56 protein-coding genes and 4 tRNA genes (2 of these 60 running past the window's edge) are annotated in these 56,919 nt (G+C 66.7%); 24 read left to right on the forward strand and 36 right to left on the reverse strand.

Annotation, left to right across the window (positions count from 1 at the left end; genetic code table 11):
- Positions 1-318, forward strand: partial view of a DUF8020 domain-containing protein gene (locus JK358_RS14475; RefSeq protein ID WP_201947811.1) — the 3' end only. Its footprint begins 345 nt before the window's first position; 318 of the gene's 663 nt are visible here — the last part of the coding sequence; the start codon falls outside the window, past its left edge; the stop codon is at positions 316-318.
- Here JK358_RS14475 and JK358_RS14480 read toward each other — a convergent pair.
- The 18 genes from JK358_RS14480 to JK358_RS14565 all read right to left on the reverse strand — a co-directional run bounded on the left by JK358_RS14480 (position 293) and on the right by JK358_RS14565 (position 22,659).
- A complete protein-coding gene (locus tag JK358_RS14480; RefSeq protein ID WP_201947813.1) occupies positions 293-760 on the reverse strand; it encodes a hypothetical protein in 468 nt (155 codons plus the stop codon). The genes JK358_RS14475 and JK358_RS14480 overlap by 26 nt on opposite strands.
- Before the next feature lie 121 nt (positions 761-881).
- On the reverse strand, positions 882-4,835 hold the full coding sequence (locus tag JK358_RS14485; RefSeq protein WP_201947816.1) for a DNA-directed RNA polymerase subunit beta': 3,954 nt from the start codon (positions 4,833-4,835) through the stop codon (positions 882-884).
- Between the two features lie 92 nt (positions 4,836-4,927).
- The gene (gene rpoB, locus JK358_RS14490) at positions 4,928-8,413 is read right to left on the reverse strand and encodes a DNA-directed RNA polymerase subunit beta (protein ID WP_201947819.1); all 3,486 of its coding nucleotides are present in this window, start codon (positions 8,411-8,413) and stop codon (positions 4,928-4,930) included.
- Positions 8,414-8,901: 488 nt separating this feature from the next.
- A complete protein-coding gene (locus JK358_RS14495) occupies positions 8,902-9,636 on the reverse strand; it encodes a hypothetical protein (RefSeq protein ID WP_201947821.1) in 735 nt (244 codons plus the stop codon).
- Positions 9,637-9,648: 12 nt separating this feature from the next.
- Complete coding sequence (locus tag JK358_RS14500; RefSeq protein WP_201947825.1) at positions 9,649-10,407, reverse strand: hypothetical protein; 759 nt, start codon at positions 10,405-10,407, stop codon at positions 9,649-9,651.
- Positions 10,408-10,438: 31 nt separating this feature from the next.
- Entirely contained in the window at positions 10,439-11,677 is a 1,239-nt protein-coding gene (locus JK358_RS14505) for an MCE family protein (RefSeq protein WP_201947827.1), read from the reverse strand.
- Positions 11,674-12,906, reverse strand: a complete 1,233-nt coding sequence (locus tag JK358_RS14510; RefSeq protein WP_201947829.1) for an MCE family protein — start codon at positions 12,904-12,906, stop codon at positions 11,674-11,676. Before JK358_RS14510 ends, JK358_RS14505 begins: the two co-directional genes overlap by 4 nt.
- Entirely contained in the window at positions 12,903-14,162 is a 1,260-nt protein-coding gene (locus JK358_RS14515) for an MCE family protein (protein WP_201947831.1), read from the reverse strand. The genes JK358_RS14510 and JK358_RS14515 overlap by 4 nt, the downstream gene beginning before the upstream one ends.
- 2 nt (positions 14,163-14,164) lie before the next feature.
- Positions 14,165-15,172, reverse strand: coding sequence for an MCE family protein (locus JK358_RS14520; RefSeq protein WP_201947834.1), 1,008 nt, complete (start codon positions 15,170-15,172; stop codon positions 14,165-14,167).
- Complete coding sequence (locus tag JK358_RS14525) at positions 15,172-16,257, reverse strand: MCE family protein (RefSeq protein ID WP_232851277.1); 1,086 nt, start codon at positions 16,255-16,257, stop codon at positions 15,172-15,174. The genes JK358_RS14520 and JK358_RS14525 overlap by 1 nt, the downstream gene beginning before the upstream one ends.
- A complete protein-coding gene (locus JK358_RS14530) occupies positions 16,254-17,609 on the reverse strand; it encodes an MCE family protein (protein ID WP_201947836.1) in 1,356 nt (451 codons plus the stop codon). Before JK358_RS14530 ends, JK358_RS14525 begins: the two co-directional genes overlap by 4 nt.
- Positions 17,606-18,370, reverse strand: coding sequence for an ABC transporter permease (locus tag JK358_RS14535; RefSeq protein ID WP_372440673.1), 765 nt, complete (start codon positions 18,368-18,370; stop codon positions 17,606-17,608). Before JK358_RS14535 ends, JK358_RS14530 begins: the two co-directional genes overlap by 4 nt.
- A gap of 103 nt (positions 18,371-18,473) precedes the next feature.
- Positions 18,474-19,268 (reverse strand): MlaE family ABC transporter permease, encoded by a 795-nt coding sequence (locus JK358_RS14540; RefSeq protein ID WP_201947840.1) that lies wholly within the window; start codon positions 19,266-19,268, stop codon positions 18,474-18,476.
- A 10-nt stretch (positions 19,269-19,278) separates the two neighbouring features.
- Complete coding sequence (locus tag JK358_RS14545; protein ID WP_201947842.1) at positions 19,279-20,337, reverse strand: ABC transporter ATP-binding protein; 1,059 nt, start codon at positions 20,335-20,337, stop codon at positions 19,279-19,281.
- A gap of 363 nt (positions 20,338-20,700) precedes the next feature.
- The gene (gene rplL, locus JK358_RS14550) at positions 20,701-21,081 is read right to left on the reverse strand and encodes a 50S ribosomal protein L7/L12 (protein ID WP_201947844.1); all 381 of its coding nucleotides are present in this window, start codon (positions 21,079-21,081) and stop codon (positions 20,701-20,703) included.
- Positions 21,082-21,168: 87 nt separating this feature from the next.
- Positions 21,169-21,696, reverse strand: coding sequence for a 50S ribosomal protein L10 (gene rplJ, locus JK358_RS14555; RefSeq protein WP_201947847.1), 528 nt, complete (start codon positions 21,694-21,696; stop codon positions 21,169-21,171).
- Positions 21,697-22,009: 313 nt separating this feature from the next.
- Positions 22,010-22,354 (reverse strand): hypothetical protein, encoded by a 345-nt coding sequence (locus JK358_RS14560; protein ID WP_201947849.1) that lies wholly within the window; start codon positions 22,352-22,354, stop codon positions 22,010-22,012.
- Positions 22,355-22,365: 11 nt separating this feature from the next.
- Positions 22,366-22,659: a hypothetical protein gene (locus JK358_RS14565; RefSeq protein WP_201947851.1), complete on the reverse strand. Its 294-nt coding sequence runs from the start codon at positions 22,657-22,659 to the stop codon at positions 22,366-22,368.
- Between the two features lie 143 nt (positions 22,660-22,802).
- Here JK358_RS14565 and JK358_RS14570 point away from each other — a divergent pair, with 143 nt between their 5' ends.
- Positions 22,803-23,081 (forward strand): hypothetical protein, encoded by a 279-nt coding sequence (locus tag JK358_RS14570; protein WP_201947852.1) that lies wholly within the window; start codon positions 22,803-22,805, stop codon positions 23,079-23,081.
- Positions 23,082-23,095: 14 nt separating this feature from the next.
- A complete protein-coding gene (locus tag JK358_RS14575; RefSeq protein WP_201947855.1) occupies positions 23,096-23,335 on the forward strand; it encodes a hypothetical protein in 240 nt (79 codons plus the stop codon).
- Positions 23,336-23,427: 92 nt separating this feature from the next.
- On the opposite strand, the gene rplA is transcribed toward JK358_RS14575, so the two are convergent.
- From rplA to JK358_RS14625, 10 genes are all read right to left on the reverse strand, one after another.
- The gene (gene rplA, locus JK358_RS14580; protein ID WP_201947857.1) at positions 23,428-24,138 is read right to left on the reverse strand and encodes a 50S ribosomal protein L1; all 711 of its coding nucleotides are present in this window, start codon (positions 24,136-24,138) and stop codon (positions 23,428-23,430) included.
- Between the two features lie 75 nt (positions 24,139-24,213).
- The gene (gene rplK / locus JK358_RS14585) at positions 24,214-24,648 is read right to left on the reverse strand and encodes a 50S ribosomal protein L11 (protein WP_201947860.1); all 435 of its coding nucleotides are present in this window, start codon (positions 24,646-24,648) and stop codon (positions 24,214-24,216) included.
- 158 nt (positions 24,649-24,806) lie between these two features.
- A complete protein-coding gene (nusG, locus tag JK358_RS14590) occupies positions 24,807-25,592 on the reverse strand; it encodes a transcription termination/antitermination protein NusG (protein ID WP_201947862.1) in 786 nt (261 codons plus the stop codon).
- Positions 25,593-25,711: 119 nt separating this feature from the next.
- Entirely contained in the window at positions 25,712-26,086 is a 375-nt protein-coding gene (secE, locus tag JK358_RS40345; protein ID WP_201947864.1) for a preprotein translocase subunit SecE, read from the reverse strand.
- A gap of 31 nt (positions 26,087-26,117) precedes the next feature.
- Positions 26,118-26,190: transfer RNA gene (locus JK358_RS14600), tRNA-Trp, on the reverse strand.
- A 204-nt stretch (positions 26,191-26,394) separates the two neighbouring features.
- Positions 26,395-27,453 carry a fused (3R)-hydroxyacyl-ACP dehydratase subunits HadA/HadB gene (locus tag JK358_RS14605; protein ID WP_201948377.1) on the reverse strand — a complete coding sequence of 353 codons (1,059 nt, stop codon included), beginning with the start codon at positions 27,451-27,453 and terminating at the stop codon, positions 26,395-26,397.
- Between the two features lie 187 nt (positions 27,454-27,640).
- Entirely contained in the window at positions 27,641-27,811 is a 171-nt protein-coding gene (gene rpmG, locus JK358_RS14610; RefSeq protein ID WP_029925945.1) for a 50S ribosomal protein L33, read from the reverse strand.
- Positions 27,812-27,859: 48 nt separating this feature from the next.
- Positions 27,860-27,932, reverse strand: a tRNA-Met gene (locus tag JK358_RS14615).
- Between the two features lie 75 nt (positions 27,933-28,007).
- Positions 28,008-28,080: transfer RNA gene (locus JK358_RS14620), tRNA-Thr, on the reverse strand.
- Positions 28,081-28,301: 221 nt separating this feature from the next.
- Positions 28,302-28,384: transfer RNA gene (locus tag JK358_RS14625), tRNA-Tyr, on the reverse strand.
- A 138-nt stretch (positions 28,385-28,522) separates the two neighbouring features.
- On the opposite strand from JK358_RS14625, the gene JK358_RS14630 reads away from it, so the two are divergent.
- Positions 28,523-29,014 (forward strand): YajQ family cyclic di-GMP-binding protein, encoded by a 492-nt coding sequence (locus JK358_RS14630; RefSeq protein WP_201947866.1) that lies wholly within the window; start codon positions 28,523-28,525, stop codon positions 29,012-29,014.
- A gap of 9 nt (positions 29,015-29,023) precedes the next feature.
- On the opposite strand, the gene htpX is transcribed toward JK358_RS14630, so the two are convergent.
- Both htpX and JK358_RS14640 read right to left on the reverse strand, forming a co-directional pair.
- Positions 29,024-29,902: a zinc metalloprotease HtpX gene (gene htpX, locus JK358_RS14635; RefSeq protein ID WP_201947869.1), complete on the reverse strand. Its 879-nt coding sequence runs from the start codon at positions 29,900-29,902 to the stop codon at positions 29,024-29,026.
- Positions 29,903-30,107: 205 nt separating this feature from the next.
- Positions 30,108-31,130 (reverse strand): polyprenyl synthetase family protein, encoded by a 1,023-nt coding sequence (locus JK358_RS14640; RefSeq protein ID WP_232851279.1) that lies wholly within the window; start codon positions 31,128-31,130, stop codon positions 30,108-30,110.
- Positions 31,131-31,507: 377 nt separating this feature from the next.
- Here JK358_RS14640 and JK358_RS14645 point away from each other — a divergent pair, with 377 nt between their 5' ends.
- Genes JK358_RS14645 through JK358_RS14655 form a run of 3 tightly spaced genes read left to right on the forward strand, consistent with a single transcriptional unit; the run spans position 31,508 to position 33,642 of the window.
- Positions 31,508-32,734 carry a geranylgeranyl reductase family protein gene (locus JK358_RS14645; protein WP_201948382.1) on the forward strand — a complete coding sequence of 409 codons (1,227 nt, stop codon included), beginning with the start codon at positions 31,508-31,510 and terminating at the stop codon, positions 32,732-32,734.
- A gap of 11 nt (positions 32,735-32,745) precedes the next feature.
- The gene (locus JK358_RS14650) at positions 32,746-33,195 is read left to right on the forward strand and encodes a helix-turn-helix transcriptional regulator (protein ID WP_201948384.1); all 450 of its coding nucleotides are present in this window, start codon (positions 32,746-32,748) and stop codon (positions 33,193-33,195) included.
- 9 nt (positions 33,196-33,204) lie between these two features.
- A complete protein-coding gene (locus JK358_RS14655) occupies positions 33,205-33,642 on the forward strand; it encodes a VOC family protein (protein WP_201947871.1) in 438 nt (145 codons plus the stop codon).
- Between the two features lie 86 nt (positions 33,643-33,728).
- Here JK358_RS14655 and JK358_RS14660 read toward each other — a convergent pair whose 3' ends face one another.
- Positions 33,729-34,232 (reverse strand): DUF2505 domain-containing protein, encoded by a 504-nt coding sequence (locus JK358_RS14660; protein ID WP_201947873.1) that lies wholly within the window; start codon positions 34,230-34,232, stop codon positions 33,729-33,731.
- Between the two features lie 39 nt (positions 34,233-34,271).
- Here JK358_RS14660 and JK358_RS14665 point away from each other — a divergent pair, with 39 nt between their 5' ends.
- The 4 genes from JK358_RS14665 to JK358_RS14680 all read left to right on the forward strand — a co-directional run bounded on the left by JK358_RS14665 (position 34,272) and on the right by JK358_RS14680 (position 41,224).
- The gene (locus JK358_RS14665; protein WP_307817519.1) at positions 34,272-34,778 is read left to right on the forward strand and encodes a DUF3592 domain-containing protein; all 507 of its coding nucleotides are present in this window, start codon (positions 34,272-34,274) and stop codon (positions 34,776-34,778) included.
- 9 nt (positions 34,779-34,787) lie between these two features.
- A complete protein-coding gene (locus JK358_RS14670; protein ID WP_201947875.1) occupies positions 34,788-35,501 on the forward strand; it encodes a demethylmenaquinone methyltransferase in 714 nt (237 codons plus the stop codon).
- A gap of 178 nt (positions 35,502-35,679) precedes the next feature.
- Entirely contained in the window at positions 35,680-39,993 is a 4,314-nt protein-coding gene (locus JK358_RS14675; RefSeq protein ID WP_201947877.1) for a bifunctional nitrate reductase/sulfite reductase flavoprotein subunit alpha, read from the forward strand.
- A 124-nt stretch (positions 39,994-40,117) separates the two neighbouring features.
- Complete coding sequence (locus JK358_RS14680; RefSeq protein ID WP_232851280.1) at positions 40,118-41,224, forward strand: alpha/beta hydrolase; 1,107 nt, start codon at positions 40,118-40,120, stop codon at positions 41,222-41,224.
- Between the two features lie 49 nt (positions 41,225-41,273).
- Here the strand turns inward: JK358_RS14680 and JK358_RS14685 are convergent, their stop codons facing one another.
- Positions 41,274-42,308 (reverse strand): aldo/keto reductase, encoded by a 1,035-nt coding sequence (locus JK358_RS14685; RefSeq protein ID WP_201947879.1) that lies wholly within the window; start codon positions 42,306-42,308, stop codon positions 41,274-41,276.
- An 84-nt stretch (positions 42,309-42,392) separates the two neighbouring features.
- Here JK358_RS14685 and JK358_RS14690 point away from each other — a divergent pair, with 84 nt between their 5' ends.
- Positions 42,393-43,001 carry a TetR/AcrR family transcriptional regulator gene (locus JK358_RS14690; protein ID WP_201947882.1) on the forward strand — a complete coding sequence of 203 codons (609 nt, stop codon included), beginning with the start codon at positions 42,393-42,395 and terminating at the stop codon, positions 42,999-43,001.
- On the opposite strand, the gene JK358_RS14695 is transcribed toward JK358_RS14690, so the two are convergent.
- Complete coding sequence (locus tag JK358_RS14695) at positions 42,998-43,585, reverse strand: TIGR03086 family metal-binding protein (RefSeq protein WP_201947884.1); 588 nt, start codon at positions 43,583-43,585, stop codon at positions 42,998-43,000. The two genes, JK358_RS14690 and JK358_RS14695, sit on opposite strands and share 4 nt — an antisense overlap.
- Positions 43,586-43,753: 168 nt before the next feature.
- Between JK358_RS14695 and JK358_RS14700 the strand changes: the two genes are divergently transcribed.
- A complete protein-coding gene (locus tag JK358_RS14700) occupies positions 43,754-43,987 on the forward strand; it encodes a DUF8836 family protein (protein WP_201947886.1) in 234 nt (77 codons plus the stop codon).
- Between the two features lie 71 nt (positions 43,988-44,058).
- Positions 44,059-44,274 carry an Rv3202a family protein gene (locus JK358_RS14705; protein WP_201947888.1) on the forward strand — a complete coding sequence of 72 codons (216 nt, stop codon included), beginning with the start codon at positions 44,059-44,061 and terminating at the stop codon, positions 44,272-44,274.
- Between the two features lie 40 nt (positions 44,275-44,314).
- Here JK358_RS14705 and menD read toward each other — a convergent pair whose 3' ends face one another.
- On the reverse strand, positions 44,315-45,949 hold the full coding sequence (gene menD, locus JK358_RS14710; RefSeq protein WP_201947890.1) for a 2-succinyl-5-enolpyruvyl-6-hydroxy-3-cyclohexene-1-carboxylic-acid synthase: 1,635 nt from the start codon (positions 45,947-45,949) through the stop codon (positions 44,315-44,317).
- Positions 45,950-46,048: 99 nt separating this feature from the next.
- On the opposite strand from menD, the gene JK358_RS14715 reads away from it, so the two are divergent.
- The gene (locus JK358_RS14715; RefSeq protein ID WP_201947893.1) at positions 46,049-46,876 is read left to right on the forward strand and encodes a siderophore-interacting protein; all 828 of its coding nucleotides are present in this window, start codon (positions 46,049-46,051) and stop codon (positions 46,874-46,876) included.
- 186 nt (positions 46,877-47,062) lie between these two features.
- On the opposite strand, the gene JK358_RS14720 is transcribed toward JK358_RS14715, so the two are convergent.
- The gene (locus tag JK358_RS14720) at positions 47,063-47,509 is read right to left on the reverse strand and encodes a DUF6918 family protein (RefSeq protein ID WP_201947897.1); all 447 of its coding nucleotides are present in this window, start codon (positions 47,507-47,509) and stop codon (positions 47,063-47,065) included.
- 319 nt (positions 47,510-47,828) lie between these two features.
- Here JK358_RS14720 and JK358_RS14725 point away from each other — a divergent pair, with 319 nt between their 5' ends.
- The 9 genes from JK358_RS14725 to JK358_RS14765 all read left to right on the forward strand — a co-directional run bounded on the left by JK358_RS14725 (position 47,829) and on the right by JK358_RS14765 (position 55,023).
- Positions 47,829-48,722, forward strand: a complete 894-nt coding sequence (locus JK358_RS14725; RefSeq protein ID WP_201947899.1) for a 1,4-dihydroxy-2-naphthoyl-CoA synthase — start codon at positions 47,829-47,831, stop codon at positions 48,720-48,722.
- A gap of 68 nt (positions 48,723-48,790) precedes the next feature.
- Complete coding sequence (locus tag JK358_RS14730; RefSeq protein ID WP_201947901.1) at positions 48,791-49,180, forward strand: VOC family protein; 390 nt, start codon at positions 48,791-48,793, stop codon at positions 49,178-49,180.
- A gap of 72 nt (positions 49,181-49,252) precedes the next feature.
- Positions 49,253-50,464, forward strand: a complete 1,212-nt coding sequence (locus JK358_RS14735) for an inorganic phosphate transporter (RefSeq protein WP_201947904.1) — start codon at positions 49,253-49,255, stop codon at positions 50,462-50,464.
- A gap of 11 nt (positions 50,465-50,475) precedes the next feature.
- Complete coding sequence (locus JK358_RS14740) at positions 50,476-50,745, forward strand: hypothetical protein (protein WP_201947907.1); 270 nt, start codon at positions 50,476-50,478, stop codon at positions 50,743-50,745.
- Between the two features lie 25 nt (positions 50,746-50,770).
- A complete protein-coding gene (locus JK358_RS14745; protein WP_201947909.1) occupies positions 50,771-51,136 on the forward strand; it encodes a DUF3349 domain-containing protein in 366 nt (121 codons plus the stop codon).
- Positions 51,137-51,243: 107 nt separating this feature from the next.
- Positions 51,244-52,380 carry an o-succinylbenzoate--CoA ligase gene (menE, locus tag JK358_RS14750; RefSeq protein ID WP_201948388.1) on the forward strand — a complete coding sequence of 379 codons (1,137 nt, stop codon included), beginning with the start codon at positions 51,244-51,246 and terminating at the stop codon, positions 52,378-52,380.
- A gap of 433 nt (positions 52,381-52,813) precedes the next feature.
- Positions 52,814-53,821: an ATP-binding cassette domain-containing protein gene (locus tag JK358_RS14755; protein WP_201947911.1), complete on the forward strand. Its 1,008-nt coding sequence runs from the start codon at positions 52,814-52,816 to the stop codon at positions 53,819-53,821.
- The gene (locus JK358_RS14760) at positions 53,818-54,660 is read left to right on the forward strand and encodes an ABC transporter permease (RefSeq protein WP_201947914.1); all 843 of its coding nucleotides are present in this window, start codon (positions 53,818-53,820) and stop codon (positions 54,658-54,660) included. The genes JK358_RS14755 and JK358_RS14760 overlap by 4 nt, the downstream gene beginning before the upstream one ends.
- Before the next feature lie 138 nt (positions 54,661-54,798).
- Complete coding sequence (locus JK358_RS14765; protein ID WP_201947916.1) at positions 54,799-55,023, forward strand: LuxR C-terminal-related transcriptional regulator; 225 nt, start codon at positions 54,799-54,801, stop codon at positions 55,021-55,023.
- 1 nt (position 55,024) lies between these two features.
- On the opposite strand, the gene JK358_RS14770 is transcribed toward JK358_RS14765, so the two are convergent.
- A protein-coding gene (locus JK358_RS14770) for an AfsR/SARP family transcriptional regulator (RefSeq protein WP_201947918.1) crosses the window boundary here: on the reverse strand, positions 55,025-56,919 show its end. The gene runs 1,981 nt beyond the window's last position; only the last 1,895 of its 3,876 coding nucleotides appear in the window; its start codon lies beyond the right edge, outside the window — the gene reads right to left on this strand; its stop codon occupies positions 55,025-55,027.

A 56,919-nucleotide genomic window follows, 5' to 3' on the forward strand; every position in this document is an offset into this window, starting at 1 on the left:
CGCCTCACCCTCACCCCCATCGGCGAATCCGACACCCCCGTCCGCGACATCAACGCCCAGCGGCGCTTCTTCGACGCGGCCGCCGCCACCGTCCCCGGCATCCTCGGCGGCGCCGCCATCGGCGCGGCCATCGGCTTCCTGATCGGTTTCCCCGCAGGGCTTTTCATCTACGACTTCATCAGCGTCCCGATCACCACCGTCCTCGGCGCGATCATCGGCGGCGTGATCGGCTTCAACCAGTCCGGCGGCCAAGCAGCCATCGACGCCGGCCTCGCCTACGCCGACTCCCTCGCTAATCCAGGAACGTCGCCGAAATGAGCGCCTGACTCCCCGTCGTGTAATACCAGTTCCCCGTCATCACGGGCTGCGTATTCAACACGATCGTGTGCCCCGCCCCCGGCCCGGATGTCAACCCCCACAACCCATTCGGATACCCCACGGCAGCACTGACGCTCCCATCCGACCACGCGAACCGCCCCGAGGACAACGCCCCGAACCCCAGCCACGGCACCTCGGCGGAGAACTGCCCACTCTCGATCCCCGGCAGCAACGAACTCCGGCACTCCCACACCCCCGCCTGCCGCCACACCGTCTGCCCGGCGCTTCCCGTCCCCGGCATCAGCTGCCCCGTCAGCACATCCCCCTTGAAGCACCCACCCAGCGAATCCTTCGCTGGTTCAGCGGCACTCACCCCGGCGACCACACTCGACACGGCGATGCCGCACAGCAGGGCAGTGAATGTACGACGACGAGCAGGCATGCCAACTCCTCCGCGCGGATGTCACAGCGTCCAGCCAGGATAACTCCGGTGTTGCTCCCATAGACGACAATCGCCCCCGCTCCGTATCGGAGCGGGGGCGATGTGGTTCTAGCTCAACCGGTTACCGGTAGTCGCTGAAGCCGTAGTCGTCGAGCGGGACCGCGGCACCGGTGGTGGTGCCGAAGCCGTCCGGGGTGTAGTAGGTGTCGTCGTAGGACGGCACCGCGTACGCGGCCTGACGGGCTTCCTCGGTGGGCTGCACCTGGATGTTGCGGTAGCGGTTGATACCGGTACCGGCCGGGATGAGCTTACCGATGATCACGTTCTCCTTCAGGCCGATCAGCTTGTCGGAGCGGCAGTTGATCGCGGCGTCCGTGAGCACGCGGGTGGTCTCCTGGAAGGAGGCCGCCGACAGCCACGAATCGGTCGCGAGCGACGCCTTGGTGATACCCATGAGGACCGGACGACCCGAGGCGGGCTCGCCACCCTCCGCGACCACGCGGCGGTTGGCGGACTCGAACTCGGCGCGCTCCACCAGCGAACCCGGGAGGAACTCGGTCGCTCCCGAATCGATGATGGTGACGCGGCGCAGCATCTGGCGGACGATCACCTCGATGTGCTTGTCGTGGATGGACACACCCTGCGAGCGGTACACCTCCTGGACCTCGTGCACGAGGTGGATCTGCACCTGACGCGGGCCCATCACGCGGAGCACCTCGTGCGGGTCGGCCGAGCCCTCGAGGAGCTGCTGGCCCACATCCACGTGGTCACCGTCGGCGAGCAGACGCTCGGAACCGTCGTCGTGCTTGAACACCCGCAGACGCTGACGCTTCGACAGCTTGTCGTAGAGCACCTCTTCCGAACCGTCGTCCGGAATGATGGTGATCTTGTAGAAGCGGTCGTCGTCCTCGAGCCGCACGCGACCCGAGACCTCCGCGATGGGGGCCTTGCCCTTGGGCACACGAGCCTCGAAGAGCTCCTGCACGCGGGGCAGACCACCCGTGATGTCGTCACCCGCGACACCACCCTGGTGGAAGGTACGCATGGTCAGCTGGGTACCGGGCTCACCGATGGACTGCGCGGCCACGATACCGACGGCCTCGCCGATGTCGACCAGCTTGCCGGTCGCCATGGAGCGGCCGTAGCAGGTCGCACACACGCCGGTACCGGTGGTGCAGGTCAGCACGGAGCGGACCTTCACCTCGGTGATGCCGGCCTCGAGCAGCGCCTCCAGGGCGGGATCGCCCAGGTCGTGGCCCTTCTCGACGACGACGTTGCCGTTGGCGTCGATCGCGTCGGTGGCCAGCGTACGAGCGTAGGTGCTGGTCTCGACGTGCGCGTCCCGGATGAGCGAGCCGTCGGCCTGCTTCTCCGCGATCGGCACGACGATGCCGCGCTCGGTGCCACAGTCGGTCTCGCGCACGATGACGTCCTGCGACACGTCCACCAGACGACGGGTCAGGTAACCCGAGTCGGCGGTACGAAGCGCGGTGTCGGCCAGACCCTTTCGCGCACCGTGGGTGTTGATGAAGTACTCGAGAACGGTCAGGCCCTCACGGAACGAGGACTTGATCGGCCGCGGGATGAACTCACCCTTCGGGTTGGTAACCAGGCCCTTCATACCGGCGAGGGTACGAGTCTGGGTGAAGTTACCGGTCGCGCCCGAGTCGACGATCGTGATGATCGGGTTGTCGGCCGGGTAGTGCGCGCGCAGCGCCTTACCGACCTCTTCCGTGGCCTCCTGCCAGATCTTGACCAGGGCGTTGTTGCGCTCCTGGTGATCGAGCGCACCACGCTGGTACTTCTTCTCGATCTGATCCGACTGCGCCTCGTAGCGCTCCATGATCTCCGCCTTCTCCGGCGGAACGAGTACGTCCGACATGGAGACGGTGACACCGGAACGGGTGGCCCAGTAGAAGCCCGCGTCCTTCAGCTTGTCGACGGTCTGCGCCACGACGATCATCGGGTACCGCTCGGCGAGATCGTTGATGATCGCCGCCTGACGCTTCTTCGGCATCGGCTCGTCGATGAACGCGTAGTCCGCCGGGAGCAGATCGTTGAAGATCACACGGCCCAGGGTGGTTTCGGCAGTCCAGGCGTCGCCGCGCTGCCAGCCCTCGGGGAACAGGACCGCTTCGATTTCCTTCTGCGGACGCTGATCGGTCAGGCGCACCTTGATCTTCGAGCGCACGGTGAGCTCACCGCGGTCGACGGCCATCTGCGCCTCGGCCGGCGAGGAGTACACGCCGAACTCGGCCTCGTCCTTGGTGGCGGCCCGGTACTCGCCCTTCGCGCCCTCTTCGAGGCGGGTCAGGTAGTAGAGACCGGTCACCATGTCCAGACGCGGCATGGCGAGCGGACGACCCGACGCCGGCGACAGGATGTTGTTCGAGGACAGCATCAGGATGCGGGCCTCGGCCTGCGCCTCCGCCGACAGCGGCAGGTGCACGGCCATCTGGTCACCGTCGAAGTCGGCGTTGAACGCCTCACACACGAGCGGGTGCAGCTGAATGGCCTTACCTTCGACCAGCTGCGGCTCGAACGCCTGAATACCCAGGCGGTGCAGCGTGGGCGCACGGTTCAGCAGCACGGGGTGCTCGGAGATGACCTCTTCGAGGACGTCCCACACCTGCGGCCGCTGCCGCTCGACCATCCGCTTGGCGGACTTGATGTTCTGCGCGTGGTTGAGATCCACCAGACGCTTCATGACGAACGGCTTGAACAGCTCGAGCGCCATCAGCTTCGGCAGACCACACTGGTGCAGCTTCAGCTGCGGACCGACGACGATAACCGAACGACCGGAGTAGTCGACACGCTTACCGAGCAGGTTCTGACGGAAACGACCCTGCTTGCCCTTGAGCAGATCGCTCAGGGACTTCAGCGGGCGGTTACCCGGACCGGTGACCGGACGGCCACGACGGCCGTTGTCGAACAGCGCGTCCACCGACTCCTGCAGCATGCGCTTCTCGTTGTTCACGATGATCTCGGGCGCACCGAGGTCGATGAGGCGCTTCAGGCGGTTGTTGCGGTTGATGACGCGGCGGTACAGGTCGTTCAGGTCGGAGGTCGCGAAGCGGCCACCGTCCAGCTGCACCATCGGACGCAGCTCCGGCGGGATCACCGGCACGGCGTCGAGAACCATGCCCATCGGCGAGTTGCCGTTGGTCTGGAACGCGGCGACGACCTTCAGGCGCTTCAGCGCGCGAAGCTTCTTCTGGCCCTTGCCCGTGCGAATGGTCTCGCGCAGGTTCTCGGCCTCGGCCTCGATGTCGAAGGTCTCCATCAGCTTCTGGATCGCCTCGGCGCCCATGTGGCCGGTGAAGTACTCGCCGTACTCGTCCTGCAGCTCGCGGTAGAGGGTCTCGTCCACGATCAGCTGCTTGGGAGCCAGCTTGGTGAACGTGGTCCACACCTCGTCGAGGCGGTCCAGCTCACGCTGGGCGCGGTCGCGCAGCTGACGCATCTCGCGCTCGCCGCCGTCCTTCACCTTGCGGCGGACGTCGGACTTGGCACCCTCGGCCTCGAGCTCGGCCAGGTCGGCCTCGAGCTTCTGGGCGCGCGCCTCGAGATCGGCGTCACGCTGATCGGCGACGGTCTTCTTCTTGACGTCCATCTCCGCCTCGAGGGTGGAGAGTTCGTTGTGGCGCAGCTCGTCGTCCACCGCGGTGATGACGTACGCGGCGAAGTAGATGATCTTTTCCAGATCCTTCGGCGCGAGGTCGAGCAGGTAGCCCAGTCGCGACGGCACACCCTTGAAGTACCAGATGTGCGTGACCGGGGCGGCCAGCTCGATGTGGCCCATCCGCTCACGACGCACCTTGGCACGGGTCACCTCGACGCCACAGCGCTCGCAGATGATGCCCTTGAAGCGGACGCGCTTGTACTTACCGCAGTAGCACTCCCAGTCCCGGGTGGGACCGAAGATCTTCTCGCAGAAGAGGCCGTCCTTCTCCGGCTTCAGCGTGCGGTAGTTGATGGTCTCCGGCTTCTTGACCTCGCCGAAAGACCAGTTACGAATGTCTTCGGCGGTCGCCAGGCCGATCCGGAGTTCATCGAAGAAGTTGACGTCTAGCACGTAACTTCCTTTCCCCTGTTCGGGTTGAGTATGAGCAAAAGTTCAAAATCCGTTGCCCCGCAGCGTCTCTCGACGCTGCGGGACCGATCGCTCTACTGCGCCAGGTCGTCGACCGTCGCAGCCTCGTTGCGGGACAGGTTGATACCCAGGTTCGCCGCGGCACGCTCGAGGTCTTCGTCATCGCCGTCGCGCATCTCGATGGCAGCGCCGTCCGAGGACAGCACCTCCACGTTGAGGCACAGCGACTGAAGCTCCTTCAAGAGCACCTTGAACGACTCCGGAATACCCGGCTCCGGAATGTTCTCGCCCTTCACGATCGCCTCGTAGACCTTCACGCGGCCCACGACGTCGTCGGACTTGATGGTGAGCAGTTCCTGCAGGGTGTAGGCAGCGCCGTACGCCTGCATGGCCCAACATTCCATTTCACCGAAGCGCTGACCACCGAACTGCGCCTTACCACCCAGCGGCTGCTGCGTGATCATCGAGTACGGACCGGTCGAACGCGCGTGGATCTTGTCGTCGACCAGGTGGTGCAGCTTCAGGATGTACATGTAGCCGACGGCCACCGGGTACGGGAACGGCTCGCCGGAACGGCCGTCCAGCAGGATCGCCTTGCCGTCGTCGTTGATCATCCGCTCGCCGTCGCGGTTCGGCAGGGTCGAGCCCAGCAGACCGGTCAGCTCTTCCTCACGCGCACCGTCGAACACCGGGGTGGCGATATTGGTGTCGGCTTCCTGACCGAGCATCTCCTCGGGCAGGTTCTTGGCCCAGTCGGGGGCGCCCTCGACCTGCCAGCCGGTCTTGGCGATGTAGCCCAGATGGGTTTCCAGCACCTGGCCGATGTTCATACGACGCGGCACACCGTGGGTGTTCAGGATGATGTCGACCGGCGTGCCGTCCGGGAGGAACGGCATGTCTTCCTGCGGGAGGATCTTGCCGATGACGCCCTTGTTGCCGTGGCGACCGGCGAGCTTGTCGCCGTCCTGGATCTTGCGCTTCTGCGCGACGTAGACGCGCACCAGCTCGTTGACACCGGGGGGCAGATCGTCGTCGTCCTCGCGCGAGAACACGCGCACGCCGATGACCTTGCCGGACTCGCCGTGCGGCACCTTCAGGGAGGTGTCGCGAACCTCGCGGGCCTTCTCACCGAAGATGGCGCGCAGCAGGCGCTCCTCGGGGGTCAGCTCGGTCTCGCCCTTCGGGGTGACCTTGCCGACCAGGATGTCGCCGTCGCGAACCTCGGCGCCGATGCGGACGATGCCGCGCTCGTCGAGGTCGGCCAGGACCTCGTCCGACACGTTCGGGATGTCGCGGGTGATCTCCTCGGCACCGAGCTTGGTGTCGCGAGCGTCGATCTCGTGCTCCTCGATGTGGATCGAGGTGAGCACGTCCTCTTCCACGAGGCGCTGCGACAGGATGATCGCGTCCTCGTAGTTGTGGCCCTCCCACGGCATGATTGCCACGAGCAGGTTCTTGCCGAGCGCCATCTCACCGTTCTCGGTGCAGGGGCCGTCGGCCAGCACGTGACCGGCCTCCACGCGGGTGCCCTCGTCCACGATCGGACGCTGGTTCGCGCAGGTGCCCTGGTTCGAGCGCTCGAACTTGCGCAGGCGGTACGAACGGCGGGTGCCGTCGTCGTGCATGACGGTGATGAAGTCGGCCGAAACCTCTTCCACCACACCGGCCTTCTGGTTCACGACCACGTCGCCGGCGTCGACGGCGGCGCGCAGCTCCATACCGGTGCCGACCAGCGGCGACTCGGAACGGATCAGCGGCACGGCCTGACGCTGCATGTTCGCGCCCATGAGGGCACGGTTGGCGTCGTCGTGCTCGAGGAACGGGATCATCGCGGTCGCGACCGACACCATCTGGCGCGGCGAGACGTCCATGAAGGTCACCTCGGCCGGGGAGACGTACTCCATCTCCTCGTTGCCCTTGCGGGCGAGCACCTTGGCCTCGATGAAGTTGCCGTCGGCGTCGACCGGCGAGTTGGCCTGGGCGCGGACCTCGCGGTCCTCCTCGTCGGCGGTGAGGTACTTGACCTCATCGGTGACGCGGCCGTTCTCGACCCTGCGGTACGGGGTCTCGATGAAACCGAACGGGTTCACCCGGGCGTAGACCGAGAGCGAACCGATCAGGCCGATGTTCGGGCCTTCCGGGGTCTCGATCGGGCACATGCGGCCGTAGTGCGACGGGTGGACGTCACGGACCTCCAGGCCGGCGCGCTCACGCGATAGACCACCCGGACCCAGCGCCGACAGACGACGCTTGTGGGTCAGACCCGAGAGCGGGTTGTTCTGGTCCATGAACTGCGACAGCTGCGAGGTGCCGAAGAACTCCTTGATCGCCGCCACGACGGGACGGATGTTGATCAGGGTCTGCGGCGTGATGGCCTCGACGTCCTGGGTGGTCATGCGCTCACGCACGACGCGCTCCATACGCGAGAGACCGACGCGGATCTGGTTCTGGATGAGCTCGCCCACGGTGCGCAGACGACGGTTGCCGAAGTGGTCGATGTCGTCGACCTCGACCGGAACCTCGGAGCCGCCGGGCACCGTCATATGGCGATCGCCCTGGTGCAGACGGACCAGGTACTCGATCGTCGCGACGATGTCTTCCTTGGTCAGCACGGAACCGGTGACCGGCTTGTCCAGGTTGATGCCGAGCTTCTTGTTGACCTTGTAGCGGCCGACGCGAGCCAGGTCGTAGCGCTTCTCCTTGAAGAACAGGTTCTCCAGCAGGGTCTGCGCGGACTCCTTGGTCGGCGGCTCGCCCGGACGCAGCTTGCGGTAGATGTCGAGCAGCGCCTCGTCCTGACCCGGGGTGGAGTCCTTCTCGAGGGTGGACATCATGATCTCGGAGAAGCCGAAGCGCTCCACGATCTCTTCCGACGTCAGGCCCAGGGCCTTCAGCAGCACGGTGACCGGCTGCCGGCGCTTGCGGTCGATGCGCACGCCGACGGTGTCGCGCTTGTCGACGTCGAACTCCAGCCACGCGCCACGCGACGGGATGACGCGCACGGAGTGCAGCGTCTTCTCGGTGGACTTGTCGATGGAATCGTCGAAGTACACACCCGGCGAACGGACCAGCTGCGAGACGACCACGCGCTCGGTGCCGTTGATGATGAACGTGCCCTTGTCGGTCATCATCGGGAAATCACCCATGAAGACCGTCTGAGACTTGATCTCACCGGTGTTGTTGTTGATGAACTCCGCGGTGACGAACAGCGGCGCCGCGTAGGTCATGTCCTTGTCTTTGCACTCCTCGATCGAGGCCTTGACCTCTTCGAAGCGCGGGTCGGAGAAGGACAGGGACATGGAGCCCGAGAAGTCTTCGATGGGGGAGAGTTCCTCGAGCACCTCCTCGAGTCCTCCGACCGGGCTGACGTCGCCGCGCGCTGCCGCGCGCTCCCGCCAATCCGCTGCACCGACGAGCCATGCGAATGATTCGGTTTGTAGATCGAGAAGACCCGGCACCTCGAGAGGCTCACGAATCTTCGCGAAAGACACCCGCTTCGGGGCTCCGGGAATACCGGCCTTGGTCTGGGTGGAGACTGCCAAGATGCGTCCTTCCAGCACCTCACGCGCGTCGCGTGGTGGTCCGCGACCGTCGCTTGTCTGCTACGAATTCCGCTGGTAGCAACCCGAACGAAACCCGAACAGCAAACAGCGGAAGTAACACCGGAAGGTGGAACTTTCGTCGATGCGAACAAGGTATGGACAGGAGGCAGCCAGCGCAACGTCCAAAGGTACACCCAAACCTACGGGGGTGTCAAAGTACCACCCGTGGCGAGCCTCGGCGGGCTAACGCGCCGAAGTGTGTCGTGGCGATGTTCACACCGTCTGCCGACCGGCTTTGCGTCCGCTGGCTGCGTCCCGTGAAGGCCGTGTCGGCGTCTGATCCCCTGTGACAGCCGCCGCTGTTGTGAATAGCGTGACGGCTTTGGCGAAAGTCGTCAAGTGGCGGTTGGAGTTGACAAAACCCGAGATCGCCTGTCCTACAGCAAGATCACTGTGTGACGTCGCGGAATGTGCGCCGGACGTCTGCTCGCCGGCGATCCCGGGACCTATTTGTCGGCGATCTCCGAGGCCAGCCAGCGGCCGTCGACCTTCTGCATGCGCAGCAGGATCGGCCCCGCGACGAAGGGGGAGGGCTTGCCGTCCTTCACCGTGACCACGTTCAGGTTGACCAGCAGTTCGGCGCGATCGCCGGTGAGCAGGGTGACACCGGTGGGGTCCGTGGTGACCTGGGTGTTGGTCTGGGTCTGCTTGATGGTGTCGACCGTGGTGCCGAGGTATTTCTCGAACTCCTGGGCCAGCTGGGGGGTCAGAACGGTGGCCACATCGGCCTTCCAGCGATCCTTGTCGATCTTCTCGGCCTCGTAGGCGTAGAGGGTCTGCAGGGCGTGGTCGGCGGCGGCCTTCACCTCGTCGGTGGCGGCATTGTCGACGAAGGCCCGGTTGGTGTCGTCGACGCCGGGGCGCAGCGCGCCCATGATCGCGACGGCGGCCAGCGCGACGGCTGCGGCGGCGCACAGGATGGGGGTGCGCCAGGATTGCCAAACGCCTTCGGCGGGAGCGGATTTCGGCTTCTCCGTGCGAACGGGAGCCGATTTCCCGGCCTTCTCCGCGCGCTTGGCCTTCTTCATCGACACCGGGCTCGGGCGGGTCGAGGACGACGGGCGCTCGGCGGTGGCTTCGGTGGAACGGACGTCGGCGGCGGTGGTGCGGGTGTTCGCACCGCGCTGGGACGCGGGACGGCGCTGCGGAGTGGCGCGATTGACGGGGCGGCGATTTGCCATGATCACGCCTTCCTAGTTGCCGGGCTGCTCGGTGGCCGGTTGGCCGTTCGGTTGCTGTGGGGCCGTCGAGCTCAGGACGACCGGGTTGGCCACCTGCTGCACCTGATCGGCCTTCCAGACGCCGTCGCTCTTCACCACGTCCACGGCCCAGGTGTAGCGGAAGTCGGTGGTGCTGGACTTGTCCGGGGCGGATTCGGTCACCTGGAACACGATCAGCGTGGACGCCTGGTCCTTCTCGGAGTTCAGCGTGGTGAGCGCGCCGCCGATGATCTTCGACGCCACATTCACATTGGCGTCGACGACCTTCTGCTTGAGCTGCGCCTCGTTCTTCGTGGAGGAGTCGAGCAGATCGCCCGTCATCGACGAGCGGGCCAGCGACAACGAGCCGTCCACATCGCTCAGATTCATCGAGGTGATGTTGATGGCGGCCTGCTGCGCGGCGGCCAGCGCCTCGTCGCGGGCCTCGGCGCGCGGGCGGTCCTGGAGCAGTCCGCCGACGATCCAGGTGCCGCCGAACCAGGCCGCGGCGACCGCCGCCACGACCAGCAATGCGATCGAGCCGAGCGTCACCGCCTTCCGCGTGTCCAGGCCGGCGGAACGCTCGGCCGGGCCGGAGTGTTCTTCGGCCGGGTCGGCGGGTTTCACCTCGGACGCGGGCTTCGCGGTGGCCTCGCCAGCAGGGGCGCTCGCATCGGTGTGGGTCTCCGGGGTCGGCTCCGCGGCCGGCTTCTCGAGGCCCACCTTCTGTTCGCTGTCCTTTTGCTGACTCACGCGGCCACCATACTTTCCGCTCCTCCCGACCTCACTTGACGGTGACGCCCATGAGCGTGGCGAGCTGGGTCGCGACCGGGTTCAGGTTGAGCTTGTCGGGGTCGTACTTGGGTTTGGAGTCCCACGGCTGCGGGACGGAGGGATCGGCCAGTTCGGCGCGCTCGCCACCGCGGACGGCCGTCTCGCTGCCTTGCGGCACAAGGCATTTCGCGTTCGTATTGAACGGGAAGTCGTCGCGGCTGTCGTCGAAGTTCGGGTTCTCGCGCTTCATCTGGTCGATGATCGCCTGGGTGCCCTCGTAACCGACGGTGCAGGCGGGCGGGTTGTTGGTCTCCAGGACCAGGCCGAAGTGGGTGGTGCCGTCACCGGGAGCGGTCGCGGACGCGCCGATCGACAGCAGCGGCAGCATCTGCAGCACCGGGCCGAGCGCGTAGAACTTCGGCGAGACGGCCAGCAGCAGCGTGCGCAGGTTGGTCAGCGTGGAGGTGAGCCCCGGGCCGGCCGTGCGCAGCAGCTGCTGAATCGAGGAGCCCGCGTCGGTGCCGGTGCCGATGAGGCGGCGGATATCCGGATCGTTCGACTTCAACTGTGCCGTCAGCTGATCCAGGCCGTCGCTGAACGCCCGGATGGACGAACCCTGCTCGGACTGGGTGGTCAGCACGGTCTGCGCCTGCCGGATGAGATCCAGGGTCTGCGGCAGGTTCTCGACGCCGGTCTGGGTGAACTTGTTGAGCGAGTCCACCAGCACCTGCAGATCGTCACCCTTGCCGTCGAACGCCTTGCCGAGCTCGGTGATCGTGGTGCTCAGCGCGGCCAGATCGGTGGTGCTCGCGAAGTGATCGACACTGGACAGCAGGGTCTCCACCGGAATCGGCAGCTGTGCGCCGACGATGATCGACCCGTCCTTCAGGTACGGCTCACCGGAATTGGTGGGAACCAGGTCCACGTACTGCTCGCCGATGGCGGAACGGTTGGCCACCACGGCCTTCGCGCTCGCGGGCACCTTCGGCTTACCGGAATCCATTTCCAGCGTGATGATCACGCCGTCCTGGGTGATGTCGATATCGCCGACCCGGCCCACGGGCACACCGCGGTAGGTGACCTCCGCGCCCTTGGACAGGTTGCCCGTGCCCGCGGCCTGGAGTTTCACCTCGTAGAGCCCGAAGCCCAGCATATTGTCCAGGCGAACGTATTTCGCGCCGACGAACACCACGCCGAGTACGGCGATCAGCGCGAACGCGATCAACTGGTAGCGCACCAAACGTGTCATCGCTGACCCACTCCCAACTGCTCGAGGAAGGTCCCCAGCGGATTCGCGGGATTCCCGGTGACGGGCGCGAGCACGGAATTCGGCAGCAGCGGCAGCAGTGACACCGTCGGCCAGCCGCCGCGCGGGCCGTTGCCGTTGTAGTACGGATTCGACGGGTCGACATTGGGCTGCGGCCCGGTCTGCGGCGGGACGTACACCGGATTCTGTTTGCCCACACCGAGATTCGACAGCAGGGTGCCGATCTGCAGGTCCACCGACAGCCAGGTGTTCACCTGGCCGCCGAACGCCGACTTGATGGCCTCGTCCGGGAACGGATACGTGGGCACCAGCGGGAACGCGGTCACCAGATCGTTGGCCGACTTGCCGAGCTCCTGCAGCGTGGGCCGCAGCGAGCTGAGGTCGGTGATCAGGTTCTCCTTGGAGTTGTCGAGCACGTCCATCCCGGCCTGGCCGAGGCGGTCGAGCTGACCGAGCAGGCCGATCAGCTGCGGGCGCTGCTCCTCCAGGATCTGGATGCCCTGCGGCAGTTCGTCGAGCACCTTGCCGATCTGCTCGGTCTGGGTGCTGACGCGGCTGCTGAGCCGGTCCAGGCCGTCCAGCGCGCGAGTGATGTTGTCCACCTGCTGATTCAGGCCGTCGATGAGGGTGTTGGCCTGCTCCAGCAGGGAGCGCACCTTGCCCTCACGGCCTTCCAGGGCCTTGTTCAGCTCCACCACGATCGGCTGCAGCTGTGCCACGCCACCGCCGTTGAGCAGCAGCGACAGCGCGCCGAGCACCTGCTCCACCTCGGTGGCGGTGCGGGTGCGCTCGACCGGAATCGTGGCGTCGTTCTTCAGCCGCGCCGGATCGGGATCGTTTGCGGGAGCGGACAATTCGATGAACTTCTCACCGAGCAGATTGGACTGCCGCACCTCGGCCCGCGCGTTGGCGGGCAGGTTCACATCACCGTTGACGATGGTCTTGACGCTGGCGGTCCAGCCGTCCGGCGCGAGCTCGATCTTGTCGACGCGGCCGACCGCGACACCGTCGACCTTCACCGCCGACTGCGGCACCAGATCCAGCACATCGGCGAACCGGATGTCGATGTGCAGCGGGTTCTTACCCACATCCGCGCCGCCGGGCAGCGGAATACTGTCCGCACCGCAGCCCGCGACCAGCAGGGAAACCGTTCCCAGCGCCGCCATGGCGGAGGCGATCCGCTTGGGCGACTTCGAGATTCGGGCCTTCATCGCTGACCGCCTTCCGTCTGCGACGGGGGCAGCGCGTCCGACGGGTTGCCCGGGACCGAGCCCGGTACCGCGTTGCGCTGCTCGTTGTCGCCGCTGAGGATGCCGAACGGCAGGATCAGCGACGGCGTCTTCACGCCCGCGGTGATCTGGTCGGCGATGGCCTCGCAGTGGCTGAGAATGGGTTGCAGCTGCCGCGAGATGGCGTCGAACTTCTCGTCGCCGGGCCGCAGTTTGCCCAGGTCCAGCATTTTGCACATGACCGCGAAGGGGTCCTGCAGGTCGGTGAAGTTGGGGCGCATGTCGAGGGTGCCGGTTTCACCGTTGTGCACGTTGATCAGGTTGGACAGCGCGGTCGGGATGAGCGGCAGCGCCTTGGCCAGATCGTCGCGCTGATCGGCGAGGGTCTGGGTGAGCGTGGTCAGGGCGTCCGCGTTCTGCTGCACCAGCTGCCTGTTGTCGTCGATGAAGCGGGCGACGTCGCCGAGCGCCACCGACAGCAGGCTCAGCGCGTCGCCGAGATTCTGCCGCTCCCCCGCCAGGAAGGTCGACAGCGAGGCCAGCTGGGTGTTGAAATCCCGCACCTGGGCGTCGTTGTCGGCCAGCGTCTGCACGAAGACCTGCAGGTTCTTGATGGTGTCGAAGATGTCGGTGCGCGAATCCGACAGTGCGGCAGCGGCTTTGGACAGCTGGGTGAAGCTGTTGTTCAAGGCGTCGCCGTTGCCCGCGAGGTTGTCGGCGGTGGTGCGCACGAGTTCGTTCACCGCACCGTCGCGGTTGGCTCCGTTGGGGCCCAGCGCATCCGAGAGTTCGGTGATCGACTTGTAGAGCCGGTCCACCTCGACCGGGGTCGCGGTGCGGTCCTTCGGGATGGTGGCTTCGCGCTCCATCTTCGGCCCGCCCTTGTAGGCGGGGGCCAGCTGGATGTAGCGGTCCGACACCACGGACGGCGTGATCTGTGCGGCCTTGGCGTCGGCGGGGACGTCGAAGCGCCGGTCGACGCTCATGACGACCTTGACCTGCTCGCCCTCCGGCGTCACCGAATCCACGTGTCCGACAGGCACTCCGAGGATGCGGACGTCCGAACCCTCGTAGATGCCGACGGACTTGTCGAAGTACGCCGTGATGACGGTGGTGTTGAGTTTGCCCCAGCCCCACCAGGCCGCGCCCGCGAGCAGCACCGCCGCGGCGGCCACCCCGGCGATGATCTTGCTCTTGGTACTGGACGCCCGCAGAGCGGTCAGCGGATTCGTCGCCATGGCTAGCCTCCCATCTTTCGGATCGGCGCACGGTCGCCCGGAATCTCGGGCAGGGCAGGCGGAATCAGGTTGGTGATGACGGCGTCGAACCAGCGGCCGGTGCCGAGCACGTTGGAGTACAACCCGTAGAACGGCGCGGCCAGCTCCAGCGTCTTGGAGATGTTCGCCTGGTTGTCGTTGAGCAGGGTGATGGCGGCCTCGAGGTTGGTCAGCGCGGGGCCGATCTGCTCCTCGTTCTCCTGCACCAGCGCGGTCAACTCCACCGCGACGGTTTTCGCGCCGGACAGCAGCTGCGCGATGGCGGCCTGCCGAATGTTCAACTCGCCCAGCAGTTGTCCGCCATTGGCGAGCAGCCGCTCGAATTCGGTGTTGCGGTCGGCCAGCACCTGCGAGGTGGTCTTGGTGGCGGCGAACAGCTTGCGCAGCTGATCATCGCGCTTGGCCAGCGACTCCGACAGGCGCGAGACGCCGTCGATGGAGCTGCGGATCTCCGGCGCGGTGCCCGAGAAGGCCTCCGACAGCACGCGCATGCTCTGCGCCAGCTGATCGGTGTTGGTCTGCTCGATATCCTCGGCCGCGTCGCTGAACGCGTCCACCACGTCGTACGGGGAGACGGTGCGCGACAACGGAATCGGGTCGCTCGGGTCCGCGGTGCCGGAGCCCTTGGGGTCCAGCGCCAGGTACTTCTGCCCGAGCAGGGTCTTGATCTGGATGGACGCCGTGGTCTGGTCGCCGATCCAGGCGTCCTGGGTGCGGAAGTCCACCAGCACCTTGTCGCCGTCGAGGCGCACGTCCTGCACGGTGCCGACCTTCACGCCGGCGATGCGCACCTCGTTGCCCTTCTTCAGGCCCGCGGCCTCGGAGAATTCGGCGGTGTACTTGGTGCCCGCACCGATGATGGGCAGCTTGTCCAGGCTGAACGCGGAAACGGTCACCAGCAGCACCATGAGCAGGCCGATGCCGCCCATGAACGCCGGACTGCGTTTGCCGAGCACGATCCGATCGTCCATCAGCGGCCTCCCTTCCCATGGCAGCGCGGCGCGGGATTGGTGTAGATGGGCTGATTGATGGACGGCATATGTTCGGCCGCACCGAGATTCAGCTGCGGCGCGTCCGCGGTGCCCGGCCCGGCGACGATGTCGATGCCGCACAGGTAGAACTGGAACCAGGAGCCGTAGGAGGCGGCGCGGCCCAGTTTCTCCATCTTGATGGGCAGGTTGGTCAGGCCCTCGTTGACCTCGTCCTTGCGCTCGTTGAGCGTGGCGGTCAACTGGTTGAGGCCCGCGATGGCGCCTTGCAGATTCGGCCGCACCGGCACCAGCAGGTCGGCGGTGGCCTGGGTCAGATTGCTCAGCGAGGTGAGCGCCGAGCCGATCGTGCCGCGTTCGGCGTTCAGCCCGGAGACCAGCGCCTCGGTGTTGACGATGAGCTGATCCAGTTGCCCGTCACGGGAGTTCACCGCGTCGAGCACCTTGTTCAGGTTGTCGATGACCGCCCCGATCACCGCGTCCTTGTCGGCGACCTTGTTGGTCAGCGCCGCGGTATTGGACACCAGATCGCGGATGGTCCCCGATTCACCCTGGAACACCTGGATGATCTCGTAGGACAGCTTGTTCACGTCCTCCGGCGTCAGCGTCTGGAACAGCGGCCGGAAACCATTGAACAGTTCGGTCAGGTTCAGCGCGGGATGCGTGCGCTCGAGCGGGATGGTGCCGCCCTCGTTGAGCTTGCGGCCCTGCTGCCCGGTGCCCTGATCGAGCGCGATGTAGCGCTGCCCCACCAGGTTCCGGTACTTGATGGTCGCGATCGTGGAGGCGGGCAGCCAATCCCGGTCCGACACTTCGAATTCCACATTGGCCAGGCGCTTGTCGACGATGGCCACCTTGGTCACCTTGCCGACGCGCACACCCGCGATGCGCACCTCGTCACCCGGGTTCAGCGAGGTGACATCGGTGAACCGGGCGTTGAACTTCGCACCGCCGCCACCGTAGTTGGCGATGGTCAGCGCGAGCACGCTGGTGGCGAAGACGGTCACCGCGACGAAGGCGATGAGTTTGGTCAGGGTCGGCCCGAGGCCGCGCAGTAGATCCTTCATCGAATGGTCACCTCGCTCCCGCGGAAGGCCGGGGCCGCGATCTTGGAGACCCAGCCGGGCACCTCTTCGGGCGAGACACCGTGTGCCGCACCGTAGATCGTGCCCAGGGTCCGCTGTTCGGCCGGGGATCCGGCGGTGGTCGCCGGGTAGGGGCCGTACACCTTGTACTGCGGCGACGGCATCTCACCGATGTGCTGATCGCCGGGGGTGCGGCTGGGCGGCTGGTAGGAGCCGTCATTGGCCGAACCGTTGGTGTACTGGCCCGGGTCGGTGAACAGCGGGTACTCCGGAATGCACATGGCCCCGCGCTCATCGAACCAGCGCGGCTCGTCCTGGTTGGGGACGTAGCGGCCGCGCGGGTTCACGATCTCCACGCTCACCCGCGAACCCGGCAGATCGGTGCCCTTACCGAAGATGTCGTCGATGCGCGGCTTCATGGTCGCGAAGTTCTTCAGCGCGCAGGTGTAGCCGGGCGAGTACCGGGCCAGCGCCTCCAGCGCGGGCCGCGAGTCGGCGGCCACGTCGATGATGTTGTCCCGGTTGGTGATCAGGAAATCCGTCAGCTCCGAGGCGCTGGGGGTGAGCACCGAGTACAGGGTGTCGATCTGCGAACGCTTCTGCACGATGGTGGCATTGGTGGTGCGCAGGTTGTCCAGCGCGTCCACCAGCTGCGGGGCGGCGTCGGCGTAGATGTCGGAGAAGTCGGCGAACAGGCGCAGATCCTCCTGCAGGGTCGGCATCTCGCCGTTCACCTTGGTGAAGATCTCGTCGAGCCGGTCGATGGTGCGGCCGAGCTCCTCGCCCTTGCCCTGCAGCGCCTGCGAGATCGCGCCGAGGGTGGAGGCCAGGTACTGCGGCGGGACCGCCTGCAGCAGCGGCAGGATGTCGTCGAGCAGCTTGCTGACCTCGATGGCGTGGCCGGTGGTGTCCTGCTGCAGGGTCATGCCCTCGGTCAGATGCTGACCGCTCGGATCCTCCGGCCACACCAGATCGACATAGCGTTCGCCGAACAGGGTTTTCGGCAGCAGCCGCGCCTTCACATTGGCGGGGATCTTGTCGGCCTTGGCCGGGTCGATGGCCAGCGCCAGGGTGACCTTGGTGCCGTCGAAATCGCTGGAGCGCACCTCGCCGACCGTCACGCCGCGGACCTTCACATCCGCGTTGCGGGTCAAGGCGTTTCCGACCGTGTCGGTGATCAGATCCACGTTGACGGTGTCGACGAACTTCTTGTTGTAGATGGCCGTCGTGGTCCACAGGAACAGCGCCAGCACCACGAAGAACAGCACGCCGAGGGTCCGGGTGCGCAGCATCTCGGTGGACCGCCAGAACCGCACGCGATTCGGATTGCTCATCCGGCCACCCGCACCGTCGTAGTCGTGCCCCAAATGGCAAGGGACAGGAAGAAATCGAGGATGTTGATCAGAACGATCGCGGCGCGGACCGCGCGGCCCACGGCCACGCCCACACCGGCCGGGCCGCCACTGGCGTTGAAGCCGTAGTAGCAGTGCACCAGGATGATCACGAACGCGAAGACGAGGACCTTGAGGAAGGAATATATGACGTCTTCGGGTGGCAGGAACAGGCTGAAGTAGTGGTCGTAGGACCCACTGGATTGCCCGTTGAAATAGATGCTGATCAGCCGCGACGCGATGTACGTGCCGAGCAGGCCGACGATGTAGAGCGGGATGACCGCCATGAATCCGGCGATCACGCGCGTGGTCACCAGGAACGGCACGCCCGGCACCGCCATGACCTCGAGCGCGTCGATCTCCTCGGAGATCCGCATGGCTCCGAGTTGCGCGGTGAAACCACAGCCGACGGTCGCCGAAAGTGCCAGCGCCGCAACGAGTGGCGCGAGCTCACGGGTGTTGATGTAGCCGGTCAGGAAGCCGGTGAGCACACCGGAACCGAGCGCGTCGAGAGCCTTGAAGCCCTGCAGGCCCACGACCACACCGACCGACGCGGACATGAACACGATCACGCCGATGGTGCCGCCGATGACCGCCAGCGCACCCGAGCCGAAGGTCACCTCGGCCAGCAGCCGCATGACCTCCTTGCGGTAGTGCACGGCGGTGCGCGGGATCCACGCGATGGCCCGCGTGTAGAACGACATCTGATCCCCGGCCTTGTCGACCAGGGTCACGGGGGCCTTGAGCGCACCGGCTACCCGGCGCGCCGACCTCTGAATGGGGTTGGTGCGCTGTGAAACAACCATTTCACGCGCCCTTGGCGGGGACGACCTGAAGATAGATCAGGGTGAGGATCAGGTTCAGGAAGAAGAGCACCAGGAAGGTGATGACCACCGATTGATTCACGGCGTCGCCTACTCCTTTCGGTCCCCCTTTTGGATGCAGCCCCTTGTAGGAGGCGATGACGCCCGCCACGAGTCCGAAGATCAGAGCCTTGATCTCGCCGATCCAGAGGTCGGGCAGCTGCGCGAGCGCGGAGAACGAGGCCAGGTAGGCGCCGGGCGTACCGCCCTGCAGGCCCACATTGAAGAAGTACCCGCCGCAGATGCCGACCACGGAGACGAGGCCGTTGAGCAGGAGGGCGACCAGCATCATGCCGAGCACGCGCGGAACCACAAGGCGCTGAATGGGATCGATGCCGAGAACCTCCATGGCATCGATCTCCTCGCGAATGGTGCGCGAGCCGAGATCGGCGGCGACGGCCGAGCCGGCCGCACCCGCGATGATCAGAGCGGTCACCACGGGTGCGGCTTGCTGGACGGTTGCGAGAACACTGGTGGCTCCGGTGAACGCCTCTGCGCCCAGCTGCTTGATCAGCGAGCCGGTCTGCAGGGCCACCACAGCGCCGAACGGGATTGCCACCAGTGCGGCCGGGAGGATCGAGACACTCGCGATGAACCACGACTGCTCGATGAACTCCCGCCACTGGAAGGGCCGGCGGAACGTCTTACGGACCACATCCAAGAGGAGTGCGAAGATGTTGCCGACCTGGGCAAGACCCGACTCGACCGGGGTGCGCAGTCGTGTCAGGGGTGGGGTCACGCCGCGTATGTTACCCGTTAGTCAGGTTGTGTCGAACCGTGGAGTCGAACGCGCCCTGGTAGGCGGGAATCACCTGCGTGTCGGAGTCGCCGTTCTCCTCCAGCGACCGGCGGATCGCCTCCTGCGCGGCGGGCGGCAGGGTGTGCAGGATCTGACGCACCCGCTCCCGACGACGCAGAACAGCCTGACGAACCGGCATACCCGGCTGCGCCTTCATCTGCGGGATGATGCCCTCGACCTCTTCGGCGCCGCCGTGGTGATGACCGGCATCGACCATCGCCTGCTCGCGGGCCATCTGGGCCTCGTCCTTCTCCTCCGACATACCGATCGGACCGATCATGCGGCCGTTGAGGAACTGCTTCACCACCGGCTCGTCCGAGGTCAGCAGCACCTCACGAGGGCCGAACATGACCAGGTTGCGGCGGAACAGCATGCCGATGTTGTCCGGCACGGTACGCGCCAGGTTGATGTTGTGCGTCACGATCAGGATCGTCGCGTCGATCTGCGCGTTGATATCGATCAGCAGCTGCGAAAGATAGGAAGTACGAACGGGATCCAGACCGGAGTCCGGCTCGTCGACCAGGATGATCTGCGGGTCGAGCACCAGCGCGCGGGCCAGACCGGCACGCTTGCGCATACCACCGGAGATCTCACCCGGGAGCTTCCCCTCGGCGCCCAGCAGACCGGTGAGTTCGAGCTTCTCCATGACGATCTTCTTGATCTCGGATTCGCTCTTCTTGGTGTGCTCGCGCAACGGGAACGCCACGTTGTCGAACAGGTTCATGGACCCGAACAGCGCGCCGTCCTGGAACAGGACGCCGAACAGCTTGCGGATCTCGTACAGCTCCTTGTTGGAGCATGTGGTGATATCGGTCCCGTCGATGTAGATCGAGCCCTTCTCCGGGCGCAACAGACCGATCAGGGACTTCAGAAAGACGGATTTACCGGTACCGGAGGGGCCGAGCAGTGCGCTGACTTCCCCCGACGGCAGAGTCAGAGTGACATCCTGCCAAATTCGCTGCGAACCGAACGACTTGGTGATGCCCTCGGTCCTGACCTCGACGCCCACGCCAACCTCCACAATTTCATCAGACGAGCGCACTACTGCGGCGACCACTCGATAACTGAGCGCGCGGTGTGGCGCGTCACAGTAGGTTCGGCCACTGTATCGCATATGCCCCGTCTCGGACACCGCGACCTGACTCATGAGTAGCTGTCCCGCCTCTCCGCGACTTCAGCGCCCAACAGAGAGCCGTTCACCGCCACGCACGCGTGCCGCCGGTAATGTGCCGAACCTATTTTGGACGTACCCGGTGAGTTACCCGGACCGTACGAAATCTGTAGTCACGTACGCGAAAAGGGGCGGTCCCCATATTGGGAACCGCCCCTTTTCAGGCAGGATGCGGGAGTACCGCTACCAGGCCATCCGCAATTACTTGACGGAAACCTTGGCGCCGGCCTCTTCCAGCTTGGCCTTGGCAGCCTCGGCGGCGTCCTTGGCGACCTTCTCCAGGATCGGCTTCGGGGCGCCCTCGACCAGGTCCTTGGCTTCCTTCAGGCCCAGGCCGGAGACGATCTCACGCACGACCTTGATGACCTGGATCTTCTTGTCGCCGGCACCCTCGAGGATGACGTCGAACTCGTCCTGCTCCTCGGCGGCCTCGGCCGGGGCAGCAGCGCCACCGACGGCGGCGACGGCGACCGGAGCAGCGGCGGTGACCTCGAACTTGTCCTCGAACGCCTTCACGAACTCGGACAGCTCCAGCAGGGTCATACCGGCGAAGGTCTCGAGCAGCTCTTCAACGTTGGCCATTGAATTTCCTTTCGGTGTGTTCATCGCCGCGCGAACGGCGACGAAGAGGTTTGGGGTGGGTGGTGAAAAGAGAAGCAGGGATACCGCTTACGCGGCTTCCTCGGCGCGCTTCTTCTCTTCGAGGGCGGCGGCCAGGCGAGCGACCTGCGAGGCCGGGGCGGCGAACAGCCCGGCGGCCTTGGCGAGGTTGCCCTTCATGGCACCGGCCAGCTTGGCGAGCAGCACCTCGCGCGACTCGAGATCGGCGATCCGCTCGACCTCGGACACGGACAGCGCCTGGCCGTCCATGTAGCCGCCCTTGATGATGAGCGCCTTGTTGTCCTTGGCGAACGCCTTCAGCGCCTTCGCGGCCTCGACCGGCTCACCCTTGATGAAGGTGATGGCGGTCGGACCGACGAACAGGTCATCCAGGCCAGCGACGCCCGCCTCGGCGGCGGCACGCTTGACCAGGGTGTTCTTGGCGACGGAGTAAGTGGCGTCCGCACCCAGGGCGCGGCGCAGCTCGGTGAGCTTGCCGACCGACAGGCCACGGTATTCCGTGACGACGGTGGCCGTAGCAGTCTCGAACTGCTCCTTGATCTCCGCTACCGCGGTGACCTTCTCGGCTTTTGCCATACTTCGCCTCCTCTCTGGATGGTCGGTTCTTTCGATGTGTGCCACCGAAATCCGCCACAGGGGCCGGCGATAAAGCAAACGCCCCGCGGACGCAGAGGTCCCGGGGCGCACAAGAAAAACAACGCGAGCGAACTCGAACTGTTCATCCCAGCCTCGGCTCTCCCTGCGTGGGCCGCCGGCAATAACGCCGGACCTTCGACTGCCTCGCGGCAGCAACCAACGGTCTTCGGTAGAACGATTTGGGGTGATCATCGAACGGATCGATGACCGTCGACAACTATAGCCGACGGCCATCGATCCACCAAAACGGCCCTTACCCGTTGCCACCCGACAGCGAATGACTGCCCAGCGACAGCGCCGAACTCCCCGCGTTCAGCGGGGTCATCAGCACATTCAGCACCTGACACTGCACCGGCAGCGGCGTCGGGCTGGGCGGAGACTGAATGGGCAGCGGGCAGCCCAGCGTCATCGCCGACCCCGCGTAGGCGAGGTACAGCGGCGCGAAGGGCAGCAGATACAACCCGGACCCGTCACCCCAGTTGCCCGTACCACTGTCCGCGACCGGCGCGGGTTCCAGTGGCAGCGGCGCGGCCGTCGCGGCCGGGGCCGCCACGGCGACCAGTGCGGCTGCGGCGCACGAGAAAACAAGACGTCGCACGGAGAGCCCTTTCATCGGTTGCCGCCGGAGATGCTGCTGCTACCCGAGTAGATGCCCCGCAGGAACGCGCAGTACGGGGGCTCGGGCGCCGGGTTGGGGTTGGTGTCGCCCGGAACCGTCTTACAGCCCATCACCACCGCGGAGCCCAGGTAGGCCATATAGGGCGGCAGCATGAGGAAGTCGGATGATCCCGAATCGGCAACGGGGGCAACGGGTTCGATATCGAGAGGGGCGGCGGTGGCGGCCGGCGCCGCGAAGGCGCCCACCGCCAGGGCGGCGGCAGCGGAGAAGACGAGGCGTCGCATGTGGACTCCTTCGGATGGTGCGTGATGCGAGTCCACGCACGCTGTCATGCGCACCCATGAAGGCCAAGACTGTAAAACTAGGGTATTTCACACTGACCGAACTCCGCTATGGTCTACGAACATCTTTGTTCGGAGGTAACCCCATGATTCCACGTTTCACCAAACTCCTTGCCACGGTGACGATTTCCGCCGCCCTCACCGGCGTCGCCCTCTCCCCCGCCGCCCACGCCGCCCCGGCCGCCCAGCCGGTCGCCGATTCCGGTTCCAGTTCCGGTTCCAGCTCGGGCTCCACCGAGCTCCTCAACATCCTCGTCATGCCCCGCGCCGTCATCTACCTGCTCGTCTGCGGAATCTGGGGCGGCACCGAGCCCGACCCCCGCCCCCTCTGCAACGCCCTGAACAGCGGCAGCTCCAAGAGCTGAATCCGGAGATCCTCATGAAGCGAATACTCCTCACGGCCGTCGCCGCCGCAGCCCTCGGCAGCCTGGCCGCCGCACCGGCAAGCGCCGCCCCGAGCCCCGGCAACCCCGAAACCGGTTCCGCCGTCATCGATGTCGGTTCCTCGGCACTCCAGGCCGGCTCGGCCGCCATCGTCACCCCCATCGTGGGGAACCTCATCCGATCCCTGTGCACCATGAGCACCGGCGACCCGATCTGCGGTCTCCGCGACCTCTGACTACATCTGCGCGAGGAAAAGCGAAGGGCCGGTACGAGATTCGTACCGGCCCTTCGGGCTTTGCGTTGCTACGCGTTATCGCGTGGGAGGACTCAGTCCTCTTCGGCGAAGTTGCGGGTGCGGTTCGGATCCACCGGGATGCCCGGTCCGGTGTTGGTCGAGAACGTCACCTTCTTGACGTAGCGGCCCTTCGCGGTGGAGGGCTTGACACGCAGGATCTCGTCGAGCGCGGCGCCGTAGTTCTCGGCCAGCTTCTTCTCGTCGAAGGAAGCCTTGCCGATCACGAAGTGCAGGTTGGCCTGCTTGTCGACGCGGAAGTTGATCTTGCCGCCCTTGATGTCGTTGACAGCCTTGGTCACATCGGGGGTGACGGTGCCGGTCTTCGGGTTCGGCATCAGGCCACGCGGGCCCAGCACGCGAGCGATACGACCGACCTTGGCCATCTGATCCGGGGTCGCGATGGCGGCGTCGAACTCCAGCCAGCCACCCTGGATGCGCTCGATCAGGTCCTCGGCGCCCACGGCGTCCGCACCGGCGGCCTCGGCCTCGGCGGCCTTGTCGCCCACCGCGAACACGATGACGCGGGCGGTCTTACCGGTGCCGTGCGGCAGGTTGACGGTGCCGCGGACCATCTGGTCGGCCTTGCGGGGATCGACGCCGAGACGAACGGCGACCTCGACGGTCGCGTCGGTCTTGGTGGTCGAGGTCTCCTTCGCGAGCCGCGCGGCGGCCAGCGGGGCGTAGAGCGCCGTCTTGTCGACCTTGGCGGCCTGCTCGACGTAAGCCTTGCTTCGTTTTGCCATTTTTGTCTGTCCTTGTCTTAAGTCAGAAGTGGTACATGGGACTGGCAAGTCCCTCCCACCAGAGCCGGAAGGCTCTTACTCCGCGATGGTGATACCCATCGAGCGGGCGGTGCCAGCGATGATCTTCGCCGCGGCGTCGATGTCGTTGGCGTTCAGGTCTTCCTGCTTGGTCTTGGCGATCTCACGAACCTGGTCCATGGTGATCTGCGCGACCTTGGTGCGGTGCGGCTCGGCCGAACCCTTCTGGATTCCCGCGGCCTTCAGCAGCAGACGCGCGGCGGGCGGCGTCTTCAGCTTGAAGTCGAACGAGCGGTCTTCGTAGACCGTGATCTCGACCGGGATGACGTTGCCACGCTGCGACTCGGTCGCCGCGTTGTACGCCTTGCAGAACTCCATGATGTTGACGCCGTGCTGACCCAGCGCCGGACCCACCGGCGGAGCCGGGTTGGCCTGGCCGGCCTGGATCTGGAGCTTGATGAGCCCAGCGACCTTCTTCTTCTTCGGGGGCATCTTTCTTCCTTGGTTAGGTTCCTTACGGATCACCCGTAAGCCTTTTCAGGGACTTGCACCCGGGGCAGCAAGCAGCCCAGGGCACAACCCGTCAAGTCTATGCGAACGCGAAAAAGGCGGTGACACCGGGGCGAACCCGGGCCACCGCCTCGCTGCGACTAAATCTTGGCGACCTGCGTGAAGGCCAGTTCGACCGGGGTCTCACGGCCGAAGATCGAGACCAGCACCTTGAGCTTCTGCTGTTCGGCGTTGACCTCGGAGATGGAGGCGGGCAGCGTGGCGAACGGGCCGTCCATGACGGTGACCGACTCGCCGACCTCGAAGTCGACCTCGATGATCGGCTTGGCGGCGGCCGACTCGCCCGCACCACCGGTGCTCGCGGCGGCGGCAGCGGCGGCAGGCGCGGCGGCCTTCTTCTGCTGCGAGGCCGGGACCAGGAACTTCACCACATCGTCGATGGACAGCGGCGACGGCTTGGAGGTCGCGCCGACGAAGCCCGTCACACCGGGGGTGTTGCGCACCGCGCCCCACGACTCGTCGTGCAGCTCCATGCGGACCAGGATGTAACCCGGCAGCACCTTGCGGTTGACGTTCTTCTTCTGGCCGTTCTTGATCTCGGTGACCTCTTCGGTCGGGACCTCGACCTGGAAGATGTAGTCCTCGAGACCGAGGTTCTGCACGCGGGTCTCGAGATTGGCCTTCACCTTGTTCTCGTACCCGGCGTAGGAGTGGATGACGTACCAGTCGCCCGGGGCGCGCCGCAGCGCGGCCTTCATCTCGGCGACCGGATCGGCCGGCTCGGCGTCGACAGGCGCGGAGAGGTCGGCGGCGGGCTCCGCCTCGGCGGAGTCGTCGGATTCCTCGGCGGCGGTGATGGTTTCGTCGTCCACCACCACGTCGTCGATCTGGAATTCGTCGGTTGTGCCGTTCTCCGGGGTGCTCACTGGGGCACTCGCTTCCTTGTCGTCACGTAATCCTCTGCGCGCCGGGGGCAACAAGCCCCGGCGGATGGTCCCGCTCCCCGCCTCTGCTCGGGGAACCGGTTACCGGCGCCGACCGTCAGCTAGCCGAAGAGCCAGTTGACACCCTTGATGAACGCCAGATCCAACCCGCTGATGAACGCGACCATGAAGACCACGAACACCAGAACAACGCTCGTATAGGTGACCATCTGCTTGCGGTTGGGCCAGATCACCTTGCGAAGTTCGGAAACGACTTCCTTGAGGAACTTCACCAGGCGCTTGAACGGGTTGCCCGTACCGCTGCGACCGGCCTTGCCGGACTGCTTGGTTGCCTTGGCCTGCGTCGAGGGACGGTCGATCACCGCCGCCGAGGAGGATGACGCCGCACGACCACGCCGGGCGGAACGCTTGCCGCTCGGACGTGCCGCAGCGGATTCGTCGCCATCTTCGTGGCGAGTATCCCGCTCGTCGCTCACGTCGATCCTCTCTCGTCGCTGGCACTCAGGGCAGGGGCGACAGGACTTGAACCTGCAACCTGCGGTTTTGGAGACCGCTGCTCTGCCAGTTGAGCTACGCCCCTTCGGCTGGACTCCGGGTGTCATCGCCCAGCCACATGTTCGTATTCAGTTGTACTACGGGTTGTGTGTACTACGGGTTGTGCACCCGGGGCTTTCACAAACCAGCGCGCCGCTCCTCGGAGCAGCGCGCATCAGCTAATGACCCCAGATTTCCGAGTGTACGTCAACCGACGCGGCAATCGCCAATCGGGGGTCGACCCCTCTGGTCAGGCGAGTTGCACCGTGGCGGTGGCCCGGCCGAAGATCTTGCGGCCCTCCGATTTCGCCACGATGGCGATCACGGCGGTGCGGGTTTCCGGGTCCACGGACTTCACCTTGCCGGTGTATTCGATCTCTGCGGGACGGTCCACGGGGACGTACACGGGGCTGGTGAAGCGGACGTTGTACTCCTTCACCGCGCCCGGGTCGCCGAGCCACGAGGTGACGAAGCCGCCACCCAGGCCCATCGTCAGCATGCCGTGTGCCACAACGTTTTCCAGGCCGACCAGCTTCACGACGTCGTCGCTCCAGTGGATCGGGTTGGCGTCGCCGGAGACACCGGCGTAGTTCACCAGATCGCCGCGGGTGAGACGGACGACGCGGGAAGGCAGTTCGGCGCCGACGGTCACGTCCTCGAAGCGGATGGCGTGCTTGCTCGCGGTGATCGCGCCCGCGGTGGCCTGCACCGGAACCGGCGCGGCGGCCGGCGTGGCGGGCACATCGGTGCGCGGGTGGTGTTCGGGACGCTCGTCGGGGCCGATGCCGTGCATGAGCACATTGCGCACGGCGTCACCGATATTGGGATCGATGTCACCGCCGCTGCGGCCGATGAGGGTGGTGTAGGTGGTGAGCACGAGCTCGTCGTTCTGCGCGACCACGTCGTTCTTGGTGACGATGATGTCGCCGCCGAAGGCCTGGCGGAACGAGTGCAGGTACACGATGCAGGAGAGCTGGTCGCCGGCCTTGATGGGCCGGTGGAATTCCAGGATCTGATCGGTCTGCATGATCTGGCTCAGGTCGTAGCCGGTGACGATCTGCTCGAAGAGCGTGCGCTGGGCCAGGATTCCGACCAGCGAGATGAAGGTGAGCGGAGCGACGAGACCGTCGTAGCCGTACTCCTGGGCGATGTCCTCGTCCCAGTGCACCGGGTGGTAATCCTGCACGGCCCGGGCGTATTCACGGACCTTCTCGCGGCCCACCTCGTAGTAGTCGTCCACCCGGTAGTGGTGGCCGACCATGGCGGCGGCGTGTGCGGCGGGATCGAAAACCTCACCCAAATCAGGCATTTCGGCCTCGGTGTTGATCGTCACGGCAGGACATCCCTATCTGACCCCGAACCCGGGGACGGCGGAGCGCTAATCACCGCTATATACACCAAGTGCCGGACCGGGGGCCACTGTCTCTCTGTATTGAGGGACGAAGTGGCCGGCCGTTCCGGCACTTCTTCCACGCGGTAGATCGCGCGGGGTTAAGTTAGCGAGACTCGCGGTGCGCCCGGTGGGTGCCGCAGTTGGGGCAGAACTTCTTCAGCTCCAAGCGGTCCGGGTCGTTCCGGCGGTTCTTCTTGGTGATGTAGTTGCGGTGCTTGCACTGCTCGCAGGCCAAGGTGATCTTTGGCCGGATATCAGTGGACTTCGCGGCCACGATTTGCCTTCTTTCCGGTCAACCGACTGAGGGTCAATCAGTATGGGGTAGCGATGGCCGGACTTGAACCGGCGACACAACGATTATGAGTCGTTTGCTCTACCGACTGAGCTACACCGCCATGTGTGCGGGTTTGACAGTAGCGACGGCCCGGTCAATCAGGACGGCCGAGTCGGTCACCACCGGCAATCCGGCGAGCCCCCTAACGGAATCGAACCGTTGACCTTTTCCTTACCATGGAAACGCTCTGCCGACTGAGCTAAGGGGGCATGTCTGCTTGGCTCCACCCGGAAGGCGGGGCGCTGAAGACTTGAACGAGATTACACAACACTTCGGAGCATCTCCAAACCGGGTGGTCAGAGCCGGTTTTCGAGCCCTGGGACGCGGCGGTGCGGCAGGTGCCGCGGGTGTCCTTCGGGTGTGTGTGAACGCGTGCCGTCCCGAGATGCACGAAACCCCCCGAACTCATCGAGTTCGGGGGGTTTCGGTGTGGCAGATGTAGGATTCGAACCTACGTAGGCTTTCGCCGACGGATTTACAGTCCGCTCCCATTGGCCGCTCGGGCAATCTGCCGGACACGCCTTGCGGCGCGGTGACGAGAATACATCCAACCCCCGCCCCGAATGCAAACCGGCTGGCTATGGGTATGACGGACGGGCTAGCGTCGGCGATCGAAACCCCATTTTTCGGATCTTGGACAGGAGCACAGGCGTGGCGGATTCGTCATTCGATGTCGTGAGCAAGATCGACCGTCAAGAGGTCGACAACGCGCTCAATCAGGCCGCTAAGGAGCTGAGCCAGCGGTACGACTTCCGCAACACCGGCGCGGGCATCGAGTGGTCCGGCGAGGAGAAGATCATCCTCACCGCCGACTCGGAGGACCGCGTGAAGGCGGCGCTGGATGTGTTCAAGGAGAAGCTGATTCGCCGCGACATCTCGCTCAAGGCGTTCGACGCCGGTGATCCGCAGGCCTCCGGCAAGGTGTACAAGATCACAGGCACCCTGGTGCAGGGCATCACCACCGAGAACGCCAAGAAGATCGCCAAGAAGATCCGCGACGAGGGCCCCAAGAGCGTGAAAGCGCAGATCCAGGGTGAGGAACTGCGCGTCTCCAGCAAGAGCCGCGACGACCTCCAGTCGGTGATCTCCCTGCTCAAGGGCAGCGATTTCGAGATCGCCCTGCAGTTCGTGAACTACCGCTAGGAACAGCGGCTAGTAGCGGTGCGTGCCGCCCGCCATCTCCTCGAGGCGGGCGATGCGATCCGCCATCGGGGGGTGGGTGGAGAACCAGCGCGCCATCTTGTCGCCGGCCCGGAAGGGATTGGCGATCATCAGATGCGACTGCGCGGTGAGCTGCGGTTCGGGCGGCAGGGGGGCCGCCTGGACACCGCGCTCCAGCTTGCGCAGGGCCGAGGCCAGCGCCAGCGGATCGCCGGTGAGTTCGGCGCCGTCCTGGTCGGCCTGATACTCGCGCGACCGCGAGACGGCCAGCTTCACCAGCGAGGCGGCGATCGGCCCGAGCAGCGAAACCAGAAGTATCGCAATGGGATTCGCGCCGCCATTACGGTTGCCGCCGAACGCGCTCGCGAAGAACGCCAGATTCGCGATACCGGAGATGACCGCGGCGAGCGCACCCGCGACCGACGAGATCAGGATGTCGCGGTTGTAGACGTGCGACAGTTCGTGGCCGAGCACCGCGCGTAGCTCACGCTCGTCCAGGATCTGCAGGATGCCCGTCGTACAGCACACCGCCGCATGGCGCGGATTGCGCCCGGTGGCGAAGGCGTTGGGCGCGTTGGTGGGACTGATGTACAGCCGCGGCATGGGCTGCCGGGCCGTGGTCGCCAGCTCGCGCACGATGCGATACATGACCGGCGCTTCGAGTTCGCTCACCGGCTGTGCGTGCATGGCCTTGAGGGCCAGTTTGTCGCTGTTGAAGTAGGCGTAGGCGTTCATGCCCACCGCCACCAGGATCGACAGCACCAGGATCGTCGGATTCCGGAACAGAGCTCCGATGAAGACGATCAGCGCCGACATCCCGACCAGCAGCCCGAACGTCTTCAATCCGTTCGCATAGCCGTTGCCGTGCATTGGTCTCTGCCCGCCTCTCCGCGACTTCAGCGCCAGGCTGAGAGCCGCTCTCCGTCCCATTCGCGTGGTGCGGTCGAGCGCGTCCTGAACTCTGGACGTACCCGACGAGTTACCCGGCCCTCACGAGATCGGTTGTCCCGTTCGGTGCCGCATCGTGCTCGCGTCCCAGCAGGTGAACGAAAGAGGCCTGACCAGAAGTTCCCTTTTACCCGACTCGCTCGATGGTGTAGCGGACCAGGCGCTCGAGGGCCTCGTTGGCCGGGCCGGAGGGCAGTGCGGCGAGTTCGGCGTGCGCGATATCGGCGTAGCCCTGCAGCTTCTCCTTGGCCAGGACCATGCCGCGCGAGCGCGAGAGCAGGTCGAGGGCCTCGGCGACCTCGTCGTCGGATTCCAGCGGGTGGGCGAGCAGTTTGCGCAGGCGGTCGCCCTCGGAGCCCTCTTCGCGCAGGGCGTAGAGGACGGGCAGGGTGTGCACGCCCTCGCGCAGGTCGGTGCCGGGGGTCTTGCCGGACTGCTCGGACACCGAGGAGATGTCAATGATGTCGTCGGAGATCTGGAAGGCGGTGCCGACCGCGTCGCCCAGGCGGGCCAGGCGTTCCACGTGGTCGAGGTTCGCGCCGGAGAAGGTGCCGCCGAAGCGTCCGGCCGCCGCGATGAGCGAGCCCGTCTTCTCCCACACCACGCGCAGGTAGTGCTCGACCGGATCCTGGGACTGCTTGGCGCCGATGGTCTCCCGCATCTGACCGGTGACCAGTTCGGCGAAGGTTTCGGCGATGATGCGCACCGCGTCCGGGCCGAGGGTGGAGACCAGGCGGGAGGCGTGCGCGAACAGGTAGTCGCCGGCCAGGATGGCCACACTGTTGCCCCAGCGCGAGTTCACACTGGGCGCGCCGCGGCGCATGGGGGCCTCGTCCATGACGTCGTCGTGGTAGAGGGTCGCGAGGTGCACGAGTTCGACGACCGTGCCCGCGGTGACCAGGTCCGGGCTGGTGGGGTCCGGGCCCAGCTGACCGGTGAGGATGGTGAACAGCGGACGGAAACGCTTGCCGCCGGCCTTGGCCAGGTGCAGCGCGGCCTCCTGCAGGAAGTCCTCGCCGTCGGACAGCTCTGTGATCAGCAGATCCTCGACCTCGTCGAGGCCCTTCTTCACCGTCGCCGCGAGCTCGGGATCGCCGAGATCCACCCCCGCCACCACCGTGCTCTCATCGCTCACAGCCGATGCGCTCATTTCATCTCCCAGTGCCGCGTCCGACCCCACGCCAAAGAACCTAGCGTGTGGATCGATCACCCCCTATGGACACCACCGTAGTGCGACGCAGAGAACATCGGGGAGATCGGATGAACATCACATGAACCCGTGTGAGCATCCCCTCGAACCGGCGCCGGGAGGCGGAGGTGCACCGATCATCATGTGCTGCAAGTATTGACCGCATGCGCTCACCCGATCAGCACCCGAGTTCGCAGCACCCCGAGGTTCGCGGCCGTCTCGATTCTGGACTGAGTGGAGCGGGGGAGCGAAGCGGAGGAGCGGAGGGAGGGAAGAATCGAGACTCCCAGGGCCGCGAACCCGCCCGGAGCGAAGCGGAGGGCAAGGAGGACCCAGCGCTGCCAGCGCATGCTGATGTTTTGGTGGTGGGGGCAGGTCCGGCCGGGTCGGCGGCGGCCGCCTGGGCGGCGCGGGCGGGGCGCGATGTACTGCTGACCGATGCGGCGGTGTTTCCGCGGGACAAGACCTGCGGGGACGGGCTGACGCCGCGCGCGACCGCCGAACTGGAGCATCTGGGGCTCGGGGACTGGGTGCGCGAGCACACGGTCAATCACGGGTTGCGAATGGCCGGGTTCGGGCGGGAGGCGCTGCTGCCGTGGCCGGGCGGATCCTTCCCCACCTACGGAAGTGCCGTTCCGCGAATGGAACTCGACGACAAGCTGCGCGACGCCGCGGTGAAGTCGGGCGCGCGGATGGTGGACGGGGCCCGGGTCGTGGAGGTCGCGCGCGACGGCGACCGGGTGACCGGGGTGACCGTCAAGACCGCCGCCGGACTGCGTGCGGTGTCCTGCAATATCCTGATCGTGGCGGACGGGGTGCGGTCGCCGGTCGGAAAACTGCTGGGGCGCACCTGGCATCGGCAGTACGCGTACGGCGTGGCCGCGCGGGCCTACATCCGCTCCGAGCGCAGCGACGATCCGTGGATCACCTCGCATCTCGAATTGCGTGATGCCGAGAACACTTTGGTGCCGGGGTACGGGTGGGTGTTCCCGCTCGGCAACGGCGAGGTCAATATCGGCGTCGGCTCGCTGGCGACCGAGCAGCGCCCCTCCAATATCTCGCTGAAACCGCTGCTGCAGCACTATGTTTCACTGCGCCGCCAGGAGTGGGGTTTCGAAGGTGAAGCGCGCGCGGTGACTTCGGCGCTGCTGCCCATGGGCGGTGCGGTTTCCCATGTGGTCGGGCGCAACTGGGCACTGGTCGGCGATGCCGCCGGATGTGTGAACCCGCTCAACGGCGAGGGCATCGACTACGGCCTGGAGGGCGGGCACATGCTGGCCGGCATCCTGGACGAGCCGGATCTGTCGAAGATCTGGCCGGAGATGCTGCGTGCCCGCTACGGCCGCACCTTCTCGGTGGCGCGTCGCTTGGCCGCGCTGGCCACGCACCCGCGCACGGTGCCGCTGGGCGGGCCGCCGGTCATGCGGTCGAAGTTGTTGCAGCGCACCGCGGTTCGCGTGATGGGCAATCTGGTGGACGACGAGGACCTGGATATCACCGCCAAGCTGTGGCGGGGTGCGGGCCGCGCGTCCATGCGATTCGACCAGTTGCAGCCCTTCTCGTGAGCGGTCGGCCGATTCCCGAGGACCTGCTGCCGCATCTGCGGCGGGCCCGGGATCTGGCCGACCGGAAGTACGCGGAGCCGCTGGATCTGGACAGTCTGGCGGCGGCCGCGGGGGTGTCGAAGTATCACTTCCTGCGGTGCTTCGCGGCGACCTACGGGAAGACCCCGGCCGTATATCTGGCCGAGCGCAGGATCGAACGCGCGCAGGACCTGCTGCGCGCCACCAATGTGACGGTGACCGAGGCGTGCATGCTGGTCGGCTACAGCAGTCTGGGCTCGTTCAGCCGCAAGTTCACCGAGCTGGTGGGGATGTCGCCGTCGGAGTATCAGGCCAAGTTCGCGGCGGAGGGCGTGCCGCACATTCCCGGCTGCTACGTGTTCATGCACGGATTGTCCGACCGCAGACTGCCCGACCAGAGAATCGCAATTTCGGAGAAGCGGATCCGAAGACGCAGGTCATAGCCTTGTGGCATGACGACGATTACGAACATCTCGCTGGTCACCGTGTACGTGACCGATCAGACCGAGGCCAAGCAGTGGTACATCGAGAAGCTCGGCTTCGTCGAGACCGGCGATGTCACCATGGGCGAGAACGGCTTCCGCTGGGTGACCGTCGCCCATCCGGATCATCGGGAGCTCGAGGTGACGCTCATGGTCCCCGGGCCGCCCCTGGACGACGAGTTGGCCGAGGCCACCCGCCGCTCCCTGGCGAAGGGCACGCACGGGGCGCTGGGCCTGCGCACGGATGACTGTCACAAGACCTTCGAGGAACTCACCGCCAAGGGCGTGGATTTCGTACAGCCCCCGTCGGAGCGCCCGTACGGCGTGGAAGCCGTGATCCGGGACAACTCCGGCAACTGGCTCGTCATCGTCGAGAACCGCGAATTCGACCCGAGCGCAATGCAATAGACGACCGCGGCCCCGGAGGCCGAAGCCCCCGGGGCCGGGGTGGGGGGTCGGGGGCGAAACCCCGAGAGCCCCCGAGAGCGGGCGTACTACGCGGTCTGCGAGGCGAACCACTCCTCGACGGACTTGCGCTCGCTGTTCATGGTCTTCTGGAGCAGGTTCTCGACCAGCGGCTCGATCGCCCCGCCGACCAGCGGCACGCTCACGTCCACGGTGCCCGCGGCCTCGATCTCGGATCCCTCGGCGGTGGGCCGCAATTCGAAGGTGCCCTCCATGGCGGTGGTGATCCCGCCCGACTTCCCGATGAACGTGCCCTTGGCGATCTCGCCGTCCAGGGCGCCCCAGGTGTCGGTGCGCTCGAGCATGAGGTCGCTCTTGAGCACCTTCTTGACGATGCCGGGAATCTTGTCCTCGGGCGCTTTTTCGGTCATATGGATGCGCGCGGTGCCGGGGCCGTCCGGGTGGGACAGGTCCAGGGTCGCGGTGGCGGCGTCCTTGAAGCGCGCCTGCCACATCTCGTCGTTGGTGAGTGCCCGGTGAAGATCTTCTACCGGAACGCTGTACTGCACGGTGAAGCTGAATTTACGGGACATGGCGGCAAGGGTAGCGGGGCCGTGGAATAGCCTGGTGAAGTGTCGGAAACTAGCCAGTCTGCTACCGGATTGCGGCGGCGTGCGAAACGCCTGCGGCGGGCCCGGATCGGGGTCGTGATCACCGCGTGCGCGGTGAGCGTGCTGGCCCTGCTGCTGCTGGCCGCGGCCTGGCGCGACGATCAGCTGATCAATGCCGACAAGGGCGTGACCAGCGCGGAAGTGCTCTCGGCGGGCCGTCTCCGCTCGGCGGTGATCTACGTGACCCCCGATGGCGTGACCCACAATCCGAAGGTCGGCGTGCTCTATCCGACCAAGTTGACCGCCGGTGAACGGATCAATGTCGAATACCGGCGCAGCGATCCGGATCTCGTGCGTGTCGCCGGGCGCGACGTTCGTGTCGCGATCATTCCGATGCTGTCGGTGGTCGCCGTGGCGTGGCTGATCGCACTGCCGCTGCTGTGGCTGCTGGGCTCTCCGCCGACGCGGTGGCTCGCGTCGTTCAACGCGGCCCGATCGCGGTGGTCGCGCCCGCGCCGCGAGAGCTAGTGTGCGCATATGGCGAAAACGGAGCGGCAGGAACTGATTCGGGCCTCGCTCGAGAAGCAGCCGCATGAAGTCGCGTCGATGTTCGACGGGGTCGCGAAGCGGTACGACCTGACCAATACGTTGATTTCGGGGGGCCAGGACCGCTACTGGCGCTACCAGACGCGCAAGGCCCTGGCCCTGCGTCCCGGCGAACGCGTGCTGGATCTGGCTGCGGGGACCGGTGTTTCGACGGTCGAACTCGCCAGGTCGGGTGCGTGGTGTGTGGCCGCGGACTTCTCGCAGGGGATGCTGGCGGCCGGGCGCTTCCGCAATGTGCCGATGGTCGCCGGTGACGCGATGGCGCTGCCGTTCGCGGACGAATCCTTCGACGCGGTGACCATCTCCTACGGTCTGCGCAATGTGTCGGATCCGGATCTGGCGCTGCGCGAGATGCTGCGCGTGACCAAGCCGGGCGGGCGGTTGGTGGTGGCGGAGTTCTCGACGCCGACCTTCGCCCCGTTCCGGACCATCTACATGGAGTACCTGATGAAGGCGCTGCCCGCGGTGGCCAAGAAGGTCTCCTCGAATCCGGACGCCTACGTGTACCTGGCCGAATCCATCCGGGCCTGGCCGACACAGTCGCAGCTGGCCCTGCGCATCGCCGACGCCGGATGGTCGTCGGTGAAGTGGAAGAACCTGAGCGGCGGCGCGGTGGCCCTGCACCGCGGATTCAAACTGAGCTGAACCGGCGGCGGGTAGCGGCTGACCGGCCCGCCCGCCACCAACCGCACGCTGCGGTTTTGTGAATCCCGTCACCGAATCGCGCTCCTCACCACCGATTTACACGGCTGTGAGGAGCAATGTCATCTGCCGATAACTTTCGGTAAATCCCCCGCAATCGGGGATGGCCATCATCGGACACATGACGGATGCAGCCACCCCCCGCTCGGGCACCCGGACGGCGTGCTCGTACTGCGGCGTGGGCTGCGGCATCACCGTCGACACCAAGGCGGACGCGTCCGGCGCGACCGTGATCGCGAAGGTGAGCGGTGACAAGCTGCACCCGGTGAACGGCGGTCGGCTGTGCACCAAGGGCGCCACCCATGCCGAACTGATGCGGACGCCGGGCCGGATGGAGACGGCGTTCCGGCGGCCGGAGCGCGGTCAGGCTCCACAGCCGGTGCCCGTGGACGAGGCGGTGCGGGAGGCCGCCGAGCGGCTGCGCGGGATTCTCGACACGCACGGACCGGATGCCATCGCCCTGTACGTGTCCGGGCAGATGTCGATCGAGGCCCAGTATCTGGCGACCAAACTCGCCAAGGGCTACCTGCGGACCGTGCACATCGAGGCCAATTCCCGGCTGTGCATGGCCAGTGCCGCCACCGGGTACAAGCAGTCGCTGGGTGCGGACGGCCCGCCCGGCTCCTACGACGACATCGATCACGCCGACCTGTTCTTCGTGACCGGCGCGAATCTGGCCGACTGCCATCCGATCCTGTTCCTGCGCATGGCAGATCGGCTCAAGGCGGGCGCGAAGCTCATCGTGGTGGATCCGCGCCGCACCGATACCGCGGCGCGGGCGGATCTGTTCCTGCAGATCAAGCCCGGCACGGATCTGGCGCTGCTGAACGGGCTGCTGCATCTGCTGGTGGAGAACGGCTCGATCGACGAGGAATTCATCGCTGAGCACACCGAGGGCTGGGCGGCGATGCCGGAGTTCCTGGCCGCCTATCCGCCCGCCGAGGTCGCCGCGATCACCGGTCTGGCCGAGGCCGACATCCGCACCGCCGCGGCGTGGATCGGTGCGGCGGGCGAATGGATGTCGTTGTGGACCATGGGAATCAACCAGTCCACGCACGGCACCTGGAGCACCAACGCCATCGTGAACCTGCACCTGGCCACCGGCGCGATCTGCCGCACCGGCAGCGGGCCGTTCTCGGTCACCGGGCAGCCCAATGCCATGGGCGGGCGCGAAATGGGTTACATGGGACCGGGATTGCCCGGTCAGCGCGCCGTGCTCAACGAGGCGGACCGCACCTTCGTGGAGAACGTGTGGGAGCTGGAACCGGGGACCATCCGGTCCGAGGCCGGACCGGGCACCGTCGAGATGTGGCGGGGGCTCGAGGACGGCCGGATCAAGGCCGCCTGGATCATCTGCTCCAATCCCGTTGCCTCCATGGCGAATCGGAAGACCGTGATCGCCGGGCTGGAAGCAGCCGAACTGGTGATCGCGCAGGACGTGTACATCGAGACCGCCACCAACGCCTACGCCGACCTGCTGCTGCCGAGCACCCTGTGGGCGGAAGCCGATGCGGTGATGGTGAATTCGGAACGCAGTCTGACGCTGCTGCGGCAGTCGGTGGATCCGGTCGGCGCCGCCCGGCCGGACTGGCAGCTCATCGCCCAGGTGGCGACCGCCATGGGCTTCCCGGGTTTCGACTTCGCCTCCAGCGCCGAGGTTTTCGACGAGATCCGGCGTTTCGCGAATCCGGCCACCGGCTACGATCTGCGCGGCGTCAGCTACGAGGCGCTGCGGGAAGGCCCGATGCAGTGGCCCTGCCCCGATCCGGCGCAGCGCCGCAATCCGATTCGCTATGTGAACGACGGCGTGAGCCAGACCCTGTTCACCGACGCGAACGGCCACACCCCGCGCCTGGCGTTCGCGACGCCCAGCCGCCGCGCCGTCTTCTGGCCGCGTGAGCACCTGCTGCCCGCCGAGATGCCGGACGAGGATTTCCCGTTCCTGCTCAATACCGGTCGCCTGCAGCATCAGTGGCACACCATGACCAAGACCGGGAAGATCGCCAAGCTCACCAAGCTCAACGGCAAGCCGTTCGTCGAGGTGCATCCCGAGGATGCCGGGAAGCTGGGTATCGGCGAGGGTGATCAGCTCGAAATCGCCTCGCGCCGTGGGCGGGCCGTGCTGCCCGCGCAGATCAGCGACCGGGTGCTGCCGGGCACCTGCTTCGCGCCCTTCCACTGGAACGACGAACAGGGCGAGTATCTGACCATCAACGCCGTCACCAACGATGCCGTGGATCCGGCGTCCCTGCAGCCGGAGTTCAAGGCGTGCGCGGTGCACCTGCGCAAGGTCGCCGCTCTGCCGGAGCCGGAGGCGGCACCGGAACCGATGACGATGCCGGTCGGCCTTGCCGCCGCTCCGCTCGGCGCTGCATCAATTCCGAACGGACCGCATCCGCTGGCGGTAATGCTGGGCCTGGAGACGGCCACCGCGCCGATGCTCAGCGAAACCGAGCGCATCTATCTGGGCGGCTATCTGGCCGCGCTGCAATCGCTTCCGGTCACGGGTCAGCCGGTGCTGCCGGAGTCCGCTCCGGTCTCACGCGCGAGCCGGATGTGGATCGACGGCCTGCTCGCCGGCATGTACTCGCGCACCTCGGGCGCGGAGCACGGCCACTCCCCCGCCGCCGGGGACGCGAATGTCGCGGTGACCGAAGTGGAGGCCGCCCTGCGCACGGTAACCGTGCTGTGGGCTTCCCAGACCGGGACGGCCGAGGAGCTGGCCGCCGAAACCGCCACCCGCATAGCCGATTCCGGCTTCGCGCCGCGCCTGATCGACATGGACTCCGCCGACCTGTCCGACCTGACCGGCGAGGTGCTGATCATCAGCAGCACCTTCGGGGACGGCGGCCCGCCGGACAATGGCGCGGACTTCTGGGAACGCCTGTCCGACAGCGTGATCCGTCTCAACAGCGTGCGCTACGCGGTCTTCGCCCTCGGCGACTCCTCCTACGACGACTTCTGCGGCCACGGCCGCAAACTCGACGAACTCCTCGCCAAGCGCGGCGCGAAACGCCTGCTCCCCCGCGTGGACAGCGAACCCGACCACGAAGAGCTGTCGGCTCGCTGGCTGAGCGATATCGTCGGCGCGCTCAGCGAGAGCGGGGACGGCGACGGTAACCCTCATCCCGGCGCGCTTCTTGGCCGGGATCCACACCGGCAGCATCCGAGCGCGGTGGACTCCGGCCACGAGCACGCCGGAATGACGGGAGGTCAGGCGACCGGAATGACGGGAGGCCCGACAGCCGGGGTGGCGGGAAGCCGTGCGGCCACGGCGGTGCTGTCACCGCAGCGATCCACGCCCGCGCCGTTCACCCGGAACTCGCCGGTCGCCTCGAAACTGGTTCGCAATGAACTGCTTTCGCGGCCCGGATGCGATAAGGAGGTGCGGCAGTTCGGCTTCGATCTCAGCGGTTTGGATGCCTCCTACGAGGTCGGGGATTCGCTGGGCATCAAGCCCGCCAATTGCGAATCGCTGGTGTCGGAGTGGCTGCAGGTCACCGGGCTCGACGGCCGCCGGACCATTGAGATCGACGATCAGGAACTGCTGCTGGCCGAAGCGCTGCGCACGCATTACGACATCACCAAGGTGAGTTCGGATTTCCTGGGATTCATCGCGGAGCGCAATGCCAGCCCGCGCCTGGCGAAACTGCTGCGCCGCGACAATCGCAATGAGCTGGACGGCTACCTGTGGGATCGGCAGGCCGTGGACGTGCTGCGCGATTTCCCGGTGCACGCCGATCTGGTCGAATGGGTGGGCGCGCTGAAAAAGCTGCAGCCACGCCAGTATTCGATTTCGTCGAGCCCGCTGGTGAGCCCCAAGGAGGTGCAGCTGACCGTGGGCGTGGTGCGCTACGGCGATCCGGCCGCCATCGGTTCGGCGGCGCGGCGCGGCGGTGTCTCCTCGACCTTCCTGGCCGATCGCGCGGATCTGGATGTGCCGATCTTCCTGCAGCGCGCCCCGCATTTCCGCCCGCCGCTGGATCCGAACGCGCCCATGATCATGGTCGGCCCGGGTACCGGCATCGCCCCGTTCCGCGGTTTCCTGCAGGAGCGCCGGGCCCTGGGCTGCAGGGGCCGCAACTGGCTGTTCTTCGGCGATCAGCACGCCAAGGACAACTTCTACTATCGCGCCGAGCTGGAGGACATGTTCCGCTCCGGCTTCCTGACCCGCCTGGATCTGGCCTTCTCCCGCGATCAGCGCGAACGGATCTACGTGCAGCACAGGATGATCGAGCACGGCGCGGAGCTGTGGGCGTGGTTGCGTGAGGGCGGGCACTTCTATGTCTGCGGCGACGCCTCCCGGATGGCCAAGGATGTGGACGACACCCTGCTGAAGATCGCGCGTATTCACGGCAAGCTGTCCGAGGACGCGGCACTCGCGTTCAAGAAGCAGTTGGTGGCCGAGAAACGCTATGTGCGTGACGTGTACTGATCGCCGGTCGCCTGCCGGGCATCCGGACATGGCCCGCACGTAACTATCCCGGTATGTTGTTCGGCGGCAGAGTTTTGCCGTCACGGGGCGGTCTGATGAGGGAAATCTGGGAGGGGCGGGGATCTTGATCCGTCGAACAATCGTGCGTACGGCCGTGGCCGCCGTGGTGACCGCGGTGTCCTTGAGCATCGGCGGGCAGGCGCTGGCGGATCCGCCGGAGCAGCCGGGCGCCGGGCAGCCGGAAGGACAGGGTCCCGAGGCTCAGGGGCCGGAGGGGCAGGGACCGAAGCCGCAGGTCACCATTCCGACGGTGAAGTCGGCGGACGGTTCGTACATCAAGAACATCGTCCCGGTGGACGCGCGCACCCTGCATTTCGACATCTATTCGGCGGCCATGGACACCGTGCTGCCGGTGGAGGTGATGCTGCCGGCCGACACCTCGGTGCCGCGCCCGAGCCTGTATCTGCTCAGTGGCGCGGACGGCGGCGCGGGGCAGGCGAATTGGCAGGGCAAGACCGATGCCATGCAGTTCCTGTCGGACAAGAACGTGAATGTCATCCAGATCCTGGGTGGCGGGTTCAGTTTCTACACCGACTGGTTGCAGCCTGATCCGAAGCTGGGCGTCTACAAGTACGACACCTACATCGGCAAGGAACTGCCGACGCTGATGGATGCCGCGCTGAACACCAATGGCGTGAACGCCATTGCGGGCCTGTCGATGTCGGGTCTGTCGGTGCTGAATCTGGTGACCCACAATCCGGGCCTGTTCCAGGCTGCGGCGGTGTACTCCGGTCTGACGCAGACCAGTGACCCGATCGCGCAGGAGGCGGTGAAGCTGACCGTGAACGAGTGGGGCGGCGGCACGGTCGAGAACATGTGGGGCGCCATGGACAATCCGCTGTGGGTGGAGAACGATCCGACGGTGAATGCCGAAAAGCTGCGCGGGGTCGAACTTTTCGTGTCGACCGGCAACGGCATTCCGGGAGCCTATGATCTGCCGAGTTCCAAGTGGGCGACCACGAACACCTCGGAATATCCGAAGACGATCGCGCTGGGCATGATCATCGAGGCCAGCATCAACCTGTTCAACCACAATTTCCAGGCCAAGCTGAATTCTCTCGGCATCCCGGCGACCTTCGTCTACCGCGATGTCGGCCTGCACTCCTGGGGCTACTGGCAGGACGACCTCAAGACCTCGTGGGGCGTGCTCGCCAAGGGCCTCGGCCTGTAGGACCGCATGATCGAAGAGACCCCGGCACGGTCTGCCGGGGTCTTTCTCGTTACACCGCAGGCGGATTCAGCCGGGCGAAGTCGGGCAGGCGGTAGTACGGGTAGTAGGGGTAGGGCGGGGTGACGGCGCTCGCCTTGTCGAGGCGGGCGAGCTGATCGGCGGTGAGGCTCCAGCCGAGCGCGCCGAGGTTCTGGGTCAACTGCTCCTCGTTGCGCGCGCCCACGATGACGGTCGCCACGGTGGGCCGGGTGAGCAGCCAGTTGAGTGCGATCTGCGGGACGGTGCGCCCGGTTTCCGCGGCGATCTCGTCGAGGACGTCGACCACGTCGTAGAGCAGTTCGTCGTCCACCGGCGGCCCGGCCTCGGCGGTCTTGTGCAGGCGGCTGCCTTCCGGAAGCGGTTGCCCGCGACGGATTTTCCCGGTGAGCCGGCCCCAGCCGAGCGGGCTCCATACCACCGCGCCCACGCCCTGGTCGACGCCGAGCGGCATGAGTTCCCACTCGTAGTCGCGCCCGACGAGGGAGTAGTACACCTGGTGCGCGACATAGCGCGGGAAGCCGTTCTTATCCGACGCCGCAAGGGATTTCATGAGCTGCCAGCCCGCGAAGTTGGAGGCTCCGATGTACCGGATCTTGCCGCCGCGCACCAGATCGTCCAGTGCCGCAAGGGTTTCCTCGACGGGCGTGCCCGCGTCGAAGGCGTGCAGCTGGAACAGGTCGATGTGGTCGATGCCGAGCCGGCGCAGTGATCCCTCCACCGCCGTGACGAGCCGGGCCCGCCCGGTTCCGGCGTCGTAGGCTCCCGGCCCGGTGGGCAGGCCCGCCTTGGTGGAGATGAGCAGCCGGTCACGGCGGCCCCGGATCGCTTCTCCCAGAACCTCTTCCGATGCCCCGTCCGAGTAGACGTCGGCGGTGTCGAACAGCGTGACGCCCGCGTCCAGGCTGATGTCGACGAGCCGGCGCGCCTGCTGCGCGTCGGTGTCGCCCCAGGCGCTGAACAGTTCGCCACGCCCGCCGAAGGTGCCCGCGCCGAAGCTCAACGCCGGCACCAGCAGACCCGATGCGCCCAATCGACGGTATTCCATTGCCCCACTCCTAACGGAACTACAGTTTCATTAACATGACAGACGATACACTCCTCTCGCCGTAAATGAAACTGGAGGCCCGTTATGGATCAGGACACCGCCGCGCCCGGCTCGCTTCGCCCAGGTGGACGCACCGCGCGCGTCCGCGAATCGGTGCTGCGCGTCGCGGGCGATCTGCTCGCCGAACGCGGTTTCGCCGCACTGGATCTGACGGAGGTGGCCGCCCGCGCCGAGGTCGGCAAGACCACCGTCTACCGCCGCTGGCGCACCCCGGCCGGGCTGGTCACCGACCTGCTCGCGGAGATGGCGGAATCCTCACTCCCCCACAGCAATACGGGCTCGCTCCGCGGCGACCTGCTGGCGAACGCCCGCCTCGTTGCGAAAACCCTCACCGACACCCGGCAGGGCCCGCTCTTCCGCGCCCTGATCGCCGCGGCGACCGGCGACGAGGCGACCGCCGCGGCCCTGCACGGTTTCTATCGCACACGCCTGGACGAATGGTCCCCCGTCGTCGAATCCGCCGTCGCCCGCGGCGAACTCCCGCGCGGCACCGATGCGCACGCGGTGCTCTCGGCCGTCTCGGCCCCGCTCTACTACCGCCTGCTGGCCAGTGGCGCGGCCATCGACGACGCGGCGGTCACCGCGGCCGCCGAGGCCGCCGCACTGGCCGCCGAGGCAGGAGTGTTCGTCTAGGCGCTGTGCGCGCTCCACGCCGGATCACGCCCGGTCAGGCCGAGGACCCGGTCGAGCGTGGCGGCATTGTCGGGAACGGGAACGACCGGTCCGAACAGGCCGGGCGTGCCCTCCACCGGTGTGTTGCGGAGCATCTCGAGGAGGATGGCGAGATCGTCGGAATCCGGAAGATAGGGCTGCCCGGTGGCGCGCGCCAGATCCCAGGCGTGAACGACCAACTCGTTCAAGGCTATTTCGGCCATCTGCGTCGCGGGCAGCAGGACACCGCCGGCTTCGGTGTCGCCGGTCCACGCGGCGGGCTGATACCAGGCGGCCACGAGGTCTTTGAGTTGTGCGGGGATGCGGGTGCGCCAGTCGTGCGGGAGTTCCGGGCGTACCGAGGTCGCGGGCTGGGACCGTCCGATCATCTCTTTGGTGGCGGCTTGGCGGAAGGCCTCGGTGAGGCCGACGACATGGGCGAGGAGCAGCCGGACCGAGGTGCCGGTGCAGGGGGTGGGTGCGTCGAGTTGGGTGTCGTCGATTCCGGTGACCACGGTGTCCATATCCGCTGCGGCGGATTCCAGATCGAATATCGGGTAGTTCATAGGTCCTCCCGAGGGGGCGGGGCGGGTCGCCGGAGCGGCGGCCCGCTCCCGAATGGGGACTACCCGATCCACCGGAATTCATCGCCGATCGCGCGAATGCACGTGCACCGACCGGTCGACACCGACTTGTTAGCGGCGAAAACCGCTGGTGAGGAGAAGAATTGGAAGATGAAGGGTGATCGAGTGGAGATTGTCGTCGATACCGGCGACGGGTCTCGCAACTACGAGGTGACCGCATCCCGCGCCGGCCGCAAGGTCGAGGTGCGCATCGCACGCGGGGTGGTCGAGGTCAGTGAAGTGACCAGGACGGGCACGGCGGTGCGCACCGCGCGCTTCCTGGCGGGCAGGGTGCTGGCGCTGGTCGAGCATCCCGCCGATCCTGGGCCGCTGGACGGCGAGTAGATCAGGGGGCATGCTCGGAAGTGCACCGACTGCACACGGCCCCTGGCCGATCCGGCGGAGAGGAGCACACGATGACCGAGCCCAGCATCGACGCGGTACCCGAGGCCGATCTCGTCGAGCAGCACACCCCGGCCTATCCCGATCCGGAAGAGCCCGCCGGCTCCGATTCCGAGCTCACGCCCCTGCCCGAGGGCGACAACGGCTGGACCGCAAGCGAAGCCGACCTGATCGAGCAGGCCATCCCCGTCCCGCTGGACGACGACTACGACGAGAGCGCGGGGGGCTAGGACGAATCCCACCCGTCATCCCAGCGTGCTGACGGGTGGGCTAGTTCGCGATATTGGAGCGGACGGTGGCGTGCAGCTCGCGCAGGCTGGAGCGTTCGGTGGCCACCTCGAGCACCCGGATGCCGTGCGCGTGGTCGGCGAGTTCCCGCGCGAGTTCGGCGGGATCCACCTGGCGGTGCGGGACACGGTAGGCGGCGCACAGCGCGGCGAGGTCCATGCCGTGCGGCGTGCCGAAGACGCGCTCGAAGACGCCCGCGTACTGCGGATCGCCCTGTTCGAGTAGTTCGAAGATGCCGCCGCCGTCGTCATTGGCGACCACGATGGTGAGATCCTCCGGCCGCGGTTCCCCCGGGCCGATGAGCAGGCCGGACGCGTCGTGCAGGAAGGTGAGGTCGCCCATCAGGGAGATGGTGCGCCCGGGATGGGTGAGGGCCGCGCCGACCGCCGCCGACACGGTGCCGTCGATACCGGCCACGCCGCGGTTGGACAGTACGCGCACACCGGGTTTCGGGCTCGAGATGAGCGCGGCGTCCCGCACCGGATTGGACGCGCCCAGCAGCAGCTGGTCGCCTTCGCGCAGCGCGTCCATCACGACCGTGGCCACGTGCAGGCCGGTGGTCTTGGGATGCCCGGAGAGTTCGGCGCGCACGACACCGCACGCCTTCTCGTTGAGATCGCGGCACAGGTCCAGCCATTCCGGCCGGGGCGCGCCGTAGGTGACCGCGCGCGTGCCCGTGCCGACCACATTGCCGGACACATCGGGCCAGCGCGGGCCGGTGGTCAGCGCGTACACGGTGACCTCCGGATCGGCGAGCACCTTGGACACCTGCCGGTGCAGGGTGGGCCGTCCGGTGATGATGGCCTGCTTGGGTTTCAGCAGGGCGAGCGCGAGCGGATGCAGCGCCGGGCCGTGCATGGGCGCGGTGGGTTCGGCGACGGTGGGCAGGGCCGCGAGTTCGGGCCGGTGGCCCGCGCCGTGGCCGGAGATGACCACGGTGTCGGGGGTGAGGTCGATATCGAGCGGCACGTCGAGGGTGGCGTACTGGGTCGCGGTCCACGGCCGGTCCTCGGCGCGGCCGGGCGGCAGCAGATCCCCGGCGGTGGCGTCGGGTACGAGCGGTTCGCGCAGCGGGATGTCGAAGTGCACGGGCCCGGCGTTGCCGGAGCGGGTGCCGCGCGCGGCGGCCAGCACGCGGCAGACAGCCGAGCGCCACACGCTGTTCTGTGTGCTGTAGAGGTGATCGCCCGGTTCGTCCTCGGCGAGGCCGAGGCTGATGGCCGCGCGCACCTGGCTGCCGAACAGGCCGAACTGTTCGACGGTCTGGTTGGCGCCGGTGCCGAGCATCTCGTAGGGCCGGTTGGCGCTGAGCACGATCAACGGCATGCGCGCGTAGTTGGCTTCGAGGACGGCGGGGCCGAGATTGGCGACAGCTGTGCCGGAGGTCATGACCACCGGGACGGGCCGGCCGCTCGCAGCGGCGAGGCCGATGGCGAGGAATCCGGCGCTGCGTTCATCGATGCGCATGTGCAGGCGGATGCGGCCGGCGGCGTCGGCGGCCTGTAATGCGAAGGCCAGCGGAGCATTTCGGGAGCCCGGGCACAGGACGACGTCCCGCACTCCCCCGCGTGCGAGTTCGTCGACGACGACTCGCGCCTGTGCTGTCGAAGGGTTCACGCCTCCAGCCTCTCAGACAGTCGATCATCGTGCTGCGTCACCCTGCTCACACCCGCTCTACGGCTATCACCGCAGGTTAGGCTTTGCTAACCTAAGCCCATGGCGAAGCGCAGCAAATATGTCAAGCCCGAACATCGGGAGATCCTCACCGCGGAAGTTCTGGCCTCCAAGCGAATCAGCCCGAACTTCGTCCGGGTCACCATCGGCGGCGAGGGCCTGGCGGGTTTCACCGCGATGGGGTTCGACCAGTGGTTCCGCTTGTTCATGCCGGGCAAGGACGGCGGCCTGAAACTGCCGACCTCGTCGAGCAGCCTCGGCTGGTATGCGCAGTACCTCATGATGGGCAAGGAACACCGTCCGGTCGTGCGCAACTACACCGTGCGCGACTATCGTGCCGCCGGTTTCGGGGAGTTCGGCAGCACCGCGGAGATCGACATCGACTTCGTGTCGCACGGTGACGACAGCCCGGCCTCGGCCTGGGCCAACAACGCCACCCCCGGCAGCAAGATCGGCCTGCTGGACGAGGGCATCATGTACCAGCTGCCCGAGCACGCCACCTTCACCCTGCTGGTGGGCGACGAGAGCGCCCTGCCCGCCATCGCCGGAACACTGCAGTCCGCTCCGCGCGATCTGAAGGGTGCCGCGTTCATCGAGATTCCGCACGCGGAGGACAAGCAGGAACTGGGCGAACCCGAAGGGGTTCAGGTGAATTGGGTGGTTCGCGAGGACGCGCACGGCGAAATCGGCGCTGCCGCAGCGGCTGCCGCCCGCGCGGCCGATCTCCCAGCCACCGGCGTCTACGCCTTCCTCGCCGGTGAGCAGTCCCTGGTCGCCGGCGTGCGCCGCCACCTGGTGAACGACCGCCAGATCCCCAAGGCGGACATCACTTTCACCGGCTACTGGCGAGTGGGCAAGGCCGCCGGATAACCAAGCGGCCGGTTCGCGGCCCCCAGGGGCCGCGAACCCACCGTCGAAATATCACGGCGACAACTGATTTCGCGAGATCCGGGTAACTCGCCGGGTACCCCCGAAATCGGTTTCGCCGCAAACCGCCGGCACGCGTGCACGGCGGTCAGCGGCTCTCAGCCACGCGCAAAAGGCGCGGAGAGGCGGTCAGGCGTGGCGCTGGATCAGGTCGCCGACGCGCGGAAGCGCTTCGGCCACATTCTTCTTGGCCGAACCGCGCAGGGAGTTGTACACCTTCGTGAGAGCTGGACGCGAGGACGCCTCGGCGCGCGCGTCGGTGACCGAGAGCAGGGCCTCGGAGACCTCGTCCTGCTTGGACGCCAGCAGCTCGCCGAACGAGCCGGCCGCGCCGGAAGCCTGGTACTCGGCCCAGAACGGCTCCAGCTTCTCGACCAGCTTGGGGGCGAAGGACGACAGCGCGTCGCCCACGATGGTCGGGCTGACCTTCTTGATCGCGGCGTAGCCACCCTTCACGGCGAGGCCCGACGCGCCGCCCTTGCCCGACACCTCCGCGTCCAGAACCTCCTGGGCGTCGGCCAGGAAAGCCGGACGCTTGGCGTCATCGAGCAGGGATTCAGACAGTGCTGCAACCACTTTCAGGTTCCTCCGGATAGTTTTTCGATGAACGAGCGCACGCAACTATACGCACCTGTGTCCCCGCGCACACGGTGCCGTGGTGGCTACGACTGCCTACACAGCAACAGCACTGTAAAGCCTCCGCAATCGGTTGGCAGCGTTTCAGATTCGCGATGTTCACTGACCGGCGATATCGCAAAAATCCGACTGCCCAGTTCGGCAACTTCCGGGCCACGACGACATGTGCGTTCCCGCGAACGCATTTCGCGCGCGCCGAAGGCAAACACATCCAAGTCGCAGTGACTGTGGCGCACGCCCTACCACTATGTTCGAGCTCGTGACCTTCAATGCAGCGCTCTGGCGACCCGTCCCCGGGTTCGAGAATCTGACCGACATCACCTACCACCGCCACATCGATCAGGGGACCGTCCGCATCGCCTTCGATCGGCCGGAGGTGCGCAACGCTTTCCGGCCGCACACGGTCGACGAGCTGTACCGTGCGCTCGATCACGCCCGCATGACCTCCGACGTGGGCGCGGTCCTGCTCACCGGAAACGGGCCGAGCCCCAAGGACGGCGGCTGGGCCTTCTGCTCCGGCGGCGATCAGCGCATCCGCGGCCGCAGCGGCTACCAGTACGCCAGCGGCGACACCGCCGACACTGTCGACCAGGCCCGCGCCGGGCGCCTGCACATCCTGGAAGTGCAGCGGCTCATCCGCTTCATGCCCAAGGTCGTCATCGCACTCGTGAACGGGTGGGCCGCGGGCGGCGGGCACAGCCTGCACGTCACCTGTGATCTCACTCTCGCCTCGCGCGAGCACGCGCGGTTCAAGCAGACCGACGCCGACGTGGGCAGCTTCGACGGCGGGTACGGCAGCGCCTACCTCGCGAAGATGGTGGGGCAGAAGTTCGCTCGCGAGATCTTCTTCCTCGGACGGCCCTACACCGCCGAGGAGATGCACGCCATGGGCGCGGTCAACGCGGTCGTGGACCACGCCGAGCTGGAGAACGTGGCCCTGGAGTGGACGGCCGACATTCTCGGCAAGTCGCCGCAGGCCATCCGGATGCTGAAGTACGCCTTCAACCTCTCCGACGACGGCCTGGTGGGCCAGCAGCTCTTCGCCGGTGAGGCCACCCGCCTGGCCTACATGACCGACGAGGCCGTCGAAGGCCGCGACGCCTTCCTGGAAAAGCGCGAGCCCGACTGGAAGCCGTACCCGTACTACTTCTGAGTTCCCAGCTCTCGGGACGCTCGGGGACTTCACCCCCGAGCCCCCGCGTGACGTGGAAAGGTCTCCACATGGACATTCTCGGCAGTCGCGTGATCCTGCGTCCGGTCGACTACGAACGGACGCTGGAGTTCTATCGGGACGACCTGGGCCTGGCCATCGCCCGCGAGTATCCGGGCGGGACCGTGTTCTTCGCCGGGCAGTCACTGGTCGAGGTGGCCGCGCACGGACGCGCGGACGCCGCCCCCGCCGGCTTCGCGGGGGCCCTCTGGTTGCAGGTGCGCGATTGCGGGGACGCCGCCGCGGAGCTGGCCGTCAAGGGAGTGCCAATAGACCGGGCGCCGAGACAGGAGCCGTGGGGACTCATCGAAATGTGGGTGAAAGACCCCGATGGGACGCCGATTGTGCTGGTCCAGGTTCCCGCCGAACACCCCCTGCGCCGCGACACGCGGAAGCCCTAGCACGAACAGCAGTGTGACGGCGCGCGGGGCACCGGTTAACGAATCGTTAATGGCGTAGCGCAGACTGGACGCGTGTCTGCCGAACTGCTTGTTCTGCTGATCGTTGTTCTCACGGCCCTGGCATTCGATTTCACCAACGGATTCCACGACACCGCGAACGCGATGGCCACCTCGATCGCTACGGGTGCGCTCCCCCCGCGTACGGCCGTACTCCTCTCCGGATTCCTGAACCTGGTCGGCGCGTTCCTCAGCGTCGCCGTCGCCGCGACGGTGGCCGAGGGCATCGTCGACCTGTCCGAGGTGAGCGGTAAAGCACTGCTCGACATCGTGTTCGCGGGTCTGGTGGGCGGCATCCTGTGGAATCTGTTCACCTGGCTGCTGGGCCTGCCGTCGAGTTCCTCGCACGCGCTGTTCGGCGGTCTCATCGGTGCGACCATCGCCGCGCTGGGCTGGAGCGGCGTCATCTGGACCTCGGGCCACAAGGGTGTGCTCGCCAAGATCATCATTCCGGCGCTGCTGGCGCCGGTGGTCGCCGCGCTGGTGGCGGCCATCGGCTCGTGGGTGGTCTACCGGATCACGCGCGGCAGCAACGAGAAGACCGTGGAGCACGGATTCCGGTGGGGGCAGATCGGTTCCGCCTCGCTGGTCTCGCTGGCACACGGCACCAACGACGCGCAGAAGACCATGGGCATCATCTTCCTGGCGCTCATCGCGCACGGATCGGCCAAGGCCAGTGATCCACTGCCGCTGTGGGTGATCGTGTCCTGCGCCGTGGCCATCGCCCTGGGCACCTGCCTGGGCGGCTGGCGGATCATCCGCACGCTGGGCAAGGGCCTGGTGGACATCGCGCCGCCGCAGGGTTTCGCGGCCGAATCCACCTCGGCGGCGATCATTCTCACCTCGGCGCACTTCGGCCTGCCGCTGTCGACCACGCAGACCGTCACCGGCTCGATCCTCGGTTCGGGGCTGGGCCGGCCGGGCGCGGAGGTGCGCTGGGCGGTACTGGGCCGCATGGTCGTGGCCTGGATCCTCACCCTGCCCATGGCGGGCGTGGTGGGCGCGGTGTGCTGGGCGCTGCTGCACGCCATCGGCGGGACGGCCGGCGTGCTGGTGGTGTTCGCGCTGCTGATCGCCGCGGCCGCGCTGATCTGGTTGCGCTCCAAGCGCAGTGCGGTCAACTCGCACAATGTGAACGACGACTGGAAGGGCGCGGCGGCCGGGGAATCGGGTACGGCGCAGCAGGTCCACCAGGACGGCAAGGCCGTCAGCAACGGAATCGGCTAGGAGCCAGGGGCATGCAGACGTTCTTGTCCAATCTGGAAGACCTGTGGCAGGTCACGCTGGCGGCGCTGCTGTTCGGTGCGGGTCTGCCGACCATCTTCGCGCTGGGGATCCGGTATCGCGCCCGGATCGACGACGGAGCGACCGGTTCAGACCGAGCGGTCTCTATGGCATTGTCCGCCATGTGTTTCGGAGTAGTCATGATCGCGGTGGTGGTCGGTGTGCTCTTCATCGCACGCGGCTTCCTCGCCTCCCGACTCGGCATACATTTGCTCGGCGCGTGACGCCGCCGTACCGAAAGGCACGCCCATGAGCTCTCCGGAATCGCCTTCGCCGGCGGAACGCCCCGACGCGACCAAACCTCCGCAGTCCTGGAGCAACGTCCTGCAGAAGGTGCTGGACTGGCTGAAAGCCGGATATCCGCAGGGTATTCCGCAATCGGACTATGTCGCGCTGCTCGCGGTCCTGCACCGCAGGCTCACCGACTACGAGGTGCACCTGGTGGTGGAACAACTGGTGAGCGACCGCGTCGCCAGCGGTGACATCGCACGCGCCGACATCGCGGCGGCCATTGCCCGAGTTGCCAAGGAGCAGCCCGGCGAGGACGATATCGCTCGGGTGGCCTCCCGGCTCGCAGCCGGTGGCTGGCCGCTGGCGACACCGACGTCCGACTGACCGCACCGACCACCATCGACCCGGGCGCCGACCCCCATTCGTGCGCCGCCACCCGACGACATGACACGATCGCGAACGTGAGCAGCAGCACCCTCCGCACACTCCCCATGCCCACCGGCTCCGGACTGGGTGACGTAATGCCGCATCTCCGGGAAGCCTTGGACGGCAACGGGCCCGCCTGGCTGCCCGTGCCCAGCGCGGACCGCCGTGAGGCGAAGCGGCTGAGCAGCAGCCTGGGGCCCGGCGAACCCATCGACGAGGATGTGGCGCTGGTCGTCACCACCTCCGGCACCACCGGAATCCCCAAGGGCGCCATGCTTTCCGCGTCCGCGCTGCGGGCCAGCGGGGACGCCACGCACGAGCGGCTCGGCGGGCCGGGGCAGTGGCTGCTGGCGCTGCCGACGCATCACATCGCGGGTATTCAGGTGCTGTTGCGCAGCATTCTGGCGGGGACCGAGCCGACCGTCCTCGACGTGTCGGGCGGCTTCCTGCCGCAGGGGCTGGCGAGCGCGGTGGCGGGCATGCGCGGCGAACGCCGCTACACCTCGCTGGTGCCGACCCAGCTCATCAAGGCGCTGGACGAACCCGTGGCCACCGAGGCGCTCGCGCAGCTCGACGCGGTGCTGGTGGGTGGCGCGGCCACCCCCGCACCCGTGCTGGAGCGCGCCCGCGCCGCCGGTATCACCGTGGTCCGCACCTACGGTATGAGCGAAACCTGCGGTGGCTGCGTCTACGAGGGCGTGCCCTTGAACGGCACCGAGATCCGCATCCGGGACGGCCGCGTCATGCTCGGCGGGGCGACCCTGGCCAACGGCTACCGCGGTCTCCCCGACCATCCCGCCTTCGCCGAACCCGGCTGGTTCCGCACCGAGGACGCGGGTTTCCTCACCGACGGCGTCCTGACGATCACCGGCCGCCTCGACGAGGCCATCATGACCGGCGGTCTGCTCGTCATCCCCCAGGTGGTCGAAGCCACCATCATCAACCACCCCGCGGTCTCCGAATGCGTGGTCCTCGGCCTCCAGGACGAGCGCCTCGGCCAGCGAGTAGCGGTAGCCGTGGTCCCCTCCCCCGGCTCCACCGCCCCCACCTTGGAAGACCTCCGCAAACACGTGGTCGCCGACCTCGACGCCATCGCCGCCCCCCGCGAACTCCTCGTCCTCGACGAGCTCCCCTTGATCGGCCCCGGCAAACCCGACCGCGCCAAGATCCGCGAATACCTCCTGGCCCGCACCTCCAACTGAGGTGAGAGGGGAAAAGGGGGCTAAGCCCCCAAACCCCCATAGGGCTGCGCCCGGCCAACCCCCACAAGGCCGAGCCCGGCCAACCCCCACAGGGCCGCGTCCGGCCAACACCCGCAAGGTCACGTCCGGCCAACACCCGCAAGGTCACGTCCGGCCAACACCCGCAAGGTCACGTCCGGCCAACCCCAACAGGGCTGCGCCCGGCCAACACCCACAGGGCCGCGCCCGGCCAACACCCGCAAGGTCACGTCCGGCCAACGCCGCATGGTTGCGGCTCAGCCCTGAATCCCAGGGCAGGGTGCGCATTCTGGTCGGGGGGTTCGGGGGCGACAGCCCCTGAGAGTCCTCCCCCGAGAGTGGGGGTTTCTCGTGCAAGAGGGGCGTGCAATCGCGGTGCAAGGGGCGTGTAAGTGGGGGGTCGCATGGTTTGGGCATGACTTCTTACACACCTGCTGAGGCACTCGCTATCGAGGCGAACGACTTGGTCAAGGTCTTCGGGGAGCAGCGGGCGGTGGATGGCGTCAGTCTCGCGGTGCCGCGGGGGGCCGTCTACGGCGTGCTCGGGCCCAATGGGGCCGGGAAGACCACGACTATTCGGATGCTGGCCACGTTGCTGCGACCGGATGGGGGTAGTGCTCGGATCTTCGGACGCGATGTGGTGGCCGAACCTACCGCGGTGCGGTCGCTGATCGGGGTGACGGGGCAGTACGCGTCCGTCGACGAGAAATTGACCGCTACCGAGAATCTGGTGATCTTCTCTCGGCTGCTGGGGCTTTCGAAGGCGGATGCGCGCAGCAAGTCGGCGGAGCTGCTGGAGGAATTCGGGCTGACCGAGGCCGCGTCGAAACCGCTGGAGAACTTCTCCGGGGGTATGCGCCGGCGGCTCGACCTGGCGGCCAGTTTGATCGCCCGGCCGCCGCTGCTGTTCCTCGACGAGCCGACCACCGGTCTGGATCCGCGCACCCGCGCCCAGATGTGGGAGACCATCCGCCGTCTGGTGCGCGAGGGTTCGACCGTGCTGCTCACCACCCAGTACCTGGACGAGGCCGATCAGCTGGCCGACCGGATCGCGGTCATCGATCGCGGCAAGGTCATCGCCGACGGCACCTCCGACGAACTCAAAGCGTCCGTTGGTCTTTCGGCCCTGCAGTTGACCCTGTCCGACAAGGCGCAGATCGAGCAGGCGCGAACCCTGGTGGGCGAGTTCCTGTCTCGCTCCGCGGGCCGCGTCGTCGAGGCCACCATCACCCCGGAGGCGGGCCGCATCACCGCACCGCTGCCCGACGCCTCCGTCACCACCGACATCCTGATCCGGTTGCGCGAGCACGACATCCGGATCGACGAGATCAACGTCGCCAAGCCGAGCCTGGACGAAGTGTTCTTCGCGCTCACCGGCCACGGCGCGGACGACGAGAACGACACCGAACGGAGCGCGGCATGACCACGACCATCACCGCACCGGCGGGCCGCCACGCGGCGGCCGTCGCGGCCCCCATTCCCGAAGTAAGCAACCATGTTTCGTTCGAGCAGACGGTGCGCAACTCGCTCACCATGGCCTACCGCGGCCTGCTCAAGATCAAGCACAATCCGGAACAGCTGTTCGACGTCACGATTCAGCCGATCCTGTTCACCGTCCTGTTCGCCTACATCTTCGGCGGCGCGATCTCGGGCAGCATGCACGACTATCTGCCCACCCTGATTCCCGGCATCCTGGTGCAGACCGTGGTGCTGACGTCGGTGGTCACCGGCACGCAGTTGCGTGAGGATATGGACAAGGGCGTCTTCGACCGCTTCAAATCCCTTCCGATCGCCCGTATTTCGGCGCTGTCGGGCGCACTGCTCGCCGATGTGGTGCGCTACGGCCTGGCGACGGTGCTGACCCTGGTGGTCGGCCTGCTGCTGGGCTACCGTCCGGCGGGCGGCGTGCTGGCCGTCATCGTCGCGGGCCTGGTGGTGGTGTTCTGCTCGTTCGCGGTGAGCTGGATCTGGGCGCTGGTCGGCGTGACCGGCAAGTCGGCCGCCGGCGTGCAGGGCATCTCGATGATGATCATGTTCCCGCTGACCTTCATGTCCGGCGCGTTCGCCCTGGTGTCCACCATGCCGGGCTGGCTGCAGGGCATCAACAAGGTCAACCCGATCTACTACATGGTCAACACCGCCCGTGAGCTCATGAACAACGGCGCGTACACCGCGGATCTGGCCTGGTCGCTGCTCGGCTCGGTCGTGGTGATCGCCATCTTCGCCCCGCTCACCGTGCGGGCGTACATGCGCCACGCGTGACAACTCGAAAATCGAAGGGCCCGGCTGGAATTCACCAGCCGGGCCCCTCGCTGTGAACCCTGTCACATCGGCGGAACCGCCCGGAACCCGCAGCCGTCCAAACCATTACGACCCACTCGACGGGATGGAGATCCGATCATGCACGGACACTGCGGCGGAACCGCTCTCCTGGATGCGCGCCTGACCGAACGCGAATGCGAGATCCTCGAATTGATGTCGCAGGGGCTGAGCACGCGAATCATGAGCTCCCAGCTCTACATCGCGGAATCGACCGTGAAGATGCACATCACCAACACCATGCGAAAGCTGAACGCCAACAACCGCACCCACGCCGTGGCGCTCTACATCCGCAATTCGATCTGATTCAGGCCCAGCCGTCCGCGTGGATCGCGGTGAGATCGTCCAGGATTCGCGCGGCGGCGGCCTTCCTGCCCACGTGGGCAACGGCGTTCAGCGCGTCGGTCATGCGCTGTGCGCCCACCACCGGACGATGCAGGTCCTGATGCCGCGGCATTCGCATGCACGGATAGTCCTGGCGCCCGAAAACTCTCGGGGCCAGCACGAGCAGATCCAGAGCCAGCTCGGTCCGCTTGCCGATGGCCAGCAGATAGGTGCCGACCGCGAGCGCCACCGCGCCGATCTGCGGGAGGTCCCAGTACTGCGCGAGCCGCGCCACGGACAGGTCGATCAATTCCCGTACGACCCTGTCCATCTCGGCCGCCCGGCCGTACAGCACCCACGCGTCCACCACGGCGGCGGCGAGCATCAGATCGCCGGGGCCGGGCGCGACCTCGCCGTGCGGCCAGTCGAGCAGCGCGAGCACCTGCCGGAAATGCGCCAGCCCCGCCTCGGTATCGCCTTCGGCGAGTTCGATTTCCGCCAGTCCGGCGACCACGGTGGCGCGGCGCTGATTGGGCTGCGCGGCGGAGTAGTCGGCGGCGAGCTCGAGTCCGACCATGCCGAGGGTCGCCTCCAGTTCGTGCCGCGCCGCGCGGGTGTCTCCGGCGCCGACCAGTGAAACCGCAAGGTAGCTGCGCATTTCCACGACTTCCTCGTGGGCGCGCAGCTGCAGCATGATGTCGATGGTGCGCTGGTAGTAGTCGACGGATTCGGCGTAGCGCGCGGACTGTCCGTACATGCTGCCGAGATGCTGGCACACCATGGCCGTGCCCCACAGGTCGATCGCGCCTTCGACCCGCAGGGCTTCCAACGCGTCCCGGTTGGATCCGTAGACATCGCCCCCGTTCTCGCGCATGTTCGCGCGCAGCAGCAGGGCGGACACCCGGGTGCGCGGGTCAGCGGAGCGCGCGCCCTCGGCGAGCTTGCGCGCCACCTGGGTGACGCTGCGGGTCCGGGAGGTCAGCTCACCGAGATATCGGAACACCGGCGTGAGGGGCGCGCCCTGGGACAGCATGCGCCGCACCCGGGTTCGCACCACCGCGGCGTCGCGGAGCCCGGCGCCGGTGAACATGAGGTGCAGCCCGAGCAGCAGCTGCGCGAACATCAGCAGGTCGGCCTGCTCATTGGTCAGTGGCCCGCGCTGCGGCGGCAGGGCGAGCAGGCGCGGGGACCAGGACACCAATTCCATATGGGCGCCGCGCATCACCCACAGTCCGGCCAGGGTGGCGAATACCGCGTTGGCCGTGCCGATGTCGCGCCGATCCAGGGCGTGGCGCAGCACCGTGATCAGGTTCTCGTATTCGGCGGCCACCGACCGCACCACGCCGACCTGTTCGCAGGTCGGGTAGCGCCGGGCCACGTCGAGTACGAAATCCGTTGCCCATCTCGACATCCGGTCCATCACCAGGTCCGCTTCGCCGGTGAGCGCCAGTTGCTCCTCACCGAACTCACGGACGGTTTCCAGCATGCGGTAGCGCACGCCTTCGATATCGGGGTCGTCGTCGAGCACGGTGAGCAGTGACTGTCCGACCAGCCCGTCGACAGCCGTTGCCGCGTCCGGTATCTCGTGGTCCTCGATCACGGCTTCGGCTGCGGCGAGCGTGAATCCCGCTGGGAACCGGCACAATCGGCGCAGCGCCACCCGCTGGTCCTTGTCCAGCAGGTTCCAGCTCCATTCGATGACGGCGTGCAGGGTGCGGTGCCGTTCCGGGGAGCTGCGATCTCCGCTGCGCAGCAACGCGAATCGGTGTTCGAGCCGGGTTTCGATCTCCTCGACGCTCATGGTTCGCACGCGGGCGGCGGCCAGCTCGATCGCGAGCGGCAGCCCGTCCAGCGTCCGGCACAACCGCGCCACCGCGT

The organism is Nocardia acididurans, from assembly GCF_016741815.1.
Taxonomy (GTDB): domain Bacteria; phylum Actinomycetota; class Actinomycetes; order Mycobacteriales; family Mycobacteriaceae; genus Nocardia; species Nocardia acididurans.

Coding starts and splice junctions, on each gene's coding strand:
- JK358_RS14480 (WP_201947813.1), bottom strand. CDS start 760: ATGCCTGCTCGTCGTCGTACATTCACTGCCCTGCTGTGCGGCATCGCC.
- JK358_RS14495 (WP_201947821.1), bottom strand. CDS start 9,636: ATGGCAAATCGCCGCCCCGTCAATCGCGCCACTCCGCAGCGCCGTCCC.
- JK358_RS14505 (WP_201947827.1), bottom strand. CDS start 11,677: ATGACACGTTTGGTGCGCTACCAGTTGATCGCGTTCGCGCTGATCGCC.
- JK358_RS14510 (WP_201947829.1), bottom strand. CDS start 12,906: ATGAAGGCCCGAATCTCGAAGTCGCCCAAGCGGATCGCCTCCGCCATG.
- JK358_RS14515 (WP_201947831.1), bottom strand. CDS start 14,162: ATGGCGACGAATCCGCTGACCGCTCTGCGGGCGTCCAGTACCAAGAGC.
- JK358_RS14520 (WP_201947834.1), bottom strand. CDS start 15,172: ATGGACGATCGGATCGTGCTCGGCAAACGCAGTCCGGCGTTCATGGGC.
- JK358_RS14525 (WP_232851277.1), bottom strand. CDS start 16,257: ATGAAGGATCTACTGCGCGGCCTCGGGCCGACCCTGACCAAACTCATC.
- JK358_RS14530 (WP_201947836.1), bottom strand. CDS start 17,609: ATGAGCAATCCGAATCGCGTGCGGTTCTGGCGGTCCACCGAGATGCTG.
- JK358_RS14535 (WP_372440673.1), bottom strand. CDS start 18,370: ATGTCGTTCTACACGCGGGCCATCGCGTGGATCCCGCGCACCGCCGTG.
- rplL (WP_201947844.1), bottom strand. CDS start 21,081: ATGGCCAACGTTGAAGAGCTGCTCGAGACCTTCGCCGGTATGACCCTG.
- rplJ (WP_201947847.1), bottom strand. CDS start 21,696: ATGGCAAAAGCCGAGAAGGTCACCGCGGTAGCGGAGATCAAGGAGCAG.
- JK358_RS14565 (WP_201947851.1), bottom strand. CDS start 22,659: ATGCGACGCCTCGTCTTCTCCGCTGCCGCCGCCCTGGCGGTGGGCGCC.
- JK358_RS14570 (WP_201947852.1), top strand. CDS start 22,803: ATGATTCCACGTTTCACCAAACTCCTTGCCACGGTGACGATTTCCGCC.
- JK358_RS14575 (WP_201947855.1), top strand. CDS start 23,096: ATGAAGCGAATACTCCTCACGGCCGTCGCCGCCGCAGCCCTCGGCAGC.
- rplA (WP_201947857.1), bottom strand. CDS start 24,138: ATGGCAAAACGAAGCAAGGCTTACGTCGAGCAGGCCGCCAAGGTCGAC.
- rplK (WP_201947860.1), bottom strand. CDS start 24,648: ATGCCCCCGAAGAAGAAGAAGGTCGCTGGGCTCATCAAGCTCCAGATC.
- JK358_RS14605 (WP_201948377.1), bottom strand. CDS start 27,453: ATGCCTGATTTGGGTGAGGTTTTCGATCCCGCCGCACACGCCGCCGCC.
- htpX (WP_201947869.1), bottom strand. CDS start 29,902: ATGCACGGCAACGGCTATGCGAACGGATTGAAGACGTTCGGGCTGCTG.
- JK358_RS14640 (WP_232851279.1), bottom strand. CDS start 31,130: ATGAGCGCATCGGCTGTGAGCGATGAGAGCACGGTGGTGGCGGGGGTG.
- JK358_RS14655 (WP_201947871.1), top strand. CDS start 33,205: ATGACGACGATTACGAACATCTCGCTGGTCACCGTGTACGTGACCGAT.
- JK358_RS14660 (WP_201947873.1), bottom strand. CDS start 34,232: ATGTCCCGTAAATTCAGCTTCACCGTGCAGTACAGCGTTCCGGTAGAA.
- JK358_RS14670 (WP_201947875.1), top strand. CDS start 34,788: ATGGCGAAAACGGAGCGGCAGGAACTGATTCGGGCCTCGCTCGAGAAG.
- JK358_RS14675 (WP_201947877.1), top strand. CDS start 35,680: ATGACGGATGCAGCCACCCCCCGCTCGGGCACCCGGACGGCGTGCTCG.
- JK358_RS14685 (WP_201947879.1), bottom strand. CDS start 42,308: ATGGAATACCGTCGATTGGGCGCATCGGGTCTGCTGGTGCCGGCGTTG.
- JK358_RS14690 (WP_201947882.1), top strand. CDS start 42,393: ATGGATCAGGACACCGCCGCGCCCGGCTCGCTTCGCCCAGGTGGACGC.
- JK358_RS14695 (WP_201947884.1), bottom strand. CDS start 43,585: ATGAACTACCCGATATTCGATCTGGAATCCGCCGCAGCGGATATGGAC.
- JK358_RS14700 (WP_201947886.1), top strand. CDS start 43,754: ATGAAGGGTGATCGAGTGGAGATTGTCGTCGATACCGGCGACGGGTCT.
- JK358_RS14705 (WP_201947888.1), top strand. CDS start 44,059: ATGACCGAGCCCAGCATCGACGCGGTACCCGAGGCCGATCTCGTCGAG.
- JK358_RS14715 (WP_201947893.1), top strand. CDS start 46,049: ATGGCGAAGCGCAGCAAATATGTCAAGCCCGAACATCGGGAGATCCTC.
- JK358_RS14730 (WP_201947901.1), top strand. CDS start 48,791: ATGGACATTCTCGGCAGTCGCGTGATCCTGCGTCCGGTCGACTACGAA.
- JK358_RS14740 (WP_201947907.1), top strand. CDS start 50,476: ATGCAGACGTTCTTGTCCAATCTGGAAGACCTGTGGCAGGTCACGCTG.
- JK358_RS14745 (WP_201947909.1), top strand. CDS start 50,771: ATGAGCTCTCCGGAATCGCCTTCGCCGGCGGAACGCCCCGACGCGACC.
- menE (WP_201948388.1), top strand. CDS start 51,244: ATGCCCACCGGCTCCGGACTGGGTGACGTAATGCCGCATCTCCGGGAA.
- JK358_RS14755 (WP_201947911.1), top strand. CDS start 52,814: ATGACTTCTTACACACCTGCTGAGGCACTCGCTATCGAGGCGAACGAC.
- JK358_RS14760 (WP_201947914.1), top strand. CDS start 53,818: ATGACCACGACCATCACCGCACCGGCGGGCCGCCACGCGGCGGCCGTC.
- JK358_RS14765 (WP_201947916.1), top strand. CDS start 54,799: ATGCACGGACACTGCGGCGGAACCGCTCTCCTGGATGCGCGCCTGACC.